Here is a 44,784-nt window from a genome sequence, read left to right as displayed (position 1 = left end):
CGGCGTCTGGAGCCTGCACTTCATGCGTTTCGATCTCGGATGGATTGACACCAGAGGCCCTAAGGCCATCCTCAAAACCGTCAGGGATGTCCCCGAACACCCGTCAAACATCTTCCCAGTCTGAACAGGGCCTTTCGGCCCCAGCCGCCGGAGGCCCTTTTTCTAGTTCGTCCGCTTCGAGAGCGACAGCGCGTAGGGCGCAGCGCGCGCATGGAGGGTCGGGTCATCGCTGAAGCTGATCCCCGGCTCCTGGTCCAGCGTCATGAAGCTGATCGGATCGCAGGGCCCGCCCGGCCCGGCAGCGACGGAGGTGACGGTCAGGCGGCCGACCACGGCCCGCGGCCGGTCCTCGGGCCAGGCCACGGTCGGATTGGTCACGTCATCGCCCGCCCCCGGGAATTGCAGGACCATGTCGAACTCGACCGGCCCCTGGGTGATCCGCTGCCGAATCTCATCGGCCAGGAAATCGCGCGGGAGGGACTGCATCTGCTCGGCCGTCAGACGCTGCACGCCCGCGCGCGGCTCGAAGACCCAGCGGGCGTGGCGCACCTCGCCATCCTGGCCCTGGAAGCGGAAGGCGTTGACGCCCCAATAGGGGGTGGTGGCCCAGCTCGCCGGCGGGAGGGTGGCGGCCAGCCAGGCGCCCTGCAGCGTCACGGCCGGGTTGGCGGCGACGAAGGCCGCGATGCGCTCGGCATTGGGGCGGCCGGTCGCGGGGTCGGGCGCGCGGACGCGCAGGTTCTCGACAAAGACGGTCGGGTTCGGCGCGCCGAAGATCGGGGCGGAAATATTTGCCATGTCCAGCACGTCGCCCGCGGCCGTCTCGAAGCGGATCCCGAGGCCGCGCGTCGTCCGCGCCCGGTCATCGGCCTGCGGATTGGCCCCGGCGACGCCGAAGCGGATCAGGGTGTTCACGCGCTGCCCGCTGAAGACAGGCGCGACGGAAAGGCGGGTACCCTCCGGCGTCGCGGTGAAATGCCCGGCGGCGCAAAGCCCCTTCGGATGCGAGGGGCGGTAGCTGCGGACCGGCCCAAGGACGCCCTCGAAGCCACTGATGATCTCCTCCGGCGAGGGCTGGGCATGTGCCGGCAGGGTGCCAAGGACGGCGGCGAGGGCGGTCGCGGCGAGACCGAGGCTGAGCGAACGGCGTTGCATGGGCGTGTCCTTTCTTGTGTCTCCCCGCTACGGTGGACAGGCTGGGAAGGTTACGCGGGCGGCCAGGCCGGTGCCATGAATGTCCTGCCCTTCCCGCCCCCGTCGCCGCCGGCCTAGGCTCGCTCCTGGCTGAGGGAGATACGCCATGTTGAAGATCTGGGGCCGCGCCAGCTCCTCCAACGTCATGAAACTGCTCTGGCTCTGCGAGGAGCTGGGAATTCCGTATGAGCGGCTGGATGCCGGCGGCAGCTTCGGCCGCACGAAGGAGGCCGCCTATCTGGCGATGAACCCGAACGGGCGGGTGCCGACGATCGAGGAACCGGACGGCTACACCCTTTGGGAGAGCAACACGATCTGCCGCTACCTCGTGGCGACGCGCGCCCCCGGCCACACGATCCACCCGGCCGACCCGCGTGCGCGGGCGCGGGCGGAGCGCTGGATGGACTGGCAGCTGGGCCACCTCAACGCGCCGATGACCACCATCTTCTTCACCTATGTCCGCACGCCCGAGGCGGAGCGGAACTGGCCCGCCACGAATGCGGCGCGGGACGAGGCGCAGGAGCTCTGGGACATGGTGGAGAACGCGCTGGGCATCGCGCCCTTCCTGGGCGGCGAGCATCTGGGCCTGGCCGACATCGCGCTCGGACCTTACCTGCATCGGTGGCTTTCGTTGCCGATCATCCGCACCCCGCAGCCGCGGCTGCACGCCTGGCACGCCCGGCTGATGGCCCGGCCCGGCTACGCCCGCCACATCGGAGTACCCATGTCATGAGCGAGGGCGGAACCGGCCGAACCATCGTCCGTCACGCCGAGGGGCGGGACTTCACGCGGGGGCTGCGCGCCTTCTTCGAGTACGGGGATCTGGGCATCGCCGCGGCCACGGAGGGGGGATTCGGCGCGCATGTGATCCGCGCCATCCCGGGCGTGCATGCCGAGCCGCAATGGCATCTGCATGAGCTGGACTTCCAGATGGTCTGGATCGTGAAGGGCTGGGTGCGCTTCGAGTACGAGGATATCGGCGAGGTGACGCTGACGGCCGGGACCAGCGTGCTGCAGCCACCCCGCATCCGGCACCGGGAATTGGCGCATTCGGACGACCTGGAGCTGGTGGAGATCACCGCCCCGGCCCGGTTCGAGACAAGGCTGGTCGACCCACCGTGAGACGGGGTTAGAACCTGCCAAAAAAAATGGCGACGCATTTCTGCGCCGCCAAGTTTAGGGAGGAAACGTCCAAGAAAGCAGGCAAGAACCGAAGTTCCTGCCGCCTCCGAAAACATAGGCCGGAGGTCGCTCGTGTGCAAGTGATTTTTTGCGCTGCAGCATCGCGAATTTGCATGGGGGCTGGCATGCGTTTTGCGCAGAGCAAAGCATGCGATCGCTCCCTGCCATGCTTGTGCCCCTGCTCCTGATGCTCGCGCTGGACGTTCGGGCGCAAGCCATTGATCCGACCGTGCAATGCCGGGCGGCGATCGCCCGTGCCGAGCAGGATGCGCAGATCCCGGCGGGCCTGCTGCAGGCCATCGGGCGGGTGGAATCCGGCCGCCGGAACCCCGAGACCGGAACCTCAGGCCCCTGGCCCTGGACCATCAATGCCGAGGGACGCGGCCATTTCTTCCCAGACAAGGCGGCAGCGATTGCCGCCGTTCGCGAATTGCAGGCCCGCGGCGTCCGCGTGATCGATGTCGGCTGCATGCAGGTGAACCTCCATCACCACCCCCGCGCCTTCGCAAGCCTGGATGAGGCCTTCGATCCCATCAGCAACGCCCGCTACGCCGCGCAGTTCCTCACGCAGCTCCAGGCCGCCCGCGGCGACTGGATGGTGGCGGCCGGGCATTACCATTCCCATACGCCCGATCTCGCCCAGGCCTATCGAGCCCGGGTGCAGGCGGCGCTGCCCGCCGCCCAGGCCCGCGCGGCCGAGGACCGCGCGCTGGTCGGCCTCAACCTGCCCCGCCAGGTGGCCATGGGCACGCCGAGCGGGCTTTCGCTCTCGAATCGGGAAGACCGCGCTCAGATCCTGCCCGCATCCGGGGGCGCCGGCCGCGGCCTGGATGCCTATCGGGCCAACCCTGTCCCGATCACCGGCCGGCCGGTGGCCTTGCTGCCGAGCCACCTCGTGCGGCGCTGAAGGCCCGCCCGGGGCAGCCCGGCGCCGTGCCCTGCGTCACGCCGCCGCCGCGCAGGCGTGGCTCTGCCCGCCTCGGCGGCGGATTTCCCGGCCCCTTCCGCCCGCTGCCCAAGCGCTGTGCGATCCCTGCCCGGGCAGGTGATTGCGACGAGTTAACCCTCTTGCAACGGCGCTAGGTTCCGGGCACATGGCAGCCCAGCCGGCAAGGCATACCTCGCCGGAGCCAACGAAAAAGGGATTTTCCGATGAAGTTGACCGCCTTTGCCGCTGCCGCGGCGGCTTTCATGGTCTTCGGGCCGGTGGAAGCGCTGGCCGGCCGTGACCTCGACCAGATCCGCAGCCGCGGCACCCTGCGCTGCGGCGTCCAGGGCCCGTCCAACCCCGGCTTCGGCGTGCCCGACAGCCAGGGCCGCTGGCAGGGCTTCAACGTCGAGATCTGCCGCGCCGTCGCGATCACGATCTTCAACGACGCGAACCGCGTGGAGTTCGTCCCCGTCACCTCGCAGAGCCGCTTCCCGGCGCTGGCGGCGGGCGAGGTGGACATCCTCTCCAACAACTCGACCTGGACGCTGACGCGCGATTCCAACGTGAACCGCTTCAACTTCCCGGCCATCGTCTTCTATGACGGCCAGTCCGTGATGGTGCCCCGCCGCCTGAACGTCACCTCGGCCCGCCAGCTGAACGGCGCCACCGTCTGCGTGCAGCCCGGCACGACGACCGAACTGAACCTCAATGACTTCTTCCGCCAGCACAACCTGCGCTTCACGCCGGTCGTGATCTCGGACCTCGATGAGCTGCGCCGCGCCTATGACAGCGGCCGCTGCGACGTCTTCACCAACGACTTCGCGGCACTCGCCGCCCAGCGCACGCTGCTGACCCGCCCGGCGGACCACGTGATCCTGCCCGAGCGCATCAGCAAGGAGCCGCTCGGCCCCGTGATCCGCCAGGGTGACGAGGAGCTGACGAACATCGTGGCCTGGACGGTCTTCGCGCTGATCGAGGCCGAGGAGCTCGGCATCAACATGGCGAATGTCGAGCAGATCGCCGGCTCCAGCACGAACCCGCTGGTCCGCCGCTTCCTCGGCGTCGAGGGCAACATGGGTGAGAGCATCAGCGCGGCGCGTGCCGACTATGCCCGCCAGATCATCCGCCAGTTCGGCAATTACGGCGAGATCTACAACCGCCACCTGGGCCCGCAGACGCCGCTCGGCCTGGATCGCGGCCAGAACAACATCTGGACGCAGGGCGGCCTGCTCTACGCGCCGCCGGCCCGCTGAGGCCGAACCGGGCCGGGGAGCGATCCCCGGCCCTCTTTCTTCTTCCCGGTTGAGTGAAAAGGGCGCCGCATGAGCACCACCTCCCCCATCATGCCGGCGGCAAAGCCGCTGATCCCATTGCCCGCAGGCACCACGATGCGCGGGCTTCTCTGGCAGGCCGCCCTGGCTGCCGCTGTGATTTTCCTCGGCTGGTCCATCTACAACAACATGCTGACGAACATGGCCGCGCGCGGCCTGCAGTTCGGCTATGGCTTCCTCAACCGCTCTGCCGGCTTCCCGATCGGCGAAGGCCTGCTCAACTACACGCCGTCCGACACCTATGCCCGCGCGCTCACGCAGGGCTTCCTCAACACGCTGCGCGTCGCCGTCGTCGGCATCGTGCTCGCCACCATCCTCGGCGTGCTGCTGGGCCTCGCGCGGCTCTCCGCCAATCCGCTGCTGCGCAGCCTGACGGGCGGCTATATCGAGATCATCCGCAACACGCCGCTCGTCCTGCAGCTCGTGTTCTGGCACTCCATCATCCTGCAGCTGCCCTCGGTGCGGCAGGCGCTGAACCCGCTGCCGGGCTTCTTCCTCTCGCAGCGCGGCGTGAAGATGCCCGCCCTGCTGGCCGAGCCCGCGCTCTATTCCTGCCTGCTGGCACTGCTGACCGCCGCCATCCTCTGGGTCGGCCTCGCGCGGCGCGAGCGTGCGCGGCAGATCGAGACGGGCGAGCGCAAATCCACCCTCATCCCCGGCTTCGCGCTGCTGATCGGCCTGCCGGTTCTGGCGGGCTTCGTCTTCGGCGCACCCACGGTGGAATTCCCCGAACTCACCGGCTTCAACTTCGAGGGCGGGCTCTCGCTCAGCCCCGAGTTCTTCGCGCTGCTGATCGGCCTCGTCGTCTACACCTCGGCCTTCATCGCCGAGATCGTGCGCTCGGGCATCCAGTCCGTGCACAAGGGGCAATGGGAGGCCGCACGGGCGCTGGGGCTGGCACCCGGGCGCATCATGCGTCTCGTCATCCTGCCCCAGGCGCTGCGCGTCATCATCCCGCCGATGACGTCGCAATTCCTGAACCTGACGAAGAACTCCTCGCTCGCCGTCGTCATCGGCTATCCGGACCTCGTCTCGGTCGCCAACACCTCGATCAACCAGACCGGCCAGGCGGTGGAGGTGATCAGCCTCTTCATGGCGATCTACCTCGCCATCAGCCTCGTCACCTCGCTGCTCATGAACATGTACAACCGCGCTGTCGCGCTGAAGGAGCGCTGAGATGGCCGCCCCCGCACTTCCCTCCTTCACCGAGCGCAGCGCCGCCTTCGCGCGTGCCTGCTTCAACGGGCCGGTGAACATCGCGATCTCGCTCGCCTGCATCGCGCTGCTGGTCTGGCTGGTGCCGCCGCTCTTCAACTGGGCGGTGGTGAACGCCACCTGGAACGGCACGGCCGCGACCTGCCGCGAGAATGGTGGCGCCTGCTGGGCCTTCATCCGCGAAAAATTCTGGTTCAGCGTCTTCGGCCTCTACCCCTATGAGGAGCGCTGGCGGCCGGGGACCATGCTGGTCATCCTCGTGACGCTCGTCATCTGCTCCACCTTCCGCGTCTTCTGGAACAAGTGGCTGCTGATCGCCTGGGTCGTCGCGGCCCCCACCATGCTGATCCTGATGGGCGGCGGCTATTTCGGCCTGACGCCGGTGCCGACGCGCCTCTGGGGCGGCATCACCATCACCGGCATCATCGCGGTCTATGGCCTGGCGCTGGGCTATCCGCTGGCGATCCTGCTGGCCCTCGGCCGGCGCTCGAACCTCACGCTGGTGCGCTGGTTCTCCACCGTCGTCATCGAATGCGTGCGCGGCGTGCCGCTGATCAGCCTGCTCTTCATGGCGGCGATCATGCTGCCGCTGTTTCTCCCCGAGGGCATCACGCTCGATCGCCTGGCGCGCGTGCTGGTGGCCTACACCATCTTCACCGCGGCCTATATGGCGGAGGTGGTGCGCGGCGGGCTGCAGGCCATGCCGCGCGGGCAATATGAGGCCGCGGACGCCGTGGGGCTGAGCTACTGGCAGAAGATGCGACTGGTCATCCTGCCGCAGGCGCTCTCCATCACCATCCCGTCGCAGGTGAACACCTTCATCGGCCTGTTCAAGGACACGACGCTGGTGATCGTGATCGGCGTCTTCGACTTCTTCACCACGCTGCGCTCGGCGCTGGGCGATCCGAACTGGCTGGGCTTCCCGACCGAGGCCTATGTCTTCGCGGCCGGCGTCTATTTCGTGCTGTGCTTCGCCATGTCGAAATACAGCCAGAAGCTGGAGCGGGATTTCCAGCCGGCGCAGCGATAGGAAAATAGGGCCTCCGGCGGCTGGGGCCGAGAGGCCCCAGACCCCATTCATTGGTGCGGCCGATCAGGGGGATCGGAGCCAGGGCATGGCGCCGACCGCCGGGCGCGCGCATGATTGGCGCATCACCTCCCGCAGCGAGACACCCATGCGCAAGCTCCTCCTGGCCACGCCCCTCCTCCTCGCCGCCCTGCCGGCCGCGGCGCAGCAGACCAACTGGAACGGCCCGAACCTCATCGTGAACGGCGCCACCGCCAATGGCTGCAATGTCGAGGTCTTCGAGGCGAGCCATTTCGGCACGGCGAACAACAGCATCCGCATCGGCATCGTCAATCGCGGCACGGTCGCCGTCCGCGTCTTCGCGCAGGTGGTCCTCACCGGGCCGCAGGGCACCAAGTCCAACGGGGAATTCTCGATCGCGATGTTCCCGAATGTGGGCGCGGTGTCGAACCGGGCCGGCACGCCCTTCGAGGGCTCGCTCGCCGGCACGCGGCTCACGCTCAACATCGCCCGCTGCGTGCCGACGTGACGCGAAGCGCGGCCCGCGCGGCCGCGACCGCCGTGGCGAAGCAGGCCTGGAGCAGATAGCCGCCGGTCGGCGCCTCCCAGTCCAGCATCTCGCCACAGGCGAAGACATTGGGGTGGCCGGGCACGGCGAAATCCGCGCCGAAAGCGAGGCCGCCGGCCGAGGAAATGGCGCGCTCCAGCCCCTCAGTGCCGATCAGGCGCAGCGGCAGCGCCTTGACCAGTTCCGCCACGGGGCGCGTGGCGCCGGCGCGCAGCACCTCCTGCACCAGCGCCACGGCCAGGGGCGACAGCCCCGCCTGCTTGCGGAGCTGGTTGGCGAGGGATGCCGAACCGCCAGGAAGCGTGATGCGCGGCACATCCGGCCGCAGGTCCAGCGCGATGTCGGCGAAGCCGTCGCGCGCGATGGCCTCGCGCAGGGGGGCGCTGAAGGCATAGAGCAACCCGCCCTCCAGCCCGTCGCGCGTCACCATGGCCTCGCCGCGCCGGGTTTCGCCCGCGAAGGTGAGCGCCACACGCTTCAGCGGCTGGCCTGCGAAGCGCTCGCGCAGATGCGCGCTCCAATCCACGCGGAAGCCCATATTGGCGGGGCGGAAGGGCGTCACATCGGGCAGCAGCGCGGCCCAGGCGCCATCGGAGCCCAGGCGCGGCCAGGAGGCGCCGCCCAGCGCCAGGATGGTGGCGCAGGGCGCAAAGCTCACCTCGCCCTCGGGTGTCGCGAAACGCAGCGCGCCCGCCGCATCCCAGCCCAGCCAGCGATGGCGGCGGCGCAGCGTGACCCCCTGCCCTTCCAGCCGCGCGAGCCAGGCGCGCAGCAGCGGCGAGGCCTTCATGGCGCGGGGGAAGACGCGGCCTGATGTGCCGGTGAAGCATTCCTGCCCCAGCCCCTCGGCCCATGCGATGAGTGCGGCGGGCGGAAAGGCCTCGATGGCCGGGCGCAGCCGCTCCGCCGCCGCGCCGTAGCGGGTGAGGAAGAGCTCCAGCGGCTCGGAATGCGTCAGGTTCAGCCCGCCGCGCCCGGCCAGCAGGAATTTCCGCGCGGGGGCGGCCATCTGGTCGAAGATCACGACCTTTTGCCCGGCCGCGGCCAGGGTTTCCGCCGCCATCAGCCCGGCCGGGCCGGCGCCGATGACGGCGAAGGCGTCGCTCACCGGTTGGCCAAGGCGAGGATGGGGATGGTGAGTTCGTGATCCGCCGTGCCGATGGCGAAGACCGTCGAGAAGTGGTTGTGCCCCGCCATGTGCAGATAGGGCGGGCAGCGCCCGGCGAGACAGAGCGCGGCATTCAGCCGGGCCACCTGATCCTGGAAGGGGCGTGGCTCGAGATCGGCGGAGGCGAGGAAGAGCGGGATCGTCAGCCGGGTGAGGCCTGGGATGGCCGAACGCTGCGCGAGCTTGATCGGGTCATCGCCATAATAGGCGCGCGTGGTGGGCGAGGCCGGATAGCTCGCCACGTCATGCACGCCGGAGACCAGCACGGCCGAAGCCACGCCAGGCGCGGCCGCATGCGCCGCCAGGTAATCGCCCACATGGGCGGCGCCGGCCGATTGGCCCATCAGCACGATCCGCGCCGGGTCGCCGCCATGCGCCGCGATGTTGGCGCGCACCCAGGCGATGGCGGCCGCGATATCCTGCACCACGGCCGGGTAGCTGTGCTGCGGTGCCAGGCGATAGGTGATGTTCACGCCGACCAGGCCCGAGCGCGCGGCCCATTGGCCGATATTGTCGTAGTAGAAGGCGCCGGGCCGCGTCTTGTCGCCGCCGACGAAGCCGCCGCCATGCACGAAGACCAGCACCGGCCGCGCGCCGGGCCCGGGCGAAAACACGTCCAGCCGATGGCGCGGATCGGGGCCATAGCGCTGGTCGCGCAGCGGTTCCACGGCGGGTGGCGGCTGCAGGGCGGCGAGCGCCTCCGCGGTGCGTGTGACACCCTCGGCACCCATGGTGGGGCCGATGGCGCGGATCGCGGCCTGGGTCTCGGGCGGCAGGGCGGTGATCTGGGCAAGCGCCGGCATCGCCAGAAGCAGGGCGGGCAGGATGAAACGCAGCATGTCCGGCGTCCTCAACTGGTCGCGAAACCCCGTCCCGGCTCGGAAGCCCGCCCCGGCACGGACGAAAGTAGCGCCTGAGTATAGGGGTGTTCGGGGGCGGCGAATACGCGGGCCACGGGGCCATGCTCCACCACCTCGCCCTCCTTCATCACGGCCACCAGGTCGCAGACCTGCATGGCGACGCGCAGGTCATGCGTAATGAGGATGATGGAGAGGCCGAGGCGCGCGCGGAGTTCCGCGAGCAACCGCAGCACCTGCGCCTGGACGGAGACATCGAGCGCCGAGACGGGCTCATCCGCCACCAGCACTTCCGGTTCGAGCGCCAGCGCGCGGGCGATGCCGATGCGCTGGCGCTGGCCGCCGGAGAATTCATGCGGGTAGCGCTCGGTGGCGGCGGGGTCGAGGCCGACGAGGCTGAACAATTCCCGCGCGCGGGCCATGGCCTGCTCGCGTGGCATGCCATGGATGATGGGGCCCTGCGCCACCAGTTCCCCCGCGCGGCGGCGCGGATTGAGCGAGCCATAGGGGTCCTGGAAGACCATCTGCATGCGCTTGGCGCTGGCCCGCAGTTCCGACTTGGAGAGCCGCGCGAAATCCGTGCCGCCGAGGCGGATCGCACCCTCTTCGGGCTTTACGAGCCGCATGATGCAGCGTGCGAGCGTGGACTTGCCCGAGCCGCTCTCCCCCACGATGCCGAGCGTGCCGCCCTTGGGCAGTGTCAGCGAGACATCGCGCACCGCGCGCGTCACCCGGCGCCGCCGCCCGAGGAAGCCGCCGCTGCGATAGGTCTTGCTCACATGCTCGATGCGCAGGATCGCCTCCTCCGCGATGGGGCGCGGCGGCGGGGCGGTGAGCGGCGGGACGGCAGCGATCAGGGCCTTGGTGTAGTCATGCGTGGGGCGTTCCAGCACGTCGCGCGCGGCACCCTGTTCCACCACCAGGCCATGCTGCATGACGGCGACGCGGTCCGCGATTTCCGCCACCACGCCAAAATCATGGGTGATGAAGAGCACCGCCGTGCCGAGGCGCTGCTGCAGGTCCCGGATCAGGGAGAGGATCTGCGCCTGCGTCGTCACATCCAGCGCGGTGGTCGGCTCATCGCAGATCAGCACGCGGGGCTTCAGCGCGAGCGCCATTGCGATCATCGCGCGCTGGCGCTGGCCGCCGGACAGCTCATGCGGATAGGCGCGCATGGCCTGGCGCGGGTCGGGGATGCGGACCTCCTCCAGGAGTTCCAGCACCTTCGCCTCGATCTCGTGCTTGGCGAGCTTCGTGTGGATGCGGAACATCTCGCCGATCTGGTCGCCGATGGGGCGCAGCGGGTTCAGCGCCGTCATCGGTTCCTGGAAAACCATGGCGATGCCGGCGCCGCGGATCTGGCGCATCTCGGCGTCATCGGCGCTGGCGAGGTCCCGCCCATCGAAGAGGATGCGGCCCGCCTCGATGGCCACACCGGGCGGGAGCAGGCGCATGATGGCGCTCGCCGTCATGGATTTGCCGGAGCCGGATTCCCCCACCACGCAGAGGATCTCGCCGGGATGAAGTTCGAGGTTCACATCGCGCAAGGCATGGGCGCGGTCAGCGCCGGGTGGCAGAGCGACCGTCAGGCCCTGGAGGGAGAGCACGGCGCTCATGTCGGACCTCCGCGGCCCTTGAGGCGCGGGTTCAGCGCGTCATTCAGCCCCTGCCCCACCAGCGAGACGGCCAGCACGGTGACGAGGATGGCAACCCCCGGAATGGCCGAGACATACCATTGCACGCGCAGCACATCGCGCCCGAGGCCGATCAGATTGCCCCAGGAGGCGACGTTCGGATCGGAGAGCCGCAGGAAGGCGAGTGCCGCCTCCAGCAGGATGGCGACGGCCATCACCACGCTCGCATAGACGATGACGGGCGGCAGGGCATTCGGCAGGATTTCGCGGAAGATGATCTGCCGGTCGCGCATGCCGAGCGTGTGGCAGGCTTCCACGAACTCCCGCGAACGCAGCGAGAGGAATTCGGCGCGCGTGAGGCGTGCGGGCGCGGGCCAGGAGACGGCGCCGACCGCCACCACGACGGTGGTCAGGTCCGAGCCGAAGATCGAGACGAAGAGGAGCAGCAGCAGGAAGTTGGGCAGGGTCTGGAAGGCTTCCGTCACGCGCATCAGCACGTCATCCACCCAGCCGCCGTAATAGCCGGCGATGGCGCCGATCACGATGCCGATGGAGACCGCGATGGAGGTGGCGACGAGGCCGATCAGCAGCGAGATGCGCGCGCCGTGGAAGATCTGTGCGGCAATGTCGCGGCCCGAATTGTCGGTGCCGAACCAGAAGCGCGGATTCTGCCCCGGCCATTGCAGCGGCCGGCCGGCGAGGCTCAGCGGGTCATTGGGGAAGAACCAATCCGCACTCACCGCCATGAAGATGATGACCAGCAGCAGGATGAGGCCGATCACCGCCGCCGGGGACCGCATATAATTGCGCAGGAAGCGTTTCATCGGCCCGCGATCCGTGGGTCGAGCCGTGCATAGACGAGGTCCACCAGGAAATTCACGAAGATCACCAGCAGCGCCGAGATGAAGACGATGCCGAGCAGCGTGTTCAGGTCGCGCTGGACCACCGCCTCATAGGCGAGCCGCCCGAGGCCGGGGAGCGAGAACACGCTCTCCACCACGACCGAGCCGCCCAGCATGGTGCCCGCCTGCAATCCGATCAGCGTCACCATGGGCAGCATGGCGTTGCGCAGCACGTGGCGCACCACGACGCGCGTCTCGTCCAGCCCCTTGGCGCGGGCCGTGCGGACGAAATCCAGCGTCAGCACCTCCAGCATCGAGGCGCGCATGATGCGCAGATAGATGGCGAGGAAGATGAGGCCGAGTGTCAGCGTCGGCAGCACGAAGTGGCGCGCGATGTCGAGCGCGCGGGCCAGCCCCGTGAGCCCCATGCCCACGCTTTCATAACCGCCGGCCGGCAGCCATTGGAGGTGAACGGCGAAGAGCACGATGGCCATCAGCCCGAACCAGAAGGAGGGGGTGGCGTAGAAGAGCAGGCCGATCGTGGAGATGATCGTGTCCGGCCAGCGGTTCACCCGCCGCGCGGCGATGACGCCGAACAGCAGGCCCAGGAAGAAGGCGAAGGACAGGGACGACGTCATCAGCAGCAGCGTCGCCGGCAGGCGCTCGAAGATGACCGTCGCCACCGGCTTGCCGTAGATGGTCGAGAAGCCGAGGTCGAAACGCACCAGGCGCCAGAGATACTGCGCGAGCTGTGCGGCCACCGACTGGTCGAGGCCGAGGGCGGCGCGCATCGCCGCTGCGTCGCCACCACCGCCCATCTGGGCGATGAGCGCATCCACCGCGTCGCCCGGCGCCAGCTGCAGCAGCAGGAAGACGCCGACGAGGATGATGAGCAGGGAAGGCAGCGAGGCGGCAAGACGCCGCCCCGCGAGAGACAGGATGCGCAAGCCTAGCTGGCCAGCCAGAGATCATGCCAGGAGGAGGAACCCCAGCGCGGCGTGTTGGAGTGGTTGCGCAGGCGCCGGTTGATGCAGGAGAGGAAGATCTGCTCCATCGGCATCCAGAGCATCAGCTCGCCATTGGCGCGGCGCACGAAATCGGCGTAGCGCGCGCGGCGGCGGGCGGGGTCGAGTTCCGTCGCCGCACCATCAATGATGGTGTCGAGCTCGGCATCCGTGACACCCCATTGGTTCGTCCACGGTGCCCCACGCGGCGAACCGGAGCGATACCAGACGGTGGTCGAGACGGCCGGGTCATTGCGGTACTGATGCCAGCCGGTCGCGAGGTCGAAATTCCAGTCATTATAGACCGTGCGCAGGAAGCCAGCCGCGTCGAGGCGGACGATCTCGATGCGGATGCCCACTTCCTGCAGGCTCTGCTGGATGAAGGTGGTGAAGAGGGCGATATCCTCGCCCCAGGGGGCGGGGTTCAGGCGCAGCGTGAAGCGCACGCCGCCCGCGCCGCGCCGGTGCCCGGCCTCGTCCAGCAGGCGGTTCGCCGCCGCACGGTCGAAGCCGTATTGCGGCATGCCGGCGGTATAGAAATCCGTGGATGTCGAGGGGATCGGGCCCGTGCCGAGCTTGGCATAGGTCGGGCTCAGGAAATTCTCGATGAAGAAGGGGATGTTCATCGCATGCGCGATGGCGCGGCGCACGCGGATATCCGCCAGGATCGGGTTGCGGAAGTTGAATTCCAGCGTGTTGGTGCGCGCATTGCCCTCATTGCCGCGCGTCGTCACCTCGAAGCGCGGATCGCGCCCCAGGCGCGCGAGGTCGGCCAAGGCGAGCGAGGAGAAGGGGCTGTAGAGCACCTGCCCCGCCTCCATCTGCGCCGCCGCCGCCGAGCGGTCGGTGATGACGCGCCAGACGATGCGATCGAGATAGGGCTGGTTCGGGCGCCAGTAGTTCGGGTTGCGCTCGGCGATGATGAATTGCCCGCGCTCATACTGCACGAAGCGGAAGGGGCCGGTGCCCATGGGCGCGGTATTGGCCGGATTCTGCCGGATATCCGTGCCCTCATAGATATGCTTGGCCGAGATGTAGCCGAGGTCCGGCAGGGCGCGCAGCAGCAGGTTCAGCGGCATGGGCTGCGAATATTTGAACACGGCCGTATGCGCGTCCGGCGTCTCGACCGCCTCGAGGAAGAGCTGCAACGCCGTGCCGTAGTTCAGGATCTTCTTCCACATCTCCATGGCGGTGAACTGCACATCCGCCGAGGTGAAGGGCCGCCCATCATGCCAGGTCACACCCTGGCGCAGGCGGAAGGTGATGGTCTTGCCATCCGGCGTGGATTCCCAGGCGGTGGCGAGGCAGGGCGCCGGCTGGCCCTGCGCATCCAGGTCCACCAGCGGCTCCTGGATCTTGCCGCCGACGATATAGACGCCGGTGGAGGCCTGGAGGCTCGGGTTCAGGATGCGCTGCTCGGTGGCGAAATGCACCGTCATGGTGCCGCCCCGGCGCGGCGTTTCCTGCGCGAGGGCAAGCTCGGGCGCGTTCACGCTGGCGGCGATGGCGGCCGAGGTGAGCATCGCGGCGCGGCGGGAGAAATCCATGCGCTTCATCCTCATTTGGGTGCGCCGCAGCATGGGCGTGCGGCGGGGGCTGCGTCAATCATCCGAGGGAGAGGAGAAAAAGGCCTCCGGCGGCTGGGGCCGAGAGGCCCCAGACCCCAAGACTAGATCGCCAGGAAGCGCAGCAGGACGCCCGTCGCGCGGCCGGCCGGGACCGCCACGGCGCCATCCGCCGAAACGCCCAAGGCCCGCGCCGCGCCAGGATAGTCGCGCGTGCCCAGCACCAACGCGGCCGCTCCCTCCTCCGGCAATCCCTCCAGCGAAATCCCGGGATGGCGGGCGGCCAGGATGGCGCGGTCCAGGAAGACCAGGTCCGCGCGATCCCCGCCCGTGGGCACCACCCAGGCGCCATCGGCATCCTGCCGGGGCGACTGGACGATCAGCGCCGCCATCTCGGCCGCCGCCGCGCGCGGGTCACCTGTCAGCATCTCCAGGCGCAGGATGCGGGCCGCACCATTGGCGTGGCTCTGCAGGGACGGCACCCAGACATTCTCGCGCGTCAGGTGCTGGCAGGCGAAGATCCGCAGCCCGCCGGGCCGCAGGCCGACGGGCCAGCGCATCACGTTGAAGCGCGCCTCGGCGATGGTGCCATCCGGCAGTTCCACAGGGCGGCCGAAGGCGATGGGGCCGATGGCGGCGATGCCCTTGGCCTGGAGCTCGGCCACTCCGGCCGCCGCGTCCAGCGCCGTGAAAGCCGCGCGCTCGATGCCCTCCTGCTCCGCCAGCCATTCGCGCATCGCGGCGTTGTGCTCGGTGGGCGTGAGCACGCCCAAGAGCTCCATATAGTCCTCGCCGAACATGATCGTGTAGTTGGCCGAGCCCATATGCGGGCTATGCGTGCCGCGCGGCGAGACGGTGAAGCCGAGCGCCCGCCAGGCGGCGGCGGCCTTGTCCAGATCGCGCACCGAGACGACGACGTGATCCAGACCGATGACATGCTGCAAGGCCATGGGAACCTCCTCTGATGCGAGGAGCTTACCCATATCCGCGCTTCTGCGATAACAGGCCCCATGCCGATCAGCCCCGCCTTCCGCCCCGCCCGCATCCATGCCGCGCTGGGTGGCGAATTCTTCGACGTGGTGGAGCCCGCGCGGTTCCCCCGCCACATCCTGCGCCACCGGGACCAGCGCCAGGCGGCGCGCCTCGGCCTGGATGGGCTGACCGATGACGAATGGACCCTGCATTTCGGCCGCTTCGAGCCCCTGCCCGGCAGCTTCGAGCAGCCGCTCGCGCTGCGCTATCACGGCCATCAGTTCCGCCACTACAACCCCGATCTGGGCGATGGGCGCGGCTTCCTCTTCGCGCAGATGCATGACCTGGAAGATGACCGCCTGCTGGATTTCGGCACCAAGGGCAGCGGGCAGACGCCCTGGTCCCGCACCGCCGATGGGCGGCTCACGCTCAAGGGCGGCGTGCGCGAGGTGCTGGCGACCTCACTGCTGGAGGCACTCGGCGTCAACACCTCCAAGAGCTTCTCGCTGATCGAGACGGGCGAGGCGCTGCAGCGCCATGACGAACCCTCGCCCACGCGCGCCTCGGTGCTGGTGCGGCTCAGCCATTCGCATATCCGCATCGGCACCTTCCAGCGTTTCGCCTATCTCGGCGACGAGGCCTCGATCCTCGCTTTGCTGAATCACGCCGTGCAGCACTATCTGCCCGAGGGAGCGGCGCGCGAGACGCCCGAGCGCGCGGCGCGCTTCTTCGCGGAAGTCTGCCGCCGTGTCGCGCGGATGGGCGCGCAATGGATGGCCGCCGGCTTCGTGCATGGCGTGCTGAACACGGACAACATCAACATCACGGGCGAGAGCTTCGACTACGGCCCCTGGCGCTTCCTGCCGACCTACGATCCGAAATTCACCGCCGCCTATTTCGACTATGGCGGCCTCTACGCCTTCGGCCGCCAACCGGAGACGCTCCTGTGGAATCTCGCGCGCCTTGGCGGCTGCCTTCTGCCGCTGGCAGGCGAGACGGACCTCAAGGCGCGGCTCGAGGAATCGCTGCATGGATTCGGGGCGCTGGTGCAGGCGGAATTCGCCCGCTGCGTGCTGTGGCGCCTCGGCCTCAAGCCCATCGAGCCGGAGCGTGACGCGACGCTCTCCGGCCTCTTCTTCACCGCGCTGCTGGAGAGCGAGGCCCCCTTCGAGCGGGCCTTCTTCGACTGGCGTGGCGGGCGGAGCCGCGACTATCCGCATGCCGCCTGGGGGCCGGTGCGCGCCGCACTTGCCAGCTATGAACGCGCGGCACCCGACCACCCCTATTTCGAGGGCGAAGGCCCGGCCACGCTGCTGATCGAGCAGGTGGAGGCGCTCTGGGAGCCGATCGCCGAGCGCGACGACTGGAGCCTCTTCCACGCCAAGCTCGCCGAGATCGAGCGCGCGCGCCTCGCCCATCTCGGCTGAGGGGCGGCCGCGCCCCTCTCAGATGATCAGGAAGTCGCCGGCCGTCAGCGCGGGGCGCGTGTCGAGCTGGGCGAAGGCGAGGGTGTCGTGGTCCGTCCCTGCCCCGTCCTCGTCCCAGCGCAGGATGCCCGTCGCCGCCTCGTAGAGGATGCGCGGCCCGCGGCCGCTGGGCAGGGTGCCGGCCTCGAACAGCGCGCCGGCCAGCGCGCCAGGCAGGAACCCGAAGACCCGGTGGTCCAGCACGATGCTGTCGGTGCCCGGCAGGAAATCCTTGATCCGGTCAGGCGCATTCGAACCGTAGATCAAGGCGCCGAAGAGGAACCAATCGGCATCGGCGCCGCCCACCAGCGTGTCCGCGTCATCGCCGGGGCCGCCCATCAATGTATCCTCACCTGCGCCACCGAGCAGCACATCCGATCCGTATCCGCCACTCAGCACGTCATCGCCGTCAGCCCCCGTCAGCCGATTGGCGCCGTCATTGCCTGTGATCACGTTGTCCAGCGCATTGCCGGTGCCGCGGATGGAGGCAGACCCCAACAGCTTCAGGTTTTCGAGGTTCGCCCCCAGGGTGTAGGTGATCAGGGAGAGGACGAGGTCGATGCCACCATCATCCGGGTTGGGTGGCTCACCTGACGCATCACGCCCAGGGATGTCGGCCAGGGTCTCGATCACCACATCGGCTGTGCTGTCCACACGGTAGATATCGTCGCCCGCGCCGCCCTCCATCGTGTCGTAGCCCGTTCCGCCGTCCAGAACATCGTCCCCCAGGCCGCCCTGCAGCGTGTCGTTGCCGGCCATGCCCTCCAGGGTGTTGTCGCCGGAATTGCCCGTCAGGACATTGGCCACGGCATTGCCGGAGCCGGTGACCGACTGGGTGCCGGTCAGGACGAGATTCTCGAGATTGGCGCCGAGCGTATGGTCCAGGCTGCTCCAGACGGTGTCGGTCCCGCTGCGGGCGGCCTCGACGATGGCATCCGAGAGGTCATCCACGACATAAAGGTCGTCGCCGGTGCCGCCGACCATGGAATCCGCGCCCTCGCCGCCCGTGAGCGTGTCATCGCCGGCGCCGCCGATCAGCGTGTCATTGCCCATCATGCCGCTCAGCGCGTTATTGCCGGTCGTGCCGATGATGAGGTTGGCGAGTGCATTGCCCGTGCCGTCCATGGGCACCGGCTCGAAGGCGGAGAGGACGAGGTTCTCCAGATGCGCGCCCAGGGTGTAGCTGAACAGCGCGCGCACCGTGTCGAGGCCGCCCCCGGCGAACTCGACCACCACGTCCTCCTCGGTGTCCACGACATAGCGGTCATCGCCCGTGCCGCCGACCAGCAGATCGGCGCCCCAGCCACCATCCAGCGTGTCCGCGCCATCGCCGCCATAGAGGGAGTCGGTACCACCAAGGCCGAGCAGCAGATTCTTGCCGGTATTGCCGAGGATGGCGTTGTCCCCCTCATTGCCCGTGCCGCTCAGCTCACCGGCGCCGATCAGCTCCAGCCGCTCGAAATGCGCGCCGAGCACCATGCTCACGCTGGCGCGGATGACGTCATGGCCCTCTCCATCCAGCTCGACCAGAACGTCACCCGCATCGCGGACCAGATAGAGATCGTCGCCGGCACCGCCCAAGACGACGTCAGCACCCGTGCCGCCCTCCAGCGTGTCGTCGCCACCGGCGCCCTCCAGCGTGTCGTCGCCCTGGTTGCCGACCAAGCGGTTGTCCTGCTCATCGCCGGTGAGGCTGTCATCGCCTTGGCTGCCCAGCACCGCCTCGATCCCGGTCAGCGTGTCGCCCGCCGCGCCCGTGCCCGAGGCTGAGCCGGAGGCCAGGTCGATCGTCACATCGAGGGCCAGCTCGGAGTAGTCGGCCGTGTCGAAGCCCGCGCCGCCATCGAGCCAATCCGCCCCGCCGCGGCCGCGCAGCAGGTCATCCCCGCCCTCACCCTGGAGCCTGTTGTCGCCGAAGCCGCCAATCAGCGTATCGGCGTGCGAGGAGCCGATGGCATTCTCGACGGCGATGAGCTTGTCACCCTGCGCATCGCCGCCGGCACCGGTGCCCGATGAGAGGTTGATGGAGACGGCCGCGGCAGAGCCGGCATAGGACGCCGTGTCCGTGCCGAGTTCACCGCGCATCAGGTCGGCGCCGGCGCCCCCCTTCAGCAGGTCATTGCCGCTGCCGCCCCAGAGGCTGTCATCGCCGGCGCCGCCATCCAGGAAGTCCGCACCGTCGTCACCCGCCAGGTAGTCATGGCCATCGCGGCCGAAGAGCAGGTCATTGCCGAGACCGCCGGCCAGGTCATTGGTGCCGGAATCGCCTTGCATCGTGTCGTCGCCATTGCTGCCGGCGAAGCGCTCGAAATCCAGCACGGGCGTGGGCAGCGCCTGGCCCGCCTCGTCGATGCGGCGATAGGGATTGAAAGGGCCGGGCAGACCGGAGACAGCGGCAAGGTTCGTCAGGTCGAGACCGATCCCCGACTGGCCGGGGGTGACGGCCAGACCGGCGAAGGACAGCGTGTCCCAACCCGCGCCGCCTGAGAGAAAATCGGCCTGCGTCCCGAAGCCGACCACGACTACATCGTGATCCGTGCCGCCAAAGAGGCTGTCGCCGGAGCCGGAACCGACCACCGTGTCATTGCCGGAGCCGCCCAGCAGGAGATCCGCATTCGTCCCGCCATCGAGCGAATCCCGGCCGGCATCGCCGCGCAACTCGTCCTTGTCGGCGCCGCCCAGCAGCGTGTCGTCGCCATCCCCGCCGGAGAGCCTGTCTGCGCCGGTCTCGCCCTCCAGCCGATCGTGGCCGAGGCCGCCATAGATGGTGTCGGCGCCCACGCCGCCCTTGATGCTGTCATTGCCGGCGCCGCCGTCCAGGAAGTTCGCATCGGTGCTGCCCGTGATGGTGTCATCGCCAGCCCCGGTGGTGATCGTCTTGATCTTGCCCAGGATCGCCAGGTTGTTGATCAGGCCGCCGACCGACTGGAACATCTCGTTCAGGTTGATCGTCGCCGCTTCGACGTAGGGGCGGACATCGAGCCAGTTGTCGCCATCGTAGTCGTAGATGGTGCCGACGATCTTGTCGGCCGCGCCGCTGATGTAGAGCGCCCCGCCGATCCCTCCGGCGCCGTAGACCGTGTTGCCCGCCCAACTCGTCCAGCCGATGGGGGGCAGGTAGAGCTGGTTGAGTGCGAGGATGTCAGCCGGCATGGGGGTGGAAGGCCAGACACCGAAGAAGTCGCTGCCGCCGAAGGTCTCGCTGAAATAGCTCATGATGGTCAGCGAGCGATTATCCTCCCGGAAATCGGCGCTGTTCCAGAAGCTCGGCTCCTCGTCGTCGGAGGCATCGTAATTGCCCGGATGCTGCAGGCCGAGGACATGGCCCAGCTCGTGCAGGAACGTGCGCATCCCGCGGCCGCCATAGTCGAGCCCGGCGCCGCTGAACGCGGGATTGCTGAGGTTGAACCAGGCATTTCCCTCGTAGAAGGTCGTGCTGCCGCTGCCGACACTGGCAAAGGCGAAGGCGGAACCGCTGCCGAAACCACCCACGAAGAGCTCTATGCCGCTCTCACCGCCATTCAGGTATCCGGGTGAATCCTCGTTCTCCATCTGGACGAAATCGACGAAGGCGAACTGCTCCCAGATGGCGATGGCGTTGTTGAAGCTCGCGATCTGTTCCGCGTTGAAGACGACGAAGTCATCCGCCGTGTTGGCGTTCGAGTGGTTGAAGAATTCCGTGGTCTCGTTGAGGAACCCGTAGCGGATCACCAGGCGCTCATCGAAATCCCGGTCATCGGTGAAGCCCGTGCCGTCGGTCATGGCGTCGATCAGGCCCTGGATACCGACGGAGGGCTTGAGTGCGGCGAGAGCGAGGTTCACCGCCCGGGTGGCTTCTGTCTCGCTGGCAGTTTCCGAGACGGGGTGGACGGTCATGGCAGGCTCCTCGCTGGGCCATCAGGCGCGGAGTCCCGCCGACCGATGCACCGCGAGGGTATGGATTTCCATATTTTGGCTCAAGCGAGCGGCCTGACCCGGTTTGTCGCGTGTGTCGCGCGGCTCCTCGCGCCCGTGCTACTCCGGCGTGGCGCCCGAGATCCGCACCATCTCGGCCCAGCGCGGCGTCTCGCGCTGGAGGCGCTCGGCCACCTGCTCGGGCGTCGTGCCGGTCAGCCGCGTGCCGATGGCGATGGCGCGCTGCTGCAAGGCGGGGTCGGCGAAGGCCGTGCGGATTTCCTGGCTCAGGCGGTCCACCACGGCGCGTGGCGTGCCCGCCGGCGCGGCCCAGAGGTGCCAGGGGCTCACGTTGAAATTGTCGAGCCCCGCCTCGGCCATGGTCGGCACGTTGGGCAGCGTGGGCCAGCGCTCGGGCATGGTGACGGCGAGTGCGCGGATGCGTCCCTCGGCGATCACGGGCGTGTAGCTGGCGAGGTTGTCCACCGCCACCTGGATGTCGCCCGAGAGCATGGCGGGGATGGTCTGCGCGGCCCCCCGGAAGGAGACATGCGTGCCCTGGATGCCGCCCCGGTTGAGCAGATAGGCGCCGGAGAGATGGATGGTGGTGCCGACGCCAGAGGAGCCGTAGCTGACGCCACCCGGCCGCTCCCGCGCCCAGGCCAGGAATTCCGCAAGCGTGCGCGCAGGCACGTGCTGCGCCGGGACCACCGCCACATTGGGCAGGTCCCACATGGCGCTGATCCATTGGAAATCCTTCGCGGGATCGAAGGGCAGGCGCGTGAACAGCATCGGGTTGATCACGATGTTGTGCATGCTGACCGTGCCGATGGTGTAGCCATCGGGCGTGGCGCGGGCCAGCGCCTCGGTGCCGATATTGCCGGAGGCGCCGCTGCGGGTCTCCACCACGAAGCTCTGGCCCAGGCGCTGCGTCATCACCTCGCAGGCGAGGCGCGTCATCACATCGAGCGAGCCGCCGGGCGGGAAGGCGACGATGACGCGGACGGGGCGGTTGGGCCAGGCGCCCTGCCCCACCCCCTGGCCCAGGGCAGGCGTGGCCAGAAGCGTGCTGGCGGCCAGCAGGCCGCGGCGCTGGATCATCGTCTCTCTCCCGTGTGTTTTCCGGGAGGCTAGCAGGCGGCGCGCGCCGCCTGCAGCAGAAATCACTGCGGCTGGATGCCGGCGGCGCGGATCACCGTCGCCCAGCGTTCCACCTCGCTGCGGACGAGCGCCTGCAGGGCTTCGGGGCTGCGCTGGTCGGGCCGCGCGGGGATGGAGCCCAGCTCCTCGATGCGGCGGATGATGGCCGGGTCCTCCAGCGCCACGCGCAGCGCCTGGTTCAGGCGGGCCACGACGGGCGCGGGCGTGCCGCGCGGCGCGAAGATCGCGTTCCACCCCTGGAAGACATATTCCGGCACGCCTGCCTCGCTGGCGGAGGGCACGTTCGGCGCATTGGGGTTGCGCGCGGTGGCGGCGACCGCCAGCCCGCGCATGGTGCCGGAGGCGATCTGCGGCACGGCGGCCGGCGCCAGCAGGCAGGCGCTGTCCACCTGCTGCGCCACCACGTCGTTCAGCGCCGGGCCTTCGCCGCGATAGGGCACCTCGTTCATCCGCACGCCCGTCACGTGGGAGAAGAGCGCGCAGCCCAGGTGGTTGGTGCTGCCGACGCCGGCATTGGCGTTGGAGACGCGGCCCGGATTCTCCCGCGCCAGGGCCAGGAATTCCTGCATGGTGCGCACGGGCAGGCCATTGCGCACCACGAAGAACATGGGCGTGCCGGCGATCAGGCCGATCGGCTGCAGCTCGCGCGGGTCATAGCCCGGGTTGCGGTAGATGGAGGCCGAGGCCGAATGGCTGCCGAGGCTGCCGACGGTGAGCGTATAGCCATCGGGCGCGGCATTGGCGCCGCGCGTGCCGCCGATGGTGCCGCCGGCGCCCGTCACATTCTCGACCACCACCGACTGCCCCAGCGTGCGGGACATGCTCTGCGCCACGATACGGGCCAGCACGTCGGTGGCGCCGCCGGGGGCGAAGACGACGATCATGGTGATCTGGCGGGTGGGGAATTCCTGCGCGACGGCAGGAAGGCTCAGAAACGCCGCCACACAGGCGGCGAGGACGCGCTTCATCATCCGGTCTTCTCCCACTGCGCGGGCATCTTTGGCCCGCTTTTCCTGGACGTTCTCAGCATAGTGCGGGGCGGCGCGGCTGGCGTCCACCCGTTTCGCATATCGAAACTCTTTTCGTTATGCGTGGTCAAGCGTATCGTATGGCTATTGCGTTCCTCCCAGCGAAAGACCGCCATGACCAACAGCGCCCGGGACCCCTATCACCTCGCCTCGCTTCACCGGGGCCTGGAGGTGATCGGCTGCTTCTCGCGCCGCCCCTCCTGGAGCCTCGCCGAACTCGCCGCGGAGCTCGGCCAGAACAAGGCGACGCTGTTCCGCGTGCTGCACACGCTGGAGGCGGCCGGCTTCCTGGCGAAGGATGCGAATGGCCGCCACGTGCCGGGCCTCGCGCTCCATGCGCTGGGCAATGCCGCCGTGAGGCAGGAGCAGCTGCGCTGGCAATCCCTGCCCCCCATCCAGGCGCTCGCCGAGGAGACGGGCGAGACCGTGCATGTCGGCATCCTGCATGAGGGCGAGGTCGTCACCGTGCAGGTGGTGGAGGGCACGCATGCCGTGCGGATGCATTCGCGCGTGGGCAAGCGCAGCCCCGCCCATGCCAGCGCGCTGGGCAAGCTGCTCATGGCCTACCTGCCCGATGCCGAGGTGGAGGCGATCATCGCCCGCCATGGCCTGCCCGCCTTCACGCCGGCCACCATCACGACGCCCGAGGCGCTGCGCGAGGCGCTGCACGCGATCCGCCAGCAAGGCTGGTCACCCGATGCGGAGGAGATCGAGCCCGGGCTGCGCTGCCTCGCCGCCCCCATCACCGACCAGAGCGGCCGGCCCAGCGCCGCACTCGGCATCTCGGCGCCGGCGAGCCGCATGGATGAGGCGCGGCGCGCCGCACTCCTGCCGCGCGTGAAGGCCGCAGCCCTTCAGGTCTCGCGCATGCTGGGCAGCCCCTCGGCCGCCGCCGCCTGACTCCAACGACAAGAACACATCCGGGAGAGAGACCATCATGGACAGCCAAAGCCGCGCCACGCTGATGAACGGCGCCGACATCATCGTCGACCACCTGACGAAGCAGGGCGTGCCCTATCTGTTCGGCCTCTGCGGCCATGGCATCACGGGCTTCATGGATGCAGCCTTCAAGGCGCAGAACCGCATCAAGACCATCTCCACCCATCACGAGCAGACGGCCGGCCACATGGCCGACGCCTATTACAAGGTGAAGGGCGAGCCGGTGGCGACCTTCACCTCCTGCGGCCCGGGCTCGGCCAATCTCGTGGTGGCGCTGGCCGCCGCCATGATGGACAGCAGCGCCTTCCTCGCCATCACCGGCAATGTGCCGACGGGCCAGTTCAACCGCGGCCCCTTCCAGGAGACGGGCCGCCATTTCCAGGGCGATTTCCCGAGCGTGATCCGCCCCTATGTGAAGCGCAGCTACCAGCCGATGCGGGCCGACATGGTGCAGCTGGCGGTCACCCAGGCCTGGGACCAGCTCACCGCCGGACGGCCCGGGCCGGTGAACCTGGACGTGCCGCTGAATGTGTTTGTGGAGGAGGCCTCGGTCGTTCCCTCCTCCACCGTGAAGGCGGTGATCAATGGCGCGCCGGGCAACCCCAAGGCGCTCTCGGCCGCGCTCGATCTGCTGCTCAAGGCCTCGCAGCCCGTCATCATCGCGGGCCAGGGCGTGATCCTGGGCAAGGCCTGCGATGCTCTGCTGGCCTTTGCCGAGCGCACGGGCATTCCCGTCGTCACCAGCCCGAACGGCAAGGGCGCCATCCCCGACCGGCATCGCCTCGCCTTCGGCGCGATCGGCCGCAATGGCAGCTATGCGGCCAATGATGCGACGCGCAATGCGGATGTGATCCTCGCCATCGGCTTCTCCTTCGATGACCGCGCGACGAGTGCCTGGCTGGATGGCTATACGCTCAGCATCCCGCCCTCCAAGCTGATCCAGATCGACATCGACCCCACCGAGATCGGCCGCAACTACCCGACGGAATACGGCATCCTGGGCGATGCCAAGGCGAGCCTGGAACTCATGCTGGACATGGCCGAGGCGCGCACGGGTGGCCCGCGCGAAGGCGGCGCCTGGTTCGACCGGCTCGCGCGCGGGCGCGAGGTGTGGCGCGAATACCAGTCGGGCCTCGCGCTCTCGGACCAGATGCCGCTCCGGCCCGAGCGGCTGATGGCGGCGCTGTCGCGCGCGGTGCCGGAGGATGCGGTGGTGGCGTCCGATGTCGGCGTGCACCACAACTGGATCATCCAGCTGATGGACACGCTGCGCCCGCGCCATCTGATCCACAGCTGGGGCTTCGCGGCCATGGGGTTCGCGACCTCCGGCATCCTCGGCGCCAAGCTCGCGGCACCCGATCGGCCCTGCGTCGCCGTGGTCGGCGATGGCTCCTTCCTGATGACGCCGCATGCGCTGGCGACGGCGGTGGAATACGGGATCCCCGTGGTCTGGGTGGTGTGGAACAATTCGGGCTTCTGCTCGATCCGCGACATCCAGCACGGCATGTTCGGCGGGCGCGAACTCGCCACCGCCTTCGAGATCCAGCGCACGGGCGAGAGCTACAGCCCCGATTTCGCGATGATGGCGAAGAGCATGGGCGTCGCCTCGCATCGCGTCACACACGCGGGCGAGCTGGAGGACGCCATCGCCATGGCGGTGAAGGCGAATGTGCCCTACCTGCTGGAAGTGCCGGTGGACCGCGAGATCCGGCCGATCGGCACCGGCAGCTGGGACCTGCCGCCGCTGCCCAATCCGGAGCCGAACTTCCTGAAGGCGCTGGCGGCGCGGGGGATCACCTTCTGAGGTCAGCGCCCCGCGCGCCAGCCTGCCTTCCGCGTCATCGCCCGCACCACGCCGATCTGCACGATCTTCACGCTCGCCGTGATGCCGAGGATCACGCAGGCCATGGCGGCGGCGGCGGCGATCTGCCCCGCCTCATCCATCTGCACCACGGCGACGGAAGCCGGCTTGCTGCCCGGCCCATAGAGGAAGACCACGGCCGAGACGGTCGTCATCGCATTCACGAAGAGATAGACGGCGATCTCGAGGATCGCGGGCAGGCTGATCGGCACGACGACGCGCGCGAAGGTGATGCGCCGCGGCACGCGCAGGCTCGCCCCCACCGCCTCGAATTCCGGATCGAGCTGGCGGATGGCAGTGACGGCCGTCAGATGCGCCACCGTGTAGAAATGGATCACGCAGTTCAGCACCAGGATGGCGAGCGTGCCGTAGAGGAAGCCCAGCGGATTGGCCGGGTGGTTGAAGAAGAGGATATAGGCGAGGCCCAGCACGAGCCCGGGCACGGCCAGCGGCGCGATGGCGGCGACGCGCAGGAAGCCCGGGGCCACGCCGCCCTGGCCGCTCCGCTCCAGCAGATAGGCCGTCAGGAACACCACCGGCGTGCCGAAGAGCGCGGCCAGCCCCGCCATGGACAGCGAGGTGGCGAGCGAGCCCCAGCCCTCGGCGTCGAAATTCGCGAAGGAATAATTCGCGAGCGTGAGGCTCATATTGTAGGGCCAGAAGCGGATCAGCGAGCCCCAGAGGGCCATGGCCACGATGCCGAGCAGCACCAGCGCCACGGCCGCACAGATCAGGAACAGGGGCAGGTCCCGCGCGAGGCGCGGCTTGGGCACATAGAGCACCGCCCTGCCCGAGAAGGCGCCCGCCTGGCGCCGTTGCGCCCAGCGCTCGGCGAAGAAGGAGAAAAGCGCCGGCAGCAGCAGCACCAGCGCCACCACGGCGCCCATGGAGAAGTTCTGCTGGCCGATCACCTGCTTGTAGACATCCGTCGCCAGCACCGGGAATTGCCCGCCGATCACCTTGGGGATGCCGAAATCCGTCATCACCAGGGTGAAGACGACAACGGTGGCCGAGACCAGGCCATAGCGCGCGGCGGGCAGCGTGACGTCGCGGAAGATGCGCAGCCGGCCCGCCTTCAGCGTCTCCGCCGCCTCGAACAGGCGCGCATCGGCCATGCCGAGCGCGACCGAGAGGATGATCGCCGCATGCGGGAAGGTGTGGATCACCTGCGCCATGACGATGCCGACCGGGCCGTAGACGGTGAAGCCGTCCGGCATCAGGAAGCGCAGGAGCCCCTGATTGCCCAGCAGATAGATCAGCGACAGCGCGGGCAGCAGCGAGGGAGCGAGGATCGGCACCAGCATGATCGCGCGGAAGACCGGCCGACCCGGCATGCGCGAGCGCGTCAGCCCATAGGCAAAGAGGAACGCCACAGGGACCACGATCACGGTCGTCAGCGCGGCCGTCCAGGCGCTGTTCCAGGCGGAGACCAGCAGCGCGGGTGTCGCCGCATAGGCCGCGAAATGGCGCAGGCCGACGAATTCGTCATCGGCGCTGAGGAAGGCGCGGACGAGGAGCATCGCCAGCGGGAGGGCGAGGCCGATCGCCAGCAGCAGCGCGGCAAGCCAGAGGCAGAGGCGCAGAAGCGCCGCCTCGCTCAGCCCACGCGAAGCCTCAGCCATGCGCGGCGAAGACCATCAGCTTGTCGGGCGGCAGGGTCAGCGGGATCTCGGCGCCGAGGCTCAGCCCCTGCATCTCGCGCGGCGCGATCTCGGCCTGCCAGGTCAGGCCCGCCCCTTGCAGCTCAAGCCGGCAGACCGGGCCGAGATATTCGCTGCCGGTGAGCCGGCCCATCAGCGCGCCATCGCCGCCCAACGCCACATCCTCGGGCCGGATGAAGACGCGCACCGGGCTGCCACCGGCATGCTGCGCGGCCGCGGTCGCGCGCAGATGCGTGCCGTCGGGCAGGCTCAGGCCGTCGCCTTCCACCACCGCCGCGAAGCTGGTGCTGCGACCGACGAAGCCCGCGACGAAAGGATTGGCCGGGTGGGCATAGACCTCCTCCGGCGTGCCGAGCTGCATGATGCGCCCGCCATCCATCACCGCCACGCGATCGGCCAGGCTCAACGCCTCCTCCTGGTCATGCGTGACCATGATGGTGGTGACACCGAGGCGCCGCTGCAGGGCGCGCAGCTCCTGCCGCAGATGCAGCCGCACGATGGCATCGAGCGCCGAAAGCGGCTCATCCAGCAGCAGCAGGCCGGGCTCGTTGGCCAGTGCGCGGGCCAGCGCCACGCGCTGCTGCTGCCCGCCCGAGATCTGCGCGGGGAAGCGCCCGGCCTGGGCAGTGAGGCCCACCAGCGCCAGCAATTCCGCGACCCGCGCCTCGGCCCGCGCGCGTGGCCAGGCGGGGCCGCGCAGCCCATAGCCGACATTGGCGGCGACGGTCATGTTCGGGAACAGCGCGTAGGATTGGAAGACGATGCCGAAATCCCGCGCGGCCGGCGGCAGGCGCGTCACCTCGCGCCCCGCCTGGAAGATGCGGCCGCGGCTCGGTGCCTCCAGCCCGGCGATCATGCGGAGCAGCGTCGTCTTGCCGCAGCCCGACGGGCCCAGCAGGCAGAGGAACTCGCCCTCCGCCACGGCGAGATCCACCTCCCGCACGGCGGTGAAGCGGCCGAAATCCCGGCCGAGCCCTTCCATGTGCAGGAAGGGCTCCGTCACTTGCAGCATGCGGTGTCAGTTCCGCGGCGCGGACTTGTTGTCGAAGCGGCGGTTCCATTCGGCGAGGATGCGCTCGCGCGCCGCCCCCATCTCGCGGAAGTTCACATTCACCAGGCGCTGCTCGAAATCGGCCGGATAGCCCTGGACGGAAGCGGCCACGCCCGGCAGCGCCAGCAGCGCGTAGAAACGGCCATAGACGGCCATCGCCTCGCGGCTCACCGCGAAATCGGCCAGGCGCTGCGCGGCGGCGAGGTTGCGCGTGCCGCGCATGATGGCCGTCGCTTCCAGGTCGAAGCCCACGCCGTCGGTCGGCACGATGATCTCGATGGGGGCACCCTGGTTGCGCAGCGTGACGGCCCGCATGTCGAGCGAGATGCCCATGCCGTATTCGCCGCGTGCGGCGTTGTTGCAGGGGGCCGAGCCGGAATGGGTATAGACCTGGATGTTCTCGTGCAGGCTGTTCATGAATTGCCAGGCACGCTCCTCGCCCATGCTGTTGATCCAGCCCGCGATGGTGAGGAAGCCCGTGCCGGAGGAGGAGGGGTTGGGCATGGCGATCTGCCCGCGCAGCGCGGGGTTCAGCAGGTCGCTCCAGGTGGTGGGGCGCGGCAGGTTGCGTTGCCGGGCGATCGCCGTGTTGTAGCAGATGGTGGAGACGAAGGCGTCCATCCCCGTCCAGGTCATCGGGCTGCGGTCGCTGCGCATATTGGGGCGCAGCGCCTCGGCCCCGCGCGGCGTATAGGGCTCGAGCATGTCGAGCGCTTCCATCTGGAGCAGCGAGAAGGCGGAGAGGCCCCAGACCACATCGGCGCGCGGATTGGCGCGCTCGGCCAGCAGGCGCGCGGTGATGACGCCCGTGCTGTCGCGCACCCAGGCGATCTCGATGTCGCGCACGGCGGCCTCGGCCGCGGCCTTGAAGGGGGCGAGCTGCTCGTTCTCGAGCGCGGTGTAGACGGTCAGCCTCGTGCGCTGCTGCGCCTCGGCCGGGAGGCTGGCCGCGCCCAGCAGCAGGGCGGCGGCGGTGGCGAGGAGGCGGCGATGCATGCGGGGGGCTCCTTGGACGGCGTCGCGCGGAGCCTAGCGGAGGATGTTCAGCCGCCGTGCACGAAATTCACGAATCTTGAGACAGTGGTGCGGCGCGTGAACAGGCTTTGGGCAGAAATCCGGCGCGGGGGCTCAGAGCCGCGCCGCATCCGTCACGAAGAAGCCCGCGCTGGTCTGGTCGTTCCAGGTCTCGGCGCGCAGATGCCCGGCCAGCATCAGGGGCGCCGCGCCTTGCGCCAGCAGCGCCTCGGCCAGCGGGCCTTCCTTGGCGCGGAAGCAGATGGCCTTGAGGCGCCCGCCATCCTCGCCCTCCAGGAAGGCGCGGATGGTCGCCCCCTCCTTCCCCACCCGCCCGGCCTTGACCACGCGGGCGCGGGCGATGCCGAAGGCGGGCTCGTCATTGCCGGCGCCGAAGGGCGCGAGGCGGCCGATGCTCTCGGCCAGTTCGGCCGTGGCGCCGCGCACCGTCAGGGCGCCTTCCAGCACCTGCTCGGCCGCGCTCGGCAGGTCCCGCGCGGCGGCGAGCCGCTCATCCAGATGGGCGTGCAGCTCGGGCAGGCGCTGCGCCTCGCAGGTGAAGCCCGCCGCCATGGCGTGGCCGCCGCCCGCGATCAGCATGCCGGATTGCCGGGCCGCGATGATGGCCGCACCCAGATCCAGCCCCGGCACGGAGCGGCCCGAGCCCTTGGCCTTTCCCGCCTCGACGCCCGCCACGCAGGCCGGGCGGTTGAAGCGCTCCCGCACGCGGCCGGCGACGATGCCGACCACGCCCGGATGCCAGCCCTCATCCTGCAGCAGGAAGACGGCGTGGCCCGCGGCCTGCTGCGTCTCGGCCTGAAGCATGGCGGCGTGCAGCACGCCGGCCTCGACTTCCTGACGCTTGCGGTTCACCGCATCCAGCCGCTCGGCCATGCCGCGCGCCTCGATCGGGTCGCTCTCCAGCAGCAGGCGCAGGCCGAGATCGGGCACGGAAATGCGCCCGCCCGCATTGATGCGCGGGCCGAGCACGAAGCCCAGCGTGTGCGCGGAAGGCGCATCGCGCACCGCGTTCAGTTCCATCAGCGCGGCGAGGCCGGCGCGCTCGCGCTTGGCCAGGATGCGCAGCCCGTGCTGCACGAAGGCGCGGTTCACGCCGAGCAGCGGGACGACGTCGCAGACGGTGGCGAGCGCGACCATGTCGAGCAACTCGCGCAGATCCGGCTCCGCACGCTGCGCGAAGAAGCCGCGCCGCCGCAGCTCGCGCTGCATGGCGACGGCGGCGAGGAAGGCCACACCCGCCGCGCAGAGCTGGCGCAGGCCGGAGGGGCAATCCAGCCGGTTCGGGTTCACCGCGGCCACGACGCGCGGCGGCGGCCCCTCGGCCTTGTGGTGGTCGAGGACCACGATCTCCGCACCAGCATCGGCCAGCGCCTCATGCGCCGCGATGCCGCAATCCACGCAGATGATGAGCGTGGCCCCCTTCGCCACCAGCCCCGCGATGGCCGGCCCGTTCGGCCCATAGCCCTCGGCCAGGCGGTCCGGCACATAGGGGATGACGGTGCAGCCCAATTGCCGCAGCGCATGCGTCATCACGGCACCCGAACAGGCGCCATCCACGTCGTAATCCGCGAAGACGGCGACGGTCTCGGCGCGCTGCACGGCATCGGCCAGGCGCTGCGCGGCCTGGTCCATCTCCAGCAGCACCGAGGGGTCGGGCAGCAGGGCACGCAGCGTGGGCGCCAGGAAGATGCCGGCGGATTCCGCATCCAGCCCGCGCGCGGCCAGCAGCCGCCCCGTGATCTCCGGCAGGCCCAACTGCTGCGACAGCGCCGCCGCCAGCCGCGGCTCACTGTGCCGCCAGACCCAGCGGCGCCCGGTGAGGCTGCGCTCGACGCCGAGCGCGGTCTCCATCAAATCGGCTTCAGCTTGAAGTTGTGGCGGCCTTCCACGTAGCGGACGGTGCCGGACTTGCTGCGCATCACGATGGAATGCGTGACCGCGCCGCCGGGATAGAGACGGACGCCACGCAGCATCGGCCCGCTGGTGACGCCGGTGGCGGCGAACATGACCTCGCCCGAGGCCATCTCCGTCATGGAATACTTCCGGTGCGGGTCCTCGATGCCCATCTCGCGGGCGCGGACCACCTGGCCCTCATCCTCGAAGATCAGCCGGCCCTGCATCTGGCCGCCGATGCAGCGCAGGGCCGCCGCCGCCAGCACGCCCTCCGGCGCGCCGCCCCAGCCCAGATACATGTCCACCCCCGTCTCCGGCTGCGCGCAGGCGACGACGCCGAAGACGTCGCCATCCGGGATCAGCATGAGGCGCGCGCCGGCGGCGCGGCAGGCCTTGATGATGTCCTTGTGGCGGTCGCGATCCAGCGTGCAGACGGTGAGCTCGCCCACCGGCACGCCCTTGGCCTTGGCCAGCGCCTCCAGGTTCTCGCCCGGCGTGCGGTCGAGGTCCACGATGCCCTCGGGGTAGCCCGGGCCGATCGCGATCTTGTCCATGTAGACATCGGGCGCATGCAGGAAGCCGCCGCGATTGGCCAGCGCCACGACGGCCATGGCGTTCGGCCCGCCCTTGGCCGTCAGCGTCGTGCCCTCCAGCGGGTCCACGGCGATATCGGCCATCACGCCGCCGCCGCTCTTGGCGTAGAGGCCCACCTTCTCGCCGATGAAGAGCATCGGCGCCTCATCCATCTCGCCCTCGCCGATCACGACGGTGCCGTCGATGGCCACGCTGTCGAAGGCGCGGCGCATCGCTTCGACGGCGGCGCCGTCGGCGGCGTTCTTGTCGCCCTTGCCGACCCAGAGGCTGGCGGCCAGCGCCGCCGCCTCGGTCACGCGGACCAGCTCCAAGGCGAGGTTGCGGTCGGCGACGGTCTTGGTCTCGGACATGGGCGTTTCCCTTTAGCGGCGAAGAATCAGATCAGCAGTGACGCGGGCGGTGACGGTGATCTCCTCCGCCGTCACGGTGGGAGGCGTGGGGGCCGCGGCCGTCATGGCGCGCGCGGCCATCATGGGCCGTGCCTCGGGCGAGGCCTCCACATAGAGATCGCGCAACGCGGTGACACGCAGGCCGAGGTCGCGCGCGATGGCGGCCCCCCGCTCCTGCACGGCGCGGATGGCGACGCGCGTGGCCTCGTCCCGGCCCTGGCGCTGCGCGGCCTCGCTCAGCTGCCATTGCACATGATCCAGCAGCAGGCCCTCCGACTGGAGTTGGCCGACCAGGGCAATCACCGCCTCCGGTCCGCGCAGGTTCAGCGATTGCTGCGCGATGAACTCCTGCTTCTCGCGATCCGCCCGCGCATTGTAGTGGCCGGTCGTGGCGCGCACGCCCTGCGTGCCGCGCGCGGTCGCCAGCGCCGCCGCCATGGCGCGGTTCACCTGCTCCTGCGCCACCGCCGCCGTCGTGGCCCGCGCCTCGATCCGCAAGGACGCCGTCACCTCATCGGGCTGCACCGTGGCGCTGCCGGATTCCGAGAGGCGCAGCCGCGTCTCGGATTGCGCGAAGGCGGGCAGTGGCGCCAGCAGGGCTGCGACGAGAAGAAGGCGGCGGATCATCGGCTACAGCTCCTCGATGCGGATCACGGCGGGGGGTTCGACCACGCTCGGAAGTGCCGCGATGCGGGCCAGCGCGGATTGCATCTCGGCCTCCTCGCATTCATGGGTGACGAGCACGACGGGCACCGCCTCGCCCGGCGCGCGGCCGCGCTGGAGCATCGATTCCAGGCTGATCTTCGCGTCCCTCAAGGCACCGGTCACATCGGCAATGACGCCCGGTTGATCCAGCACCATCAGGCGCAGGTAATAGGCGCCGCGGTGGCGCTCCATCGGCAGGCCGGGCGCGGTGGCCAGCTTGGCCGAAGCGGCACCCCAGACCGGCGCGGTGCGGCCGCGCGCGATGTCGATCAGGTCCGCCACCACGGCGCTCGCCGTCGGCCCCGCGCCGGCACCGCGGCCTTGCAGCACCACGCGGCCCACGGCGTCGCCCTCGGCCATCACCGCGTTGAACACGCCATCCACGCTGGCGATGGGGCTCGCCTCGGGCACCATGCAGGGATGCACGCGCGCGGTGACACCCGCCGCGTCGCAAGAGGCGATGCCCAGCAGCTTGATGCGGTAGCCCAGCTCACCGGCGAGCGCGATGTCGAGTGCGGAGACGTTGCGGATGCCCTCGATATGCAGCGCCTTCAGATCCACCTGATGGCCGAAGGCGAGTGCGGCGAGGATGGCGAGCTTGTGCGCCGCATCCACGCCGTCGATGTCGAAGGCCGGGTCGGCCTCGGCATAGCCCAGCTCCTGCGCCGTCTTCAGCACGGTCGCGAAGGGCAGGCCCTTCACGCGCATCTCGGTCAGAATGTAGTTGCAGGTGCCGTTCAGGATGCCGGCCACGCGGCTGATGCGGTTGCCCGCGAGCCCCTCGCGCAGCGCCTTGATGGCGGGGATGCCCCCCGCCACCGCCGCCTCATAGGCGAGCGGCGTGGCCTTCGCCTCGGAGAGCTGCGCCAGCGCCGCGCCATGCGTCGCCAGCAGCGCCTTGTTCGCCGTCACCACCGGCTTGCCGGCGGCGAGCGCGGCTTCCACCAGCGCGCGCGCCGGGCCTTCCGAGCCGCCGATCAGCTCGACCACCACCTCGACATTCGGATCGGCCGCCAATGCCACCGCATCCTCATGCCAGGCGAGGCCGCTCACATCCACGCCGCGATCGCGCGTGCGGTCCCGCGCGGAGACGGCCACCACCTCGATCGGCCGGCCGGCACGGGCCGCGATCACCTCGGCATTCTGCCGCAGCAGATTGACGACGCCGGCGCCGACCGTGCCGAGGCCGGCCACACCCAGTTTCAAAACCTTGCTCATGCGGAGTGGACTTCCTCGACCGGGGCGGCGTTGTCGCCTTGCAGAAAGCTGCGGATGCCGCGCAGCGCCTGGCGGATGCGGTGATTGTTCTCAACGAGCGCGATGCGCACATGCCCGTCGCCATGCTCGCCGAAGCCGATGCCGGGGGCGACCGCGACCTTCGCCTTCTCCAGCAGCAGCTTGGAAAAGCCGACAGAGCCCAGATGGCGGAACTTCTCCGGGATGGGCGCCCAGAGGAACATGGAACCCTCGGGCGGCGGCACGTCCCAGCCGGCCTGCTGCAGCCCCTTCACCAGAACGTCCCGGCGGTCGCGATACAGCTCGCGCATCTCGGCCACGCAATCCTGCGGGCCGTTCAGCGCGGCGGCAGCGGCCACCTGGATCGGCGTGAAGGCGCCGTAGTCGAGATAGGATTTCACCCGCGCCAGCGCGCCGATCAGGCGCGGATTGCCCGCCGCGAAGCCCATGCGCCAGCCCGGCATGTTGTAGGTCTTGGACAGGCTGGTGAACTCGACGGTGCAGTCCATGGCACCCGGAATTTCCAGCACGGAGGGCGGCGGATTGGCCGGGTTGAAGTAGAGCTCGGCATAGGCGAGGTCGCTGAGGATGAAGAGCTCATGCTGCCGCGCGATCTTCACGAGGTCTTTGTAGAACTCGCGGCTTGCCAGCAGCGCCGTCGGGTTGGACGGGAAGTTCACGATCAGCGCGGTGGGCTTGGGCACGGAGTGCTTCACCGCGCGCACGATCGCCTCGAGCATCGCGTCATCCGGCGTATAGGGGATGAAGCGCGCGGAGGCGCCGGCGATGATGAAGCCGAACTGATGGATCGGATAGGAAGGATTGGGCACCAGGATGGTGTCACCCGGGCTCGAGATGGCCTGCGCGAGATTGGCCAGGCCCTCCTTGGAGCCCAGCGTCGCCACCACCTCCGTCTCGGGGTCGAGCTTCACGCCGAAGCGGTTGGCGTAGTAGCCGGCCAGCGCGCGGCGCAGCCCGGGAATGCCCTTCGACATGGAGTAGCGATGCGTGCGCGGGTCCTGCACCGCCTCGATCATCTTGGCCACGATATGCGGCGGCGTCGGGCTGTCCGGGTTGCCCATGCCGAGATCCACGATGTCCTCGGCATTCGCGCGGGCCTTGGCCTTGGCCGAGTTCACCTCGGCGAAGACATAGGGCGGCAGGCGGCGGATGCGGTGGAACTCTTCGGCCATGATGGCCCTCCCGGGGAAACGCGCGTCAAAGGTGGAGCCGGGCGGTGGTGGGCCCGGCGGCATGCGATACCCCGGTCTTTAGATCATGGGGCGCGGAGCCGCAAAACCGGCGGCGATTCGGCGGCCTAGCGAGGCGGCGGCGGCGGTGCCGCAGGGGCCAGCAGGTCTGCCGAGGGAAGGTCGGGCACGGCGCCCGGCGTCGGCGCCTCGGGCTCCGGCTCCACCACGGCGGGTGCTGCGACCGGCGCGCGGCCGGGGACGACGGGTGCCCCGCTGATGGTCCAGGGGATGACCGGCGCGCGGGCGAGGACGGGCGGCGCCGGCGGACGGGCGGCGATGGGCGGCTGTCCATCGGCCCGCCCCTCGGTCAGCGGCGTGTCGCGCCGGCGGTCGGCGAGCGGCGTGGTGAGTTGATCCCGCTGCGCCTGCAACCCCTCGGTGATGGCCTGGCGCACCGCCGGGTCCGGCCGGTCCGGCACGGGCGGCACGCTGGCGAGGTTGGGAAAGGGCCGGTCCAGCCCGGGCGGGGGCAGCCGTGATTCGGGCGCCGCACCCGAGATGTCGCGCGCCAGCAGCCGCGGATTGATCTGGCCCGGCACCTCGCAGGCGGCCAGCAGCAGAAGCGGCAGCAACAGGCATGGCCGCGCTTGCCCCAGACAGGGGCGGCCTTTACCCTGGCGATGAGGCCGGTTCGAGGAGGCAGGCTGTGGCGTCACGCGGCATCCTTCTGGTCGCGCCTGATCCATAGCGCCTCCGGCCCCGGCCGCGAAGTGAGGCAAGGTTCCCTTCCAAGCGTATCCCGGCGCCGGGCCGGAACGAAGAGGGATGGGGAGGCAGGAATGAGCACGAAGATGACCGACGGCCCCGCCGGCAAGGCACCCGAATACAACCTGCCCGATCCTGCCCTGGTCTCGCGCACCATGGCCGAAGTGGCGGAGCGCGGGCAGCGCATCGTCCAGGACTTCCTGAAGCGCCAGGCGGATGAGACGGGCAACCCCGATCCGCTGAACATCGGCAGCGCCTTCATGGAGATGACGGCCAAGCTGATGACCAACCCCGCGCGCCTCGTCCAGGCGCAGATGGGCTTCTGGCAGGATTACCTGACGCTCTGGTCCAACACCGCGCGCCGGATGATGGGCGAGAATGTCGGCCCCGTCATCGAGGAAGGGAAAGGCGACCGCCGCTTCAAGGATGATGCCTGGCGCGAGAACGAGGTCTTCGACTTCATCCGCCAGTCCTACCTGCTCTCGGCCCGCTACTTCACCTCCGCGGTGAACAGCGCGGATGGTCTCGACCCCAAGACCTCGCAGAAGGTGGATTTCTACACGCGGCAATTCGTGGATGCGATGAGCCCCGCGAATTTCGTGATGACCAACCCCGAAGTGCTGCGCAAGACGGCCGAGACAGGTGGTGCGAACCTGCTCAAGGGCCTTTCCAACCTGCTGTTCGACCTGGAGCGCGGCAAGGGCAAGCTGCGCATCCGCATGACGGATGACAGCAAGTTCAAGGTGGGCGAGAACATCGCCGTCACCCCGGGCAAGGTCGTCTACCAGACGCCGCTCATGCAGCTCATCCAGTACAATCCGACGACGGAGAAGGTGCTGAAGCGCCCGCTCGTTATCTTCCCGCCCTGGATCAACAAGTTCTACATCCTGGACCTGCGCCCCAAGAACAGCTTCATCCGCTGGGCGGTGGACCAGGGGCACACGGTCTTCGTGGCGAGCTGGGTGAACCCCGACGAGGCGCTCGCCGAGAAAGGCTTTGACGACTACATGCAGGAGGGCGTGCTGGCCGCGCTCGACGCCATCGAGCAGGCCACCGGCGTGCGCGAGGTGAATGCCATCGGCTATTGCCTGGGCGGCACGCTGCTCGCCACCACGCTCGCCTACATGGCGACGAAGCGCGACACGCGCATCAAGTCCGCCACCTATTTCGTGACCATGACCGATTTCGAGGAGGCGGGCGAACTCGGCGTCTTCATCGATGAGGAGCAGCTCAAGGCCCTCGAGGAGAAGATGGGCAAGCGCGGCTTCCTCGATGGCCGCGAGATGGCGACGACCTTCAACATGCTGCGCGCGAACGACCTCATCTGGTCCTTCGTCGTGAACAACTACCTCATGGGGCAGGACCCCTTCCCCTTCGACCTGCTCTACTGGAACGATGACAGCACGCGCATGCCGGCGCGCATGCACAGCTTCTACCTGCGTCGGATGTACCAGCAGAACGACCTCTGCAAGCCGGCGAGCGACCCCGATTGCATCGAGCTGCTCGGCGCCAAGATCGACCTGCGGAAGATCAAGGTGCCGACCTACATGATCTCGACGCGCGAGGACCACATCGCGCCCTGGAAGAGCACCTATCGCGGCACGCAGCTCTACAAGGGTCCGGTGCGCTTCGTCCTCGCCGCCTCGGGCCATATCGCGGGCGTCGTGAACCCGCCGGATTCCGGCAAGTACAGCCATTGGGTGAACGAGAACCTGCCCGAAAGCCCCGATGAGTGGCTGGCGGGTGCGACGGAGCTCTCGGGCAGCTGGTGGCCGGACTGGCACCGCTGGGTGACGGCGCTGGACCGCACCGAGGTCAAGGCGCGCCAGCCGGGCGATGGCAAGCTCACGCCGATCGAGAACGCGCCGGGCAGCTATGTTCGCGTGATGGTGAACGACTGAGCGGCCGCTTCACGCCTTTGGTGATTCCACCAAAGGCGTGAAGGCGCGAGGCGACACGCCCTGAGCCGCAAAGTGCCTCAGTATCCCGTCCCGGGCCCGAGGCCCGTGGTGCTGTTCCCGAAGATCTGACCCTCGACCATCATGCGATGGTCCACCTCCGTCATCTGCACCTGCCGCGCCACTTCGTCCCGCACGGCCGTGATCGCGAGCGTGGCATCGGGGAAGGCACTAGGCTCCGTCAGCCGGCTGATCACCGGGCGCGCCCCCGGCAGCACGAAGATGGGCGAGGCGAGCGCCACCTGAATCGATGGCGTATCACCCCGCGTCAGCGCGCGCGAAGCGAGGATCAGCGCGGAAACCGCGGCCTCCGGCGTGGTATCGGGCAGGATGCCCAGCGCCTCCCGCCCCTCGGCCACGGCGCGCCGCGTGGCGAACATGTAGGAGTCCGGCAACTGCGCGAGGCGCCGGCCCAGGCGGAACTCGCCGCCGATCCATTCCAGCCGCGCCACCGCCAGGGCCGTGGCCGCCGGCCGGTTGAGCAGCCTTGCGCCACCATCGGCGAAGTCGGCCGCCGCGGCGTTCAGGATCGCCATGGTGGGGTTGGCCGTGACGCGGCCCGCCAAATCGAGCGGCGGCTCGGGCGGGCGCGGCGTCGTGAGTTCGGTGCAGGCACCGAGCAGCGGCGCCAGCAGAACGAGCCGCCGCCTCACCACCGGAACCGTCGCACAGGGAATTGCGCCTCGAACTCCGCGCGTTGCGCCGCTGCCGCGGCCCGCGACGTCTCCGGCAGAGGGGGCATGGCGGCGAGCCGCGCCGCGACCTCGGGCGGCAGCGACGCCGGGGGCGCCGCGCCGGGCGTCCGTGCCATGGCATAGAGCCCGTCAATCACAGGCTGCGCCGGCTGGCCGGCCGGGATGCCGAGCGCGGCGCGCCACTCCGCCCGCCCTTGCGCCAATTGCCAGGGCAGCAGCGGGTCACGCTGCTGATAGCGCGGATCGAACGGCAGGGCGGCGGCCAGGAACTCCATATCGGCGATGGCACGCGCCATCGCCGCGGGCTGGCCGGCAAGCCGTGCCGGATCCGCGAACACATAGGCCGCGCGCGAGACGGCGGCGCGGGTCGGATCACCGGCGCCCTCCACCGAATCGCGCGGCAGCCGCACCGGATCGGGCAGGGTCACCTCCGCGCAGCCGCCCAGCAGGGCAAGCGCGAGAAGGCCAGCACCCAGCCTCATGACGCGTTCTTCAAGGCTGAACACGCCTCCACGCGCCTCACAGCGCGATCCATCTCCACGCGCCTCACAGCGCGATGCGCCTCCACGCGCCTCACAGCGCGATGCGCCTCCACGCGCCTCACAGCGCGATGCGCGAAGCGGATGGCGGCTGCAGCGCCTGCTGCGCGGTGGCCACGGCGGCGGCCGTGTTGGGCAGGCGCGGCAGGGCCGAAAGCTGCGCCACCGTGGCGCTCCCGCCCTTGCGGAAGAGGCTCTGCGGCAGGGCAGCGGCGGCCGCATCGGCATTGCCGGCATCGAGCGCGCGGCTCGCGGCGTAGAGCGCATTGATCACGGGCTGGGCCGGCGCGTCGGGCGCGATGTCCAGCGCGCTGCGCCACTCGCGCCGCGCGATGTTCAGGTCCGGCACCAGGGTGGAGGACGCGTGGGTGATGCTCATGTTCTGGGGCAGGTCCACCGCCAGGAACTCCATCTGCGCGATGGCGCGCGCCGCATCGGCCGGCTGGCCCGCGGCGGGGCTGCGCTGCGCGAAGACGGCATTGGCGCTGATCACGGCCGTCCGCATCGGGTCGCCCGCCCCCACCACGGCGTCACGTGGCAGGCGCGCGGTGTCGGGCGGCGGCGTCTGGGCGCAGGCGGCGAGCAGCGGGAGCATCAGCAGGAAGGAACGGCGCATATCGATTTTCCTCAACAGGTCAGAACTCATGGGTGGGCGCCGCCGCCGCCGCCGCCGCTGCCACCCGGGCCACCGCCGCTCTGGCGCTCGCTCTCGATCCGGTACAGCTCGCGTTCGGCCAGCGCCGTCGCGTCCCGTGCCACCGGGAGATCGGGTGGCAGGGTGAGCTGCGCAAGGGATTGCGCAGGCTCGATGAAAAGGCCGGGGGGCAGGAAGATCTCATTGCCCCGTTCCAAGGCGCGCGAGGCGCCAAACAGGCCATCCGCCACCGCCTGGGGGCTGGCCCCGGGCACGACGCCGAAGCTCCGGCGGATCTCCTCCCGCGCCGCATCGAGGGCGAGGCCGGTCGTCGGCGTGTATTCGCTCCAGCGCACCCCCCAGCGATAATCGGCCGCCATGAACTCGACCAGCGCTGCGGCGCGCAGCTTCGCCGAGGGCGCGGCCGGTGTGCCCAGCGCATAGGCGCTGGCGAGGATGGCCGAACGCATCGGGTCCGCCGTCACCTGCAGCGCATCGGGCGGCAGGCGCACGGCGGGCGGAAGCTCGCCCGTGGCGCAGCCCGCCAGCAACAACGCCGGAAGAAGGACCCTGTTCAGCATCGGTTCAGCTTAGACCCCCCTTCCCGTATCGCCCAAGTTACGAAATGGAACGGTGGCGCCCGGCCAGTTCCACATAATGCGGCGCCGTCCGGTCGAAACCGGCCCGCGCCTCCTCCGTCAGCACCCGCACCAGCTTGGCGGGGTTGCCCATCCAGAGCTCGAGCACGCCGATCCGCTTGCCCGGCGGCAGCACCGAGCCCGCGGCCAGCACGCCACCCGCCTCGATCACCGCATCATCCAGCACGGTCGCCCCCATGCCCACGAAGGCCCGGTCCTCCAGGCGGCAGGCATGGATGATGGCCGCATGCCCCACCGTCACATCGGCGCCGATGATGGTGGATTGCCGGCCCGCATTCACATGCACGATGGTGCCGTCCTGGATGTTGGTCCTTGGCCCGATGCGGATGATGTTGGTGTCCCCGCGCAGCACGCAATGGTACCAGATGCTGGCTTCCTCGGCGATTTCCACATCGCCGATCACGGCCGCCGTCGGCGCCACCCAGGCGCGCGGATGCACGACGGGCGTCTTGCCCTCGAAGGTGTAGAGCGGGCCCATCACGCGGCCCCCTTGCTGTTCGTCCCGGTCATGCGGCGGTTCCCCTTTTCTCCAGCTTCCGATCTTGCCCCTGGGCCAAAACGAGGTCCACCGCGCTTTCGGACAAATCGGCCACCCGCTGGCGGCCTCCCGGCCCTGGTGATGCCGGGCGCGGCGCGCCATCCATCCGCCCGCGCAACGCGCGCCATTCCGCCCCGCGAGGGGCGTCCTTTGAAAGCCATGAAGGAAGGGGACTTGAACATAACAAGAACATACGCTAGGAAGGGGCATGAAATCAACGGGAAAGCCCCTCCCCTGCGCCGCCGACGCCCGACCCGCCGCCTGCTCATGCTCCTGATCACCGGCGCCACGCTGATCGCCGCCTGGCTCGGCTGGCAGCCCGCCCCCCTGCTGGCCTGCCGCGCCCTGGATGGCGACACGATCCGCTGCGGCGAGACACGCATCCGCCTCATCGGCCTCGATGCACCCGAATTGCGCGCCCGCTGCGAAGCGGAGCGCCGCCTGGCCGCAGCCGCGACGGAGCGCCTCGGCACCCTGCTGGAAGGCGGCGTCCGGCTCAGCGAGACGGGCGAGGACCGCTTCGGCCGCACCCTCGCCGTGGTGCGCAATGCCGAGGGCGAGGACCTGGCCGCGGTGCTGATCCGCGAGGGGCTGGCCCGCGCCTATCACGGCCGCGGCCCGCGCGAGGGCTGGTGCTGAGGGCGGCCCGCATCCGGATGCGGTCACCCGGGACCACGCTCCGTCGCGCCGCCGATGCCCGGACCCTGCGAGGTGACCGCGCGAGGTGATGGCGGCCGGGCCCGCGCCCTCGTCAGCCGTGCCGCAGCTTCAGCACGAGGATGACCGAGGCAAGGGTGAGCGTCACCGCATTCGCGAGGATCAGCGGCAGGTCGCCGATCAGCAGGCCATAGGCCAGCCAGGCGCTCATCCCCACCACCATCAGCACGAACATGCCCAGCGAGACATCGGCCGTGGAGCGCGTGCGCCAGGTCTTCACCACCTGTGGCACGAAGGCGAGCGTGGTGCAGCAGGCGGCCGCGAGGCCGATGGCAGAGACGAAGGCTGATTCCACGCGGCAGGCTCCTTGGCGCGGAGCGTCTCCTACAGCGCCGGCGCCGCCCTCACAAATCCACCCGATCAATGGTCCATTCGATGCGCGGGATGTCCGGCATCTCCCGCCCGTCATCCACGCCGATCTCGGCCACGATGGCGCGCTCCAGCTTGGCGCGCATCGCCTCGATCAGTGCCGCGTTCCCCGCGCGGTCGAGGGCGAGGTTGCGCACCTCCTGCGGATCGGTCGTCAGGTCGAAGAGCTCCACATCATTCCAGCGGTACAGCTCATCCAGGTTCTCCGGCCTGTTGCGCTGGATGGGCGCGAAATAGCGCGTGAAGCGATAGCGCCCGTCGAAGATGCTCCGCAGGCTGCCGCGCTTGGAGAGGTCCGGCTGGAACCCCTGGCGCTTCAGTTCCTCCTTGGGATCGAGGCCCGCGACGCGCGCCGCCCGCACCGCCTGCCACAGCGCGGAATCATTCGTGCCGAGGCCGCTATAGGTGAAGAGTGCCGCTTCGCGCACCGCATTCACCTCCGCCCCGGCGGGGTTGGTCATGAGCGGCGTGAGGTCGCGCCCCGGCAGGCTGCGCCGCGCCAGCTCCGCCACCCGGCCGGGTGCGACCCCCGCCATGCCGAGCAGCGTGGGCACCATGTCGATATGGCTCGAGAGCGCCCGGCAATCCTGCCCGCCCCGCACATCCGGATGCGTGATGTAGAGCGGCAGATGCGTCGTCTCCTTGTAGGCGAAGGGGCCCTTGCCGTGCAGGCCGTGCGCGCCCGCCATCTCGCCATGATCGGCGGTGAAGACCATCGCCGTGCGGTCGGCGACACCCAGCGCATCCAACTCGCCCAGCAGGCCGGCCAGCGAGTTGTCCACGTTGCGGATGCAGTTGATGTAGTAGTCGTGAAAGCGCCGCCAGCGCTCGGCCTCACGCGGGATATGGCCCAGCACCACATCCCAGGTGCGCAGGAATTCCCGATGCGCGCCGGGGCGCCCCGGGGCGTCGAAGCTTTCGTTCAGCGTGGGCGGCACCGGCGTGTCCCAGGTGGCGCGGTAGAGCGCGTGGTCCGGCGCGCGGCGTGGCGTGTTGAGCAGGCCCGGCACCTCCTGCACCGGCTGGCCCGGCAGGTCCGTGTTGAAATACATCACGTCATGCGGGTTCACGAGGCTGACGAAGAGCGCCCAGGGCCGCCCCTGATCCTGCAATTCCCGCCCATGCCGGCGCAGCCAGGTGACCGCGCTGCCGGCGATCAGGTGGTCGAACTCGAAGCCGCCGCGCGCATGGCCGATGATGTCGCCGACACCGTTGTAGTCGGCGAAGCCGTGCCCCTCCATCTCGCGGGTGAAGAGGCGCTCCGGCTCCTGGCTGTCGAAGGTATCGTTCAGGTGCCACTTGCCCTTGTAGGCGGTGTAGTAGCCGGCCTGTCGCAGCATGTGGCCGATGGTGGGGATGCTGTCCGGCAGCTTCTGCACCCAGGGCACGTCCGTGTTCTCGAACATGCGGTTGTCGGGCGTCTGCAGGCCCGTCATCAGCACGGCACGGGAGGAAGTGCACATCACCGCCGGGCATTGATGGGCGTGGAAGGTGATGCCCGCCCGCGCCAGGCGCTCATGCCCCGGCAGCGAGAGACCGGCGGGCCATTGCGCCGCATAGCGCTCCTGGTCGGTGAAGATGAAGAGCAGGTTGGGCGGGCGGCGACTGCCGCCGCGCAGCGCGAGGCCGGGGGAAGCGGGCTGCGCCTGGACCTGGCCCTGCGCGAGGGTGGCGCCGGCCGCGCCCCAGAACAGGCCGCGGCGGGTGGGTTGCGGCATGTGGGTCATGGGGCTGTCCTTCCTGGCTCGATCCGGATTGACGCTATTGTCAAATTGACGATTTCGTCAATATGATCTTTCCCATGATAGCCAAGCCCGCCTCCCGCGCCGAGATCGGCCATGCCCGCCGCGCCCGCACCCGCGCGCGGCTGGTGGGCGCGGCCACGCAGGTGTTTGCCCGCCTCGGCCCCGATGCACCGGCGCTGGAGGATGTGGCGCATGCGGCCGGCGTCGCGCGCGGCACGATCTACAACCACTTCGACACGCGCGAGGCGCTGCTGAAGGCCGTGGCGATCGAGGCCGCCGAGGTGATCGGCCTCGAGATCCTGCCGCTGCGCGCCTGGCGGGACCCGGCGGCGCGGCTCGCGGCCACGCTGCGCTGCTACATCCGCCGGGCGGGGGCCGAGCCCGAATGGGGCTGGGCGGTGGTGCGGATCGCTTTCGTCGCGGCCCCCTTGGGCACGGGGATGACGCAGGATCTCGGCCAGGATCTGCGCGAGGGGCTGGAGAGCGGACGCTTCAGCGCAGCCTCGATGCAGGCGGCGGCGGATATCGTGCTGGGCGCGGGCATCCTCGGCATGCGCGCCGTGCTGCGC

The 44,784-nt window shown here is 69.5% G+C and carries 40 protein-coding genes (1 of these 40 cut by a window edge); 13 read left to right on the top strand and 27 right to left on the bottom strand.

What is annotated here, in order from left to right:
- Positions 1-162 precede the first annotated feature (162 nt).
- The gene (locus KTR66_RS02135) at positions 163-1,155 is read right to left on the bottom strand and encodes a catalase family peroxidase (RefSeq protein ID WP_213609870.1); all 993 of its coding nucleotides are present in this window, start codon (positions 1,153-1,155) and stop codon (positions 163-165) included.
- 145 nt (positions 1,156-1,300) lie between these two features.
- Here KTR66_RS02135 and KTR66_RS02130 point away from each other — a divergent pair, with 145 nt between their 5' ends.
- The 7 genes from KTR66_RS02130 (at position 1,301) to KTR66_RS02100 (ending at position 7,409) form a co-directional block, all read left to right on the top strand.
- The gene (locus KTR66_RS02130) at positions 1,301-1,927 is read left to right on the top strand and encodes a glutathione S-transferase family protein (protein ID WP_213609868.1); all 627 of its coding nucleotides are present in this window, start codon (positions 1,301-1,303) and stop codon (positions 1,925-1,927) included.
- Positions 1,924-2,316 (top strand): cupin domain-containing protein, encoded by a 393-nt coding sequence (locus tag KTR66_RS02125; RefSeq protein ID WP_213609866.1) that lies wholly within the window; start codon positions 1,924-1,926, stop codon positions 2,314-2,316. Before KTR66_RS02130 ends, KTR66_RS02125 begins: the two co-directional genes overlap by 4 nt.
- Before the next feature lie 226 nt (positions 2,317-2,542).
- On the top strand, positions 2,543-3,283 hold the full coding sequence (locus tag KTR66_RS02120) for a lytic transglycosylase domain-containing protein (RefSeq protein ID WP_249731762.1): 741 nt from the start codon (positions 2,543-2,545) through the stop codon (positions 3,281-3,283).
- A 245-nt stretch (positions 3,284-3,528) separates the two neighbouring features.
- Positions 3,529-4,560: an amino acid ABC transporter substrate-binding protein gene (locus KTR66_RS02115; RefSeq protein WP_213609862.1), complete on the top strand. Its 1,032-nt coding sequence runs from the start codon at positions 3,529-3,531 to the stop codon at positions 4,558-4,560.
- 69 nt (positions 4,561-4,629) lie between these two features.
- Positions 4,630-5,814, top strand: coding sequence for an amino acid ABC transporter permease (locus tag KTR66_RS02110; RefSeq protein WP_213609860.1), 1,185 nt, complete (start codon positions 4,630-4,632; stop codon positions 5,812-5,814).
- A gap of 1 nt (position 5,815) precedes the next feature.
- Positions 5,816-6,883, top strand: a complete 1,068-nt coding sequence (locus KTR66_RS02105) for an amino acid ABC transporter permease (RefSeq protein ID WP_213609858.1) — start codon at positions 5,816-5,818, stop codon at positions 6,881-6,883.
- A gap of 85 nt (positions 6,884-6,968) precedes the next feature.
- Positions 6,969-7,409 (top strand): hypothetical protein, encoded by a 441-nt coding sequence (locus KTR66_RS02100; protein ID WP_213609856.1) that lies wholly within the window; start codon positions 6,969-6,971, stop codon positions 7,407-7,409.
- Here KTR66_RS02100 and KTR66_RS02095 read toward each other — a convergent pair.
- The 7 genes from KTR66_RS02095 to KTR66_RS02065 all read right to left on the bottom strand — a co-directional run bounded on the left by KTR66_RS02095 (position 7,381) and on the right by KTR66_RS02065 (position 15,468).
- Positions 7,381-8,511: a TIGR03862 family flavoprotein gene (locus KTR66_RS02095; RefSeq protein ID WP_249731793.1), complete on the bottom strand. Its 1,131-nt coding sequence runs from the start codon at positions 8,509-8,511 to the stop codon at positions 7,381-7,383. The two genes, KTR66_RS02100 and KTR66_RS02095, sit on opposite strands and share 29 nt — an antisense overlap.
- 41 nt (positions 8,512-8,552) lie before the next feature.
- A complete protein-coding gene (locus KTR66_RS02090; protein WP_213609852.1) occupies positions 8,553-9,455 on the bottom strand; it encodes an alpha/beta hydrolase in 903 nt (300 codons plus the stop codon).
- 11 nt (positions 9,456-9,466) lie between these two features.
- Complete coding sequence (locus KTR66_RS02085) at positions 9,467-11,089, bottom strand: ABC transporter ATP-binding protein (RefSeq protein ID WP_213609850.1); 1,623 nt, start codon at positions 11,087-11,089, stop codon at positions 9,467-9,469.
- A complete protein-coding gene (locus KTR66_RS02080; protein ID WP_213609848.1) occupies positions 11,086-11,931 on the bottom strand; it encodes an ABC transporter permease in 846 nt (281 codons plus the stop codon). The genes KTR66_RS02085 and KTR66_RS02080 overlap by 4 nt, the downstream gene beginning before the upstream one ends.
- Positions 11,928-12,896 carry an ABC transporter permease gene (locus tag KTR66_RS02075; protein ID WP_213609846.1) on the bottom strand — a complete coding sequence of 323 codons (969 nt, stop codon included), beginning with the start codon at positions 12,894-12,896 and terminating at the stop codon, positions 11,928-11,930. The genes KTR66_RS02080 and KTR66_RS02075 overlap by 4 nt, the downstream gene beginning before the upstream one ends.
- A 2-nt stretch (positions 12,897-12,898) precedes the next feature.
- Positions 12,899-14,500: an ABC transporter substrate-binding protein gene (locus KTR66_RS02070; protein WP_213609844.1), complete on the bottom strand. Its 1,602-nt coding sequence runs from the start codon at positions 14,498-14,500 to the stop codon at positions 12,899-12,901.
- Positions 14,501-14,622: 122 nt separating this feature from the next.
- A complete protein-coding gene (locus tag KTR66_RS02065; protein WP_213609842.1) occupies positions 14,623-15,468 on the bottom strand; it encodes a VOC family protein in 846 nt (281 codons plus the stop codon).
- Positions 15,469-15,528: 60 nt separating this feature from the next.
- On the opposite strand from KTR66_RS02065, the gene KTR66_RS02060 reads away from it, so the two are divergent.
- Positions 15,529-16,917 (top strand): protein adenylyltransferase SelO, encoded by a 1,389-nt coding sequence (locus KTR66_RS02060; protein WP_213609840.1) that lies wholly within the window; start codon positions 15,529-15,531, stop codon positions 16,915-16,917.
- 18 nt (positions 16,918-16,935) lie between these two features.
- Here the strand turns inward: KTR66_RS02060 and KTR66_RS02055 are convergent, their stop codons facing one another.
- The 3 genes from KTR66_RS02055 to KTR66_RS02045 form a co-directional block, all read right to left on the bottom strand.
- On the bottom strand, positions 16,936-20,832 hold the full coding sequence (locus KTR66_RS02055) for a M10 family metallopeptidase C-terminal domain-containing protein (protein ID WP_213609838.1): 3,897 nt from the start codon (positions 20,830-20,832) through the stop codon (positions 16,936-16,938).
- 138 nt (positions 20,833-20,970) lie between these two features.
- Entirely contained in the window at positions 20,971-21,951 is a 981-nt protein-coding gene (locus KTR66_RS02050; RefSeq protein ID WP_213609836.1) for a tripartite tricarboxylate transporter substrate binding protein, read from the bottom strand.
- Between the two features lie 62 nt (positions 21,952-22,013).
- A complete protein-coding gene (locus KTR66_RS02045; protein WP_213609834.1) occupies positions 22,014-22,982 on the bottom strand; it encodes a tripartite tricarboxylate transporter substrate binding protein in 969 nt (322 codons plus the stop codon).
- A gap of 171 nt (positions 22,983-23,153) precedes the next feature.
- Here KTR66_RS02045 and KTR66_RS02040 point away from each other — a divergent pair, with 171 nt between their 5' ends.
- On the top strand, positions 23,154-23,939 hold the full coding sequence (locus tag KTR66_RS02040; protein ID WP_213609832.1) for an IclR family transcriptional regulator: 786 nt from the start codon (positions 23,154-23,156) through the stop codon (positions 23,937-23,939).
- A 37-nt stretch (positions 23,940-23,976) separates the two neighbouring features.
- On the top strand, positions 23,977-25,782 hold the full coding sequence (locus tag KTR66_RS02035) for a thiamine pyrophosphate-binding protein (protein ID WP_213609830.1): 1,806 nt from the start codon (positions 23,977-23,979) through the stop codon (positions 25,780-25,782).
- A 2-nt stretch (positions 25,783-25,784) separates the two neighbouring features.
- On the opposite strand, the gene KTR66_RS02030 is transcribed toward KTR66_RS02035, so the two are convergent.
- From KTR66_RS02030 to KTR66_RS01990, 9 genes are all read right to left on the bottom strand, one after another.
- Positions 25,785-27,461 carry a putative 2-aminoethylphosphonate ABC transporter permease subunit gene (locus KTR66_RS02030; RefSeq protein ID WP_213609828.1) on the bottom strand — a complete coding sequence of 559 codons (1,677 nt, stop codon included), beginning with the start codon at positions 27,459-27,461 and terminating at the stop codon, positions 25,785-25,787.
- Complete coding sequence (locus KTR66_RS02025; RefSeq protein ID WP_213609826.1) at positions 27,454-28,512, bottom strand: ABC transporter ATP-binding protein; 1,059 nt, start codon at positions 28,510-28,512, stop codon at positions 27,454-27,456. The genes KTR66_RS02030 and KTR66_RS02025 overlap by 8 nt, the downstream gene beginning before the upstream one ends.
- A gap of 6 nt (positions 28,513-28,518) precedes the next feature.
- Positions 28,519-29,547 carry a putative 2-aminoethylphosphonate ABC transporter substrate-binding protein gene (locus KTR66_RS02020; protein WP_213609824.1) on the bottom strand — a complete coding sequence of 343 codons (1,029 nt, stop codon included), beginning with the start codon at positions 29,545-29,547 and terminating at the stop codon, positions 28,519-28,521.
- A gap of 132 nt (positions 29,548-29,679) precedes the next feature.
- A complete protein-coding gene (recJ, locus tag KTR66_RS02015; protein WP_213609822.1) occupies positions 29,680-31,437 on the bottom strand; it encodes a single-stranded-DNA-specific exonuclease RecJ in 1,758 nt (585 codons plus the stop codon).
- On the bottom strand, positions 31,437-32,423 hold the full coding sequence (gene glpX / locus KTR66_RS02010) for a class II fructose-bisphosphatase (protein ID WP_213609820.1): 987 nt from the start codon (positions 32,421-32,423) through the stop codon (positions 31,437-31,439). Before glpX ends, recJ begins: the two co-directional genes overlap by 1 nt.
- A 12-nt stretch (positions 32,424-32,435) precedes the next feature.
- Complete coding sequence (locus KTR66_RS02005) at positions 32,436-33,089, bottom strand: SIMPL domain-containing protein (protein WP_213609818.1); 654 nt, start codon at positions 33,087-33,089, stop codon at positions 32,436-32,438.
- Between the two features lie 3 nt (positions 33,090-33,092).
- On the bottom strand, positions 33,093-34,385 hold the full coding sequence (locus KTR66_RS02000) for a homoserine dehydrogenase (RefSeq protein ID WP_213609816.1): 1,293 nt from the start codon (positions 34,383-34,385) through the stop codon (positions 33,093-33,095).
- A complete protein-coding gene (locus KTR66_RS01995; RefSeq protein WP_213609814.1) occupies positions 34,382-35,596 on the bottom strand; it encodes an LL-diaminopimelate aminotransferase in 1,215 nt (404 codons plus the stop codon). The genes KTR66_RS02000 and KTR66_RS01995 overlap by 4 nt, the downstream gene beginning before the upstream one ends.
- A 125-nt stretch (positions 35,597-35,721) precedes the next feature.
- On the bottom strand, positions 35,722-36,228 hold the full coding sequence (locus KTR66_RS01990) for a hypothetical protein (RefSeq protein ID WP_213609812.1): 507 nt from the start codon (positions 36,226-36,228) through the stop codon (positions 35,722-35,724).
- 207 nt (positions 36,229-36,435) lie between these two features.
- Here KTR66_RS01990 and KTR66_RS01985 point away from each other — a divergent pair, with 207 nt between their 5' ends.
- On the top strand, positions 36,436-38,262 hold the full coding sequence (locus KTR66_RS01985; RefSeq protein ID WP_249731761.1) for an alpha/beta hydrolase: 1,827 nt from the start codon (positions 36,436-36,438) through the stop codon (positions 38,260-38,262).
- A 77-nt stretch (positions 38,263-38,339) separates the two neighbouring features.
- Here the strand turns inward: KTR66_RS01985 and KTR66_RS01980 are convergent, their stop codons facing one another.
- From KTR66_RS01980 to KTR66_RS01960, 5 genes are all read right to left on the bottom strand, one after another.
- Positions 38,340-38,972, bottom strand: coding sequence for a hypothetical protein (locus KTR66_RS01980; RefSeq protein ID WP_213609809.1), 633 nt, complete (start codon positions 38,970-38,972; stop codon positions 38,340-38,342).
- Positions 38,969-39,496: a hypothetical protein gene (locus KTR66_RS01975; protein ID WP_213609807.1), complete on the bottom strand. Its 528-nt coding sequence runs from the start codon at positions 39,494-39,496 to the stop codon at positions 38,969-38,971. Before KTR66_RS01975 ends, KTR66_RS01980 begins: the two co-directional genes overlap by 4 nt.
- Before the next feature lie 118 nt (positions 39,497-39,614).
- On the bottom strand, positions 39,615-40,169 hold the full coding sequence (locus KTR66_RS01970) for a hypothetical protein (protein ID WP_213609805.1): 555 nt from the start codon (positions 40,167-40,169) through the stop codon (positions 39,615-39,617).
- A 26-nt stretch (positions 40,170-40,195) separates the two neighbouring features.
- A complete protein-coding gene (locus tag KTR66_RS01965) occupies positions 40,196-40,768 on the bottom strand; it encodes a hypothetical protein (RefSeq protein WP_213609803.1) in 573 nt (190 codons plus the stop codon).
- Positions 40,769-40,805: 37 nt separating this feature from the next.
- Complete coding sequence (locus KTR66_RS01960; protein WP_213609801.1) at positions 40,806-41,324, bottom strand: gamma carbonic anhydrase family protein; 519 nt, start codon at positions 41,322-41,324, stop codon at positions 40,806-40,808.
- 327 nt (positions 41,325-41,651) lie between these two features.
- Between KTR66_RS01960 and KTR66_RS01955 the strand changes: the two genes are divergently transcribed.
- Positions 41,652-42,023, top strand: coding sequence for a thermonuclease family protein (locus KTR66_RS01955; RefSeq protein ID WP_213609799.1), 372 nt, complete (start codon positions 41,652-41,654; stop codon positions 42,021-42,023).
- A 112-nt stretch (positions 42,024-42,135) separates the two neighbouring features.
- On the opposite strand, the gene KTR66_RS01950 is transcribed toward KTR66_RS01955, so the two are convergent.
- A complete protein-coding gene (locus KTR66_RS01950) occupies positions 42,136-42,396 on the bottom strand; it encodes a SemiSWEET transporter (RefSeq protein WP_371818977.1) in 261 nt (86 codons plus the stop codon).
- Positions 42,397-42,445: 49 nt separating this feature from the next.
- The gene (locus tag KTR66_RS01945) at positions 42,446-44,197 is read right to left on the bottom strand and encodes a sulfatase-like hydrolase/transferase (RefSeq protein ID WP_213609796.1); all 1,752 of its coding nucleotides are present in this window, start codon (positions 44,195-44,197) and stop codon (positions 42,446-42,448) included.
- Positions 44,198-44,271: 74 nt separating this feature from the next.
- Between KTR66_RS01945 and KTR66_RS01940 the strand changes: the two genes are divergently transcribed.
- A protein-coding gene (locus KTR66_RS01940) for a TetR/AcrR family transcriptional regulator (RefSeq protein WP_213609794.1) crosses the window boundary here: on the top strand, positions 44,272-44,784 show its 5' portion. Its footprint extends 126 nt past the window's final position; 513 of the gene's 639 nt are visible here — the first part of the coding sequence; it begins with the start codon at positions 44,272-44,274; its stop codon lies off the right edge, out of view.

Origin of the sequence: Roseococcus sp. SDR (genome assembly GCF_019083995.1) — a bacterium.
In the GTDB taxonomy this organism is placed as follows: Bacteria; Pseudomonadota; Alphaproteobacteria; order Acetobacterales; family Acetobacteraceae; genus Roseococcus.
This window is presented reverse-complemented; position numbering and strand designations above follow the sequence as displayed.

What these genes read in the sequence shown, in the direction of transcription:
- KTR66_RS02135 (WP_213609870.1), bottom strand. Translation starts at nt 1,155, where the DNA reads ATGCAACGCCGTTCGCTCAGCCTCGGTCTCGCCGCGACCGCCCTCGCC.
- KTR66_RS02130 (WP_213609868.1), top strand. Translation starts at nt 1,301, where the DNA reads ATGTTGAAGATCTGGGGCCGCGCCAGCTCCTCCAACGTCATGAAACTG.
- KTR66_RS02125 (WP_213609866.1), top strand. Translation starts at nt 1,924, where the DNA reads ATGAGCGAGGGCGGAACCGGCCGAACCATCGTCCGTCACGCCGAGGGG.
- KTR66_RS02120 (WP_249731762.1), top strand. Translation starts at nt 2,543, where the DNA reads ATGCTTGTGCCCCTGCTCCTGATGCTCGCGCTGGACGTTCGGGCGCAA.
- KTR66_RS02115 (WP_213609862.1), top strand. Translation starts at nt 3,529, where the DNA reads ATGAAGTTGACCGCCTTTGCCGCTGCCGCGGCGGCTTTCATGGTCTTC.
- KTR66_RS02110 (WP_213609860.1), top strand. Translation starts at nt 4,630, where the DNA reads ATGAGCACCACCTCCCCCATCATGCCGGCGGCAAAGCCGCTGATCCCA.
- KTR66_RS02105 (WP_213609858.1), top strand. Translation starts at nt 5,816, where the DNA reads ATGGCCGCCCCCGCACTTCCCTCCTTCACCGAGCGCAGCGCCGCCTTC.
- KTR66_RS02100 (WP_213609856.1), top strand. Translation starts at nt 6,969, where the DNA reads ATGGCGCCGACCGCCGGGCGCGCGCATGATTGGCGCATCACCTCCCGC.
- KTR66_RS02095 (WP_249731793.1), bottom strand. Translation starts at nt 8,511, where the DNA reads ATGGCGGCGGAAACCCTGGCCGCGGCCGGGCAAAAGGTCGTGATCTTC.
- KTR66_RS02090 (WP_213609852.1), bottom strand. Translation starts at nt 9,455, where the DNA reads ATGCTGCGTTTCATCCTGCCCGCCCTGCTTCTGGCGATGCCGGCGCTT.
- KTR66_RS02085 (WP_213609850.1), bottom strand. Translation starts at nt 11,089, where the DNA reads ATGAGCGCCGTGCTCTCCCTCCAGGGCCTGACGGTCGCTCTGCCACCC.
- KTR66_RS02080 (WP_213609848.1), bottom strand. Translation starts at nt 11,931, where the DNA reads ATGAAACGCTTCCTGCGCAATTATATGCGGTCCCCGGCGGCGGTGATC.
- KTR66_RS02070 (WP_213609844.1), bottom strand. Translation starts at nt 14,500, where the DNA reads ATGGATTTCTCCCGCCGCGCCGCGATGCTCACCTCGGCCGCCATCGCC.
- KTR66_RS02065 (WP_213609842.1), bottom strand. Translation starts at nt 15,468, where the DNA reads ATGGCCTTGCAGCATGTCATCGGTCTGGATCACGTCGTCGTCTCGGTG.
- KTR66_RS02060 (WP_213609840.1), top strand. Translation starts at nt 15,529, where the DNA reads ATGCCGATCAGCCCCGCCTTCCGCCCCGCCCGCATCCATGCCGCGCTG.
- KTR66_RS02055 (WP_213609838.1), bottom strand. Translation starts at nt 20,832, where the DNA reads ATGACCGTCCACCCCGTCTCGGAAACTGCCAGCGAGACAGAAGCCACC.
- KTR66_RS02050 (WP_213609836.1), bottom strand. Translation starts at nt 21,951, where the DNA reads ATGATCCAGCGCCGCGGCCTGCTGGCCGCCAGCACGCTTCTGGCCACG.
- KTR66_RS02045 (WP_213609834.1), bottom strand. Translation starts at nt 22,982, where the DNA reads ATGATGAAGCGCGTCCTCGCCGCCTGTGTGGCGGCGTTTCTGAGCCTT.
- KTR66_RS02040 (WP_213609832.1), top strand. Translation starts at nt 23,154, where the DNA reads ATGACCAACAGCGCCCGGGACCCCTATCACCTCGCCTCGCTTCACCGG.
- KTR66_RS02035 (WP_213609830.1), top strand. Translation starts at nt 23,977, where the DNA reads ATGGACAGCCAAAGCCGCGCCACGCTGATGAACGGCGCCGACATCATC.
- KTR66_RS02030 (WP_213609828.1), bottom strand. Translation starts at nt 27,461, where the DNA reads ATGGCTGAGGCTTCGCGTGGGCTGAGCGAGGCGGCGCTTCTGCGCCTC.
- KTR66_RS02025 (WP_213609826.1), bottom strand. Translation starts at nt 28,512, where the DNA reads ATGCTGCAAGTGACGGAGCCCTTCCTGCACATGGAAGGGCTCGGCCGG.
- KTR66_RS02020 (WP_213609824.1), bottom strand. Translation starts at nt 29,547, where the DNA reads ATGCATCGCCGCCTCCTCGCCACCGCCGCCGCCCTGCTGCTGGGCGCG.
- recJ (WP_213609822.1), bottom strand. Translation starts at nt 31,437, where the DNA reads ATGGAGACCGCGCTCGGCGTCGAGCGCAGCCTCACCGGGCGCCGCTGG.
- glpX (WP_213609820.1), bottom strand. Translation starts at nt 32,423, where the DNA reads ATGTCCGAGACCAAGACCGTCGCCGACCGCAACCTCGCCTTGGAGCTG.
- KTR66_RS02005 (WP_213609818.1), bottom strand. Translation starts at nt 33,089, where the DNA reads ATGATCCGCCGCCTTCTTCTCGTCGCAGCCCTGCTGGCGCCACTGCCC.
- KTR66_RS02000 (WP_213609816.1), bottom strand. Translation starts at nt 34,385, where the DNA reads ATGAGCAAGGTTTTGAAACTGGGTGTGGCCGGCCTCGGCACGGTCGGC.
- KTR66_RS01995 (WP_213609814.1), bottom strand. Translation starts at nt 35,596, where the DNA reads ATGGCCGAAGAGTTCCACCGCATCCGCCGCCTGCCGCCCTATGTCTTC.
- KTR66_RS01985 (WP_249731761.1), top strand. Translation starts at nt 36,436, where the DNA reads ATGAGCACGAAGATGACCGACGGCCCCGCCGGCAAGGCACCCGAATAC.
- KTR66_RS01975 (WP_213609807.1), bottom strand. Translation starts at nt 39,496, where the DNA reads ATGAGGCTGGGTGCTGGCCTTCTCGCGCTTGCCCTGCTGGGCGGCTGC.
- KTR66_RS01970 (WP_213609805.1), bottom strand. Translation starts at nt 40,169, where the DNA reads ATGCGCCGTTCCTTCCTGCTGATGCTCCCGCTGCTCGCCGCCTGCGCC.
- KTR66_RS01965 (WP_213609803.1), bottom strand. Translation starts at nt 40,768, where the DNA reads ATGCTGAACAGGGTCCTTCTTCCGGCGTTGTTGCTGGCGGGCTGCGCC.
- KTR66_RS01960 (WP_213609801.1), bottom strand. Translation starts at nt 41,324, where the DNA reads ATGGGCCCGCTCTACACCTTCGAGGGCAAGACGCCCGTCGTGCATCCG.
- KTR66_RS01955 (WP_213609799.1), top strand. Translation starts at nt 41,652, where the DNA reads ATGCTCCTGATCACCGGCGCCACGCTGATCGCCGCCTGGCTCGGCTGG.
- KTR66_RS01945 (WP_213609796.1), bottom strand. Translation starts at nt 44,197, where the DNA reads ATGACCCACATGCCGCAACCCACCCGCCGCGGCCTGTTCTGGGGCGCG.